50 protein-coding genes and 2 pseudogenes (1 of these 52 running past the window's edge) are annotated in these 57671 nt (G+C 59.0%); 28 read left to right on the top strand and 24 right to left on the bottom strand.

All coding sequences use genetic code 11. The annotated features are described in order from the left end of the window. From NJLHNGOC_RS04890 to NJLHNGOC_RS04870, 5 genes are all read left to right on the top strand, one after another. On the top strand, positions 1-259 hold the end of the coding sequence (locus NJLHNGOC_RS04890) for an NADH-quinone oxidoreductase subunit N (RefSeq protein WP_113595375.1). 1196 nt of this gene lie to the left of the window's left edge; the window shows 259 of its 1455 coding nt (coding positions 1197-1455); the start codon falls outside the window, past its left edge; it ends in the stop codon at positions 257-259. Positions 260-302: 43 nt separating this feature from the next. Further along, entirely contained in the window at positions 303-803 is a 501-nt protein-coding gene (locus NJLHNGOC_RS04885) for a CBS domain-containing protein (protein WP_113595461.1), read from the top strand. Between the two features lie 382 nt (positions 804-1185). Beyond that, positions 1186-2262, top strand: coding sequence for an alpha/beta fold hydrolase (locus NJLHNGOC_RS04880; RefSeq protein ID WP_113595374.1), 1077 nt, complete (start codon positions 1186-1188; stop codon positions 2260-2262). A 54-nt stretch (positions 2263-2316) separates the two neighbouring features. Continuing rightward, complete coding sequence (locus NJLHNGOC_RS04875) at positions 2317-3534, top strand: MFS transporter (protein WP_113595373.1); 1218 nt, start codon at positions 2317-2319, stop codon at positions 3532-3534. A gap of 43 nt (positions 3535-3577) precedes the next feature. After that, on the top strand, positions 3578-4720 hold the full coding sequence (locus tag NJLHNGOC_RS04870; protein ID WP_113595372.1) for an NAD(P)-dependent alcohol dehydrogenase: 1143 nt from the start codon (positions 3578-3580) through the stop codon (positions 4718-4720). Positions 4721-4913: 193 nt separating this feature from the next. Here the strand turns inward: NJLHNGOC_RS04870 and NJLHNGOC_RS04865 are convergent, their stop codons facing one another. The 5 genes from NJLHNGOC_RS04865 to NJLHNGOC_RS04845 form a co-directional block, all read right to left on the bottom strand. Further along, the gene (locus NJLHNGOC_RS04865; RefSeq protein WP_113595371.1) at positions 4914-6152 is read right to left on the bottom strand and encodes a cupin domain-containing protein; all 1239 of its coding nucleotides are present in this window, start codon (positions 6150-6152) and stop codon (positions 4914-4916) included. A gap of 303 nt (positions 6153-6455) precedes the next feature. After that, positions 6456-6923: a GlcG/HbpS family heme-binding protein gene (locus NJLHNGOC_RS04860; RefSeq protein ID WP_239021343.1), complete on the bottom strand. Its 468-nt coding sequence runs from the start codon at positions 6921-6923 to the stop codon at positions 6456-6458. A 183-nt stretch (positions 6924-7106) separates the two neighbouring features. Then, positions 7107-8438, bottom strand: coding sequence for a cytochrome c (locus NJLHNGOC_RS04855; RefSeq protein WP_206059715.1), 1332 nt, complete (start codon positions 8436-8438; stop codon positions 7107-7109). Positions 8439-8448: 10 nt separating this feature from the next. Next, positions 8449-10227 carry a GMC family oxidoreductase gene (locus tag NJLHNGOC_RS04850; RefSeq protein WP_113595369.1) on the bottom strand — a complete coding sequence of 593 codons (1779 nt, stop codon included), beginning with the start codon at positions 10225-10227 and terminating at the stop codon, positions 8449-8451. Between the two features lie 4 nt (positions 10228-10231). After that, on the bottom strand, positions 10232-10888 hold the full coding sequence (locus tag NJLHNGOC_RS04845; protein WP_239021342.1) for a gluconate 2-dehydrogenase subunit 3 family protein: 657 nt from the start codon (positions 10886-10888) through the stop codon (positions 10232-10234). Positions 10889-11554: 666 nt separating this feature from the next. Here NJLHNGOC_RS04845 and NJLHNGOC_RS16265 point away from each other — a divergent pair. Next, entirely contained in the window at positions 11555-12049 is a 495-nt protein-coding gene (locus NJLHNGOC_RS16265; RefSeq protein ID WP_239021341.1) for a hypothetical protein, read from the top strand. A 205-nt stretch (positions 12050-12254) separates the two neighbouring features. Here the strand turns inward: NJLHNGOC_RS16265 and NJLHNGOC_RS04835 are convergent, their stop codons facing one another. From NJLHNGOC_RS04835 to NJLHNGOC_RS04815, 4 genes are all read right to left on the bottom strand, one after another. Beyond that, on the bottom strand, positions 12255-14042 hold the full coding sequence (locus NJLHNGOC_RS04835) for a thiamine pyrophosphate-requiring protein (RefSeq protein ID WP_113595367.1): 1788 nt from the start codon (positions 14040-14042) through the stop codon (positions 12255-12257). Between the two features lie 471 nt (positions 14043-14513). Beyond that, a complete protein-coding gene (locus NJLHNGOC_RS04830) occupies positions 14514-15017 on the bottom strand; it encodes a YciE/YciF ferroxidase family protein (RefSeq protein ID WP_110532058.1) in 504 nt (167 codons plus the stop codon). Between the two features lie 1300 nt (positions 15018-16317). Beyond that, entirely contained in the window at positions 16318-17211 is an 894-nt protein-coding gene (locus NJLHNGOC_RS04820; protein ID WP_113595459.1) for an alpha/beta fold hydrolase, read from the bottom strand. Positions 17212-17521: 310 nt separating this feature from the next. Then, positions 17522-17983 carry a YbaK/EbsC family protein gene (locus NJLHNGOC_RS04815; RefSeq protein ID WP_113595366.1) on the bottom strand — a complete coding sequence of 154 codons (462 nt, stop codon included), beginning with the start codon at positions 17981-17983 and terminating at the stop codon, positions 17522-17524. Between the two features lie 163 nt (positions 17984-18146). On the opposite strand from NJLHNGOC_RS04815, the gene NJLHNGOC_RS04810 reads away from it, so the two are divergent. The 10 genes from NJLHNGOC_RS04810 (at position 18147) to NJLHNGOC_RS04765 (ending at position 30541) form a co-directional block, all read left to right on the top strand. After that, positions 18147-19304: an aldo/keto reductase gene (locus tag NJLHNGOC_RS04810; protein ID WP_113595365.1), complete on the top strand. Its 1158-nt coding sequence runs from the start codon at positions 18147-18149 to the stop codon at positions 19302-19304. 385 nt (positions 19305-19689) lie between these two features. After that, positions 19690-21189 (top strand): carbohydrate porin, encoded by a 1500-nt coding sequence (locus tag NJLHNGOC_RS04805; protein ID WP_113595364.1) that lies wholly within the window; start codon positions 19690-19692, stop codon positions 21187-21189. A 98-nt stretch (positions 21190-21287) separates the two neighbouring features. Continuing rightward, a complete protein-coding gene (gene glpK, locus NJLHNGOC_RS04800; protein ID WP_113595458.1) occupies positions 21288-22787 on the top strand; it encodes a glycerol kinase GlpK in 1500 nt (499 codons plus the stop codon). Positions 22788-22822: 35 nt separating this feature from the next. Further along, positions 22823-23662: an MIP/aquaporin family protein gene (locus NJLHNGOC_RS04795; protein WP_113595363.1), complete on the top strand. Its 840-nt coding sequence runs from the start codon at positions 22823-22825 to the stop codon at positions 23660-23662. A 100-nt stretch (positions 23663-23762) separates the two neighbouring features. Next, on the top strand, positions 23763-25391 hold the full coding sequence (locus NJLHNGOC_RS04790; RefSeq protein WP_113595362.1) for an FGGY-family carbohydrate kinase: 1629 nt from the start codon (positions 23763-23765) through the stop codon (positions 25389-25391). Positions 25392-25534: 143 nt separating this feature from the next. Then, entirely contained in the window at positions 25535-26821 is a 1287-nt protein-coding gene (locus NJLHNGOC_RS04785; protein WP_239021340.1) for an ABC transporter substrate-binding protein, read from the top strand. A 41-nt stretch (positions 26822-26862) separates the two neighbouring features. Next, positions 26863-27753 (top strand): carbohydrate ABC transporter permease, encoded by an 891-nt coding sequence (locus NJLHNGOC_RS04780; protein ID WP_113595457.1) that lies wholly within the window; start codon positions 26863-26865, stop codon positions 27751-27753. Position 27754: 1 nt separating this feature from the next. Next, positions 27755-28582 (top strand): carbohydrate ABC transporter permease, encoded by an 828-nt coding sequence (locus tag NJLHNGOC_RS04775; RefSeq protein ID WP_113595360.1) that lies wholly within the window; start codon positions 27755-27757, stop codon positions 28580-28582. A 44-nt stretch (positions 28583-28626) separates the two neighbouring features. Continuing rightward, entirely contained in the window at positions 28627-29736 is a 1110-nt protein-coding gene (locus tag NJLHNGOC_RS04770) for an ABC transporter ATP-binding protein (protein WP_113595359.1), read from the top strand. A 31-nt stretch (positions 29737-29767) separates the two neighbouring features. Next, positions 29768-30541 (top strand): SDR family NAD(P)-dependent oxidoreductase, encoded by a 774-nt coding sequence (locus NJLHNGOC_RS04765; RefSeq protein WP_113595358.1) that lies wholly within the window; start codon positions 29768-29770, stop codon positions 30539-30541. Positions 30542-30803: 262 nt separating this feature from the next. On the opposite strand, the gene NJLHNGOC_RS04755 is transcribed toward NJLHNGOC_RS04765, so the two are convergent. The 7 genes from NJLHNGOC_RS04755 to gspG are packed head-to-tail and all read right to left on the bottom strand — an operon-like array spanning position 30804 to position 36494. Beyond that, complete coding sequence (locus tag NJLHNGOC_RS04755; RefSeq protein WP_113595357.1) at positions 30804-31412, bottom strand: prepilin-type N-terminal cleavage/methylation domain-containing protein; 609 nt, start codon at positions 31410-31412, stop codon at positions 30804-30806. Beyond that, entirely contained in the window at positions 31409-31828 is a 420-nt protein-coding gene (locus NJLHNGOC_RS04750; protein WP_113595356.1) for a PulJ/GspJ family protein, read from the bottom strand. Before NJLHNGOC_RS04750 ends, NJLHNGOC_RS04755 begins: the two co-directional genes overlap by 4 nt. After that, entirely contained in the window at positions 31825-32238 is a 414-nt protein-coding gene (locus tag NJLHNGOC_RS04745; protein ID WP_165837844.1) for a prepilin-type N-terminal cleavage/methylation domain-containing protein, read from the bottom strand. Before NJLHNGOC_RS04745 ends, NJLHNGOC_RS04750 begins: the two co-directional genes overlap by 4 nt. A 1-nt stretch (position 32239) precedes the next feature. Beyond that, a complete protein-coding gene (locus NJLHNGOC_RS04740) occupies positions 32240-33505 on the bottom strand; it encodes a type II secretion system F family protein (protein WP_113595354.1) in 1266 nt (421 codons plus the stop codon). Next, the gene (locus NJLHNGOC_RS04735; protein ID WP_239021339.1) at positions 33502-35250 is read right to left on the bottom strand and encodes a GspE/PulE family protein; all 1749 of its coding nucleotides are present in this window, start codon (positions 35248-35250) and stop codon (positions 33502-33504) included. Before NJLHNGOC_RS04735 ends, NJLHNGOC_RS04740 begins: the two co-directional genes overlap by 4 nt. After that, a complete protein-coding gene (locus tag NJLHNGOC_RS04730) occupies positions 35247-36059 on the bottom strand; it encodes a prepilin peptidase (protein WP_113595353.1) in 813 nt (270 codons plus the stop codon). Before NJLHNGOC_RS04730 ends, NJLHNGOC_RS04735 begins: the two co-directional genes overlap by 4 nt. Before the next feature lie 15 nt (positions 36060-36074). Continuing rightward, complete coding sequence (gspG, locus tag NJLHNGOC_RS04725) at positions 36075-36494, bottom strand: type II secretion system major pseudopilin GspG (RefSeq protein ID WP_239021338.1); 420 nt, start codon at positions 36492-36494, stop codon at positions 36075-36077. A 132-nt stretch (positions 36495-36626) separates the two neighbouring features. Here gspG and NJLHNGOC_RS04720 point away from each other — a divergent pair, with 132 nt between their 5' ends. From NJLHNGOC_RS04720 to NJLHNGOC_RS04680, 9 genes are all read left to right on the top strand, one after another. Then, positions 36627-37043 (top strand): lytic transglycosylase domain-containing protein, encoded by a 417-nt coding sequence (locus tag NJLHNGOC_RS04720; RefSeq protein WP_113595352.1) that lies wholly within the window; start codon positions 36627-36629, stop codon positions 37041-37043. A gap of 51 nt (positions 37044-37094) precedes the next feature. Then, a complete protein-coding gene (locus NJLHNGOC_RS04715) occupies positions 37095-38186 on the top strand; it encodes a PilN domain-containing protein (RefSeq protein ID WP_133258664.1) in 1092 nt (363 codons plus the stop codon). Next, positions 38186-38791 (top strand): type II secretion system protein GspM, encoded by a 606-nt coding sequence (gspM, locus tag NJLHNGOC_RS04710; protein ID WP_113595350.1) that lies wholly within the window; start codon positions 38186-38188, stop codon positions 38789-38791. The genes NJLHNGOC_RS04715 and gspM overlap by 1 nt, the downstream gene beginning before the upstream one ends. Beyond that, positions 38788-39450 (top strand): hypothetical protein, encoded by a 663-nt coding sequence (locus NJLHNGOC_RS04705; RefSeq protein WP_113595349.1) that lies wholly within the window; start codon positions 38788-38790, stop codon positions 39448-39450. Before gspM ends, NJLHNGOC_RS04705 begins: the two co-directional genes overlap by 4 nt. After that, positions 39447-41786, top strand: coding sequence for a type II secretion system secretin GspD (gspD, locus tag NJLHNGOC_RS04700; RefSeq protein ID WP_113595348.1), 2340 nt, complete (start codon positions 39447-39449; stop codon positions 41784-41786). The genes NJLHNGOC_RS04705 and gspD overlap by 4 nt, the downstream gene beginning before the upstream one ends. A 17-nt stretch (positions 41787-41803) precedes the next feature. Beyond that, positions 41804-42619, top strand: coding sequence for a type II secretion system minor pseudopilin (locus NJLHNGOC_RS04695; RefSeq protein WP_113595347.1), 816 nt, complete (start codon positions 41804-41806; stop codon positions 42617-42619). Between the two features lie 298 nt (positions 42620-42917). After that, positions 42918-44609, top strand: a complete 1692-nt coding sequence (locus NJLHNGOC_RS04690; protein WP_338045544.1) for a glycoside hydrolase family 68 protein — start codon at positions 42918-42920, stop codon at positions 44607-44609. A 64-nt stretch (positions 44610-44673) separates the two neighbouring features. After that, positions 44674-46275 (top strand): glycoside hydrolase family 32 protein, encoded by a 1602-nt coding sequence (locus NJLHNGOC_RS04685; RefSeq protein ID WP_408890582.1) that lies wholly within the window; start codon positions 44674-44676, stop codon positions 46273-46275. Between the two features lie 117 nt (positions 46276-46392). Continuing rightward, the gene (locus NJLHNGOC_RS04680) at positions 46393-46545 is read left to right on the top strand and encodes a hypothetical protein (protein ID WP_113595344.1); all 153 of its coding nucleotides are present in this window, start codon (positions 46393-46395) and stop codon (positions 46543-46545) included. Between the two features lie 119 nt (positions 46546-46664). On the opposite strand, the gene NJLHNGOC_RS04675 is transcribed toward NJLHNGOC_RS04680, so the two are convergent. Continuing rightward, on the bottom strand, positions 46665-47618 hold the full coding sequence (locus tag NJLHNGOC_RS04675) for a GlxA family transcriptional regulator (RefSeq protein ID WP_113595343.1): 954 nt from the start codon (positions 47616-47618) through the stop codon (positions 46665-46667). Between the two features lie 108 nt (positions 47619-47726). Between NJLHNGOC_RS04675 and NJLHNGOC_RS04670 the strand changes: the two genes are divergently transcribed. Beyond that, the gene (locus tag NJLHNGOC_RS04670) at positions 47727-48191 is read left to right on the top strand and encodes a nuclear transport factor 2 family protein (RefSeq protein ID WP_113595342.1); all 465 of its coding nucleotides are present in this window, start codon (positions 47727-47729) and stop codon (positions 48189-48191) included. An 18-nt stretch (positions 48192-48209) separates the two neighbouring features. Here NJLHNGOC_RS04670 and NJLHNGOC_RS04665 read toward each other — a convergent pair whose 3' ends face one another. The 5 genes from NJLHNGOC_RS04665 to NJLHNGOC_RS04645 all read right to left on the bottom strand — a co-directional run bounded on the left by NJLHNGOC_RS04665 (position 48210) and on the right by NJLHNGOC_RS04645 (position 51902). Then, complete coding sequence (locus NJLHNGOC_RS04665) at positions 48210-49100, bottom strand: aldo/keto reductase (protein WP_113595341.1); 891 nt, start codon at positions 49098-49100, stop codon at positions 48210-48212. Positions 49101-49148: 48 nt separating this feature from the next. Then, positions 49149-49862: an SDR family oxidoreductase gene (gene bdcA / locus NJLHNGOC_RS04660; protein ID WP_113595340.1), complete on the bottom strand. Its 714-nt coding sequence runs from the start codon at positions 49860-49862 to the stop codon at positions 49149-49151. Then, positions 49859-50311 carry an SRPBCC family protein gene (locus tag NJLHNGOC_RS04655; RefSeq protein WP_113595339.1) on the bottom strand — a complete coding sequence of 151 codons (453 nt, stop codon included), beginning with the start codon at positions 50309-50311 and terminating at the stop codon, positions 49859-49861. The genes bdcA and NJLHNGOC_RS04655 overlap by 4 nt, the downstream gene beginning before the upstream one ends. A 31-nt stretch (positions 50312-50342) precedes the next feature. Then, positions 50343-51104 (bottom strand): SDR family NAD(P)-dependent oxidoreductase, encoded by a 762-nt coding sequence (locus tag NJLHNGOC_RS04650; RefSeq protein WP_113595338.1) that lies wholly within the window; start codon positions 51102-51104, stop codon positions 50343-50345. A 159-nt stretch (positions 51105-51263) separates the two neighbouring features. After that, on the bottom strand, positions 51264-51902 hold the full coding sequence (locus tag NJLHNGOC_RS04645) for a TetR/AcrR family transcriptional regulator (RefSeq protein ID WP_113595337.1): 639 nt from the start codon (positions 51900-51902) through the stop codon (positions 51264-51266). A gap of 105 nt (positions 51903-52007) precedes the next feature. Between NJLHNGOC_RS04645 and NJLHNGOC_RS04640 the strand changes: the two genes are divergently transcribed. After that, positions 52008-53216, top strand: a complete 1209-nt coding sequence (locus NJLHNGOC_RS04640) for an MFS transporter (RefSeq protein WP_113595336.1) — start codon at positions 52008-52010, stop codon at positions 53214-53216. 9 nt (positions 53217-53225) lie between these two features. Here NJLHNGOC_RS04640 and NJLHNGOC_RS16260 read toward each other — a convergent pair. Then, positions 53226-53384: pseudogene (locus NJLHNGOC_RS16260) on the bottom strand (IS5/IS1182 family transposase); the annotation flags it as partial. A 17-nt stretch (positions 53385-53401) separates the two neighbouring features. Then, positions 53402-54224 (bottom strand): annotated as a pseudogene (locus NJLHNGOC_RS04630) (IS5 family transposase). 325 nt (positions 54225-54549) lie between these two features. On the opposite strand from NJLHNGOC_RS04630, the gene NJLHNGOC_RS04625 reads away from it, so the two are divergent. Continuing rightward, positions 54550-57609: a TonB-dependent receptor domain-containing protein gene (locus NJLHNGOC_RS04625; RefSeq protein WP_113595335.1), complete on the top strand. Its 3060-nt coding sequence runs from the start codon at positions 54550-54552 to the stop codon at positions 57607-57609. The last annotated feature ends 62 nt before the right edge of the window (positions 57610-57671 follow it).

Below are 57671 nucleotides of genomic sequence, written 5' to 3'. Positions count from 1 at the left end.
CGACATACTGCTGTGTGTCCTTGTGATCGGCAGTATTATCGGGCTGTATTATTACCTGAACATTATCCGCGTCATGATATCGGTCCCGTCGTTACCACCTTCTTCCGTGACGCGGCACGTTCGCCCGGAACTGACGGCCCTTGTCATCGTTCTGACCATAATCGTGGTGATCGGCGGACTTTTTCCTGCCCGTACCCTCCACCCGTTTCTTCCTGTTCCTGCTGTTGCATCCGGAACGCGGGATGGAACGGTACATTGACGGGACCAATTTCGATTATCCAGAACATGAAAAGGATTTTCCCATGTCCTCTCGTGTCTTTCACATTCTTGCGCAAAAAGGGGGCACGGTCATTACTGTCAGCGCGGATGATCCCATTCTGGATGTCGCCACCACGCTGGCGCGGCATAATATTGGCGGCGCGCCCGTTCTTGACCCCGATGGGCGACTGGTTGGCCTTGTATCGGAAAAGGGGATCGTCCATGCCTTATCCCAGCGCGGCGCGGACATCTCCACCCTGATGGCAAAGGATGTCATGACAAGGGATATGCCCACCGCAACCCCCGACGACAGTATTTATGATGTCGCCTGCCGCATGACATATTCCCGCAACCGGCACGTGCCCATCATGGAAAACGGAAAACTCGTCGGATTGGTCAGTATCGGGGATATCGTCAAGCTGCGTGCTGAAAATGCCGAACAGGAAGCACGTGAACTGCAGAATTACGTGACAGGCACCGACCACGCGGGCGTTCAGTTTCCCAATGATGCGCCCCCCGTGCCAAGCGGGGGAAAGGAAGGCTGACCCGCCGGTCGGCGCCCATCCCTCATGATGGCTTCACGAAAGCGTGCGATTGTGCGTTCACGCAACGCGGATTTCAAATTTCCCGTCTGGACGCGCACGCCTTTTTCAAAGGTCGCATTGTCGAAAACTTCTTTTCCTGACAGTCGGAACACAAACCTGCAGCACACCTCGCCGTTGGTGCGGATCGCAATGCCCCGACCGCCTTCCACACAATCAGACCGTTGCGATCACGACACGTTTCATGATGGGACTGTCGACACCCGTCCCTTTATTTGACACCATGACGTTCAGGCATCCGCTTCGTCCATGACAGGCATATTTGCCGTGCCGTCCGTCCCGATCACGTTGAAAATACGGTGCATCACAATAACGGGAGAACGCAATGAGGCTGAGACATCTTGCAGTCCTCGCAGGCTGCATCCTGTCCATTCCCGCGCTGGCCCGGGGAATGCCGCCAACACGCGATGGCACCGTAACGCTCGATCATTATCGGCTGGAAGACGGGGAGACGCTGGCTCCCGTCCGGCTGCATTACCTGACGGCCGGCACGCCAGTGCGGGACAGGGCCGGCCATATCACCAACGCCGTGCTGATCCTGCATGGAACGGTGGGTACGGCGCACGAACCGCTGTCGCCGTCGGGACTGGCCGGGCTTTTCGCGCCGGGCAAACCCCTTGATGCCCGGCGTTTCTATATCGTGGCCCCGGACGGGCTGGGTGCTGGTGAATCCACGAAACCCTCCGACGGTCTGTGCGATGCGTTCCCGCATTACGGCTACCTCGATCAGCTGGCCCTCGACAGGGAGATGCTGGCACGGATCGGAATCGTGCATGAAAAACTTGTCCTGGGCACGTCGATGGGTGGCATGCAGGTCTGGCAGTGGGCGGAGCGTTATCCAACGGACAGTGACGCCTTGGTTGCCGTATCTTCCTCGCCCGCCGCGGTCAGCGGTCGCAACATGCTGTGGCGGCAGATGATCATGGAGGCGATCACACATGACCCGGACTGGCGCGGGGGACATCCGGACCCGGCGCACCCGCCACGTCTGTGGCTCTATACGGCCTCGCCCCTGTTCGCGCTGATGACCAGCAACGCACAGCGCCTTCAGGCCGCAATCCCTGACCGCAAGGATGCCGCCCCCTTCGAAAGTGCTGCGATCGACAAGCAGGCACACGCGCTGAATGCCTGCAATATCCTGCGCCAGTTCCAGAGTTCGGATGATTACGATCCCCGGCCCGGATCGGACCGGATCACCGCGCCCGTCCTGTCGGTCAATTTTGCGGACGACATGCTGAATCCGCCTGAACTGCTGCACCTTCCGTCCCGGGCAAATGTTCACGGACTGATGATCTGTGATCCGTCGCAGCTTTACGGACACATGACCATGATGCACACGGATGTCTGGGAAGCCGGGCTGAAAGCGTTTTTGCATACGGTGCCGGGCTGGCCCACGGACTGATTTTTCAATGGGACATCACGATGGGATCGACAGGGTAAAACCGTGAAACAGGACATGCCGACACGCGATCCGTTCCGTTTATCCCCGACGATGACAGGCATTTTCGCCACCGTCTGCGGCCTGACGGTAGCGAATATCTATTACGCTCAGGCCCTGATCGGGCCGATCACCCATGACCTTGCGATTTCGCCTGAATGGGCCGGGATCATCGTGACGCTGACCCAGCTGGGATATGGCGCCGGGCTGTTCCTGATCGTCCCGCTTTCCGATCGGTCGGATAACCGGCGGCTCATTCTCCTGACGATGGGCGGCCTTGTGCTCAGTCTCGCCGGCGCGGCGCTCAGCCCGTCCGTCACGCTCTTCATGCTGTGTTCGGTCGCGGTCGGCCTGTGTTCCGTGGGGTCGCAGATCCTGTTGCCGCTGGCGACGCATTTCGTGCCGCCCGCACAGCGCGGGCGCGTCATCGGCAACATCATGGGCGGCCTGATCACCGGGATCATGTTCTCCCGCCCGCTGGCCAACGCCATTGCGGCAGCCTTTGGCTGGCGTGCCGTTTTCTGGATTTCGACGCTCATGATGACGACGACGTGCGGCGTCCTGTGGCGCGTGCTGCCGGATTACATGCCGGAACACCGCATGCGTTATCGGACCCTGCTGTGGTCCATCGGGCATCTGCTGATCGAATATGCGCCGTTGCGACGGCGCATTGCATATCATGGCATTCTGTTCGCGGTCTTCAACATGTTCTGGACGGCGGCCCCGTTGATGCTGCATCAGCATTTCGGACTGGGACAGAGCGGGATCGCCCTTTTCGCGCTGGCGGGGGCCGGGGGCGCGCTGGCGGCGCCACTGGCCGGCCGGCTGGCGGATGCGGGCCATACACGGGTGGCGACATGGGGCGCGATGGGTATTGTCGGTCTGATGTCGCTTGCGTCCGGCTGGGCGGTCAATGGCGACTGGCTCGTCCTTCTTGCGATCATGGCGATTTTTCTCGACGCTGGCGTGCAGACCAACCAGATCGTCAGCCAGCGCGTGATCTACAGCCTTAATGACAGGGCACGGGGACGCCTGAATGCCGCCTATATGACGGCGGTGTTCCTCTGCGGGGCAGCGGGGTCTTCCGGTGGGGCGGCCCTTTACAGTATCCGGGGATGGTGGGGCTTTGCCTTGGTCGCCACGCTGCTCTGTCTTGCGGCCCTGATGCTCTTCGCGGCGGAGATCCTGCTCGGCCGTGAAAAACCGATCCCGCTGAAAACAGCCACAAAGCCCTGAGCCATGAAGTCCCGGCACAGTTCCGTAAAGGAGACCTCCCGTCATGCAGACCGGCCTTAAATCCGCTGCATCCTGTCCTGTCTGTGCCGCGGTTGTCCGGAAAGCTGACGGCCCGTTCCTGCTGGAACAACTGACACTTACCGCGCCCCGCGATGACGAGGTACGGGTACGGATCGTTGCCGTGGGCATGTGTCATACCGATCTGGCGGTACGCGCCCGCATGCTGGAAACACCGTTGCCGGTCGTGCTTGGTCATGAGGGAGCAGGAATTGTCGAACAGGCCGGCAGCGCCGTAACCAGGGTCGCGCCGGGTGATCATGTCATCCTGACGTTTGCATCCTGTGGCCGCTGCGGACCATGCGAAAGCGGCCACCCCGCTGAATGCGTGCATTTCCGCGAACTCAATTTCAGCGGCCACCGTCCGGACGGCACGCATGCGCTGTGCGACGACAGTGGCACGGTCCTGTCCGACCGCTTTTTCGCCCAGTCCTCCTATGCGACCCATGCAATCGCCACGGAACGCAATGTCGTAAAAATCCCGAAGGATTTTCCTCTGGAACTTGCAGGGCCGCTCGGGTGCGGGATCTCCACAGGAAGCGGAACCGTGCTGAACGCACTCCAGCCCGGCCCAGGCGGCAGTTTCGCCAATTTTGGCTGCGGATCCGTGGGGCTGAGCGGAATCATGGGGGCAAGCCTTGCCGGGGCCACGATCAATATCGCAATCGACCGCAAGCCCGCCCGCCTTGAACTGGCCCGTGAACTCGGCGCCACGCATACCATCTGCATGCCGGACGAAGATGTCGTCGCGACGGTGCGTAAGATTACGGGCGGTGGCGTGGATACCGCGATGGACACCACCGGACGCGTGGAGATCATCCGCCAGATGGTGGATGCACTTCGACCGGGTGGCAGAAGTGCGGTCGTGGCGGTTTCTCCACCGGGCGCACAACTTGAACTCGACGCCAATGACCTTATGGCTGGCAACAAGTCAATCCAAGGCGTCAGCCAGGGGGCCTGCGTGCCCGATATTTTCCTGCCACGGCTGATCGAAGTGTGGCGGCAGAAACGATTCCCATTCGACAGGCTTATCACATTTTACAATTTCGATCAGATCAATCAGGCCGTCGCGGACATGGAGGTGGGCAGGACCGTCAAGGCTGTCCTGCGGATGCCCGAGGCCATTTGACAGGTCGGTTACGGCTTTATCCTGCCACGACATACTGTAAGCGGCAGTCTGGAAAGACTGTTCTTGAAATATGATGCGAATCATAAAGAAGTTTTTGGTAAAGCTTTTTTAAAAAAGCTTCATGGAACGCCGCCTTTTTGAAAAAAGGCGGCACCCAAAAACTTTTATCAATTTTGCCGATGGATTATATGCCTCAGGCAGGCATGAAATGCGGCTGGTTTGACGGGAACCGACGCACGACCTCCAGAGGCAGATTAAGCGTCTGCGCGACCATCTCGGGCGGGATATGCGTCAGCCAGTCAGACAGCGATACCTCCGCAAACCGGTCGGACTTATAAATCGTGATTGCCTTGAAATCCGTATTCCCGGTATTTTCAAAATAATGACCAAGACTTTTCTTGATATACCAGATATCTCCCGGCCTGAAATCCGCCGTCTGGGCGCGTGGCCCGGTGTTGAATACGGTCATCCTTGCCTGCCCTTCCAGTACAAGCGCCCATTCATCCGCATTGGGATGCCAGTGCATTTCCCGCATTGCCCCCGGCTTGACGAGTTCGATTGTCGCAGCAATTGTTTTCGAGATGGGGAAATTGCGGCTATCCGCGACCTGCGCCTGACCACCGCCATTGCGGGCCACTGGCGTTGAATCCGACAGATGGTAAACGACCTTCTGCCCGCCGGCCCGAACGCCCGCATTTTTCTGGTCCATGGACAAATCTCCGGGGATCTTCCCCTGGAATATCCATCGGTTATCGACAGGGATATTCGCAAACACGTCCTGTGGAACACCAAAATTCTTTGCCAGAACTTCCGGTGGCGTATGGGCAATCCAGTCCGTAACCAGAAGGGTATTGAATTCCGAAGACATGCCATTATCAAACGCAAGGACGAATTCGGCACCATCCGGCCCCAGTCCCTGCAGTGAATGGGGAAGACCTGCCGGAAAATACCAGACATCGCCCGCACGCACGTCCTCCACACTCGGGATTCCCTGCTCGTCCAGTGTGGTGATCCGGCAGTTGCCTGCAATCATATAGGCCCATTCCGCCTGCTGGTGCCAATGCATTTCCCTGATGCCACCAGCGGACAGGCGCATGTTCACGCCCGCGATATCCTCGGAAAGCGCAAAATCCTCCCGCGTGACCTCTCGTGCCCAGCCACCGTCCTGATACCGCTTGTGCGCATTGTTGAAGGAGGCCCAGAATAACGGCATCCCGTTGACGTCAGTGGCCGGAGGATCCTGAAATGACGGAAACTGCGATTGCAGAACAGGATTTTTTGGACCCGGATCCGTCAGGCTGGAAGGCAGTCTTGCGTTGATTTTCCCTTCCTGGGGCCTGTCGGGATTTCCAAACGTCGCCGCGTTCGCCGCGCCCGCGAAACCCAGCGCCCCTGCAACAGAAAGAAAGCCCCGGCGTTTAAGTGGGTCCATGATGGCAAGACCTTCCCTGAATAAATCATGTATGATGGATGAATGTCAGTCCGGATTTCGATGTAAAGACAAATCCTTCATGATATTAGGCAATTATTTTAAACACCGCATGACATACAAATCATATGCCCGTGATATATTATCACTATGTATATATTTATTGTGTTTTACGAAATATAATCATGCCCCAATAAAATTATTTTATGAAGCCACTCCCAAACAGCAGGATCCCATATCCCATGTCAGGACATGGGATCCCTTAAGAAACGGAAATATATAAGACCCTTCCGTTCCACAATAATGCTATTTTATGGCTGCAAGCCCGGCCTGCGCGATCTGTTCATCGTGATCCGGCGTATCCACGGAAACACCGACCCCACCGACCAGTTGACCACCGACAAAGATTGGCTCGCCCCCTTTCATCATGACAAAGCCACGGGCAGTCGCCAGAGCGGGCCGTTTCCCTGCAATGGCAGCCTCAAGAACGGCTGTCGGGCGGCGGAACATCACGGCAGAGCGGGCTTTTTCGGGTGCCAGCTTTCCACTTGCACGCATATAGGCATTATCCATCCGGATCTGGACAATGACCTCCCCCGCGTCATCGACAACGGCAATGACGCCCGTTGCATGGATACGATCAGCCTCCCCCTGTGCTGCTGCCGCGATGCGCTGGGCCACGGCAAGGGTCAGGACCGGACGCGTGGGAAGTTCTGGTGGGGCAGCCCGGCTTTCCCAAATCGGGGCCATGCAGAAGACAGCTGCCCCCGCCATGACACATCCCGAACGGGACATGCCTTTACGGGCATCATGCTGTCGCGGGATCAATACTCGTTTCATGGAATGACGCAACCCCGACATCCGGTATTTCAGGCGTCCCGTCATGGTCATTTTCGTTGCATGACCGGATGAGGCATTTGGCAGACCAGTCTGATATGTGTTCATTGCATGCGTACCTTACAACGTTTTCTTTTCATTGGTGGGCGCAATGAGTTTCCGGAACTTCCCAACCTGTTCCGCATCGATGGAAGAGGCATGATTGCCCCAGCCTGAACGGATAAAGGTCAGTATATCCGCAACTTCCTGATCGGAAAGCCTGTCCCCGAAAGACGGCATCGTATAATGTGTGGGCTCCACATGAGTGCCGGGAATGGTGGCACCTGTCAGCACGATATGAAGAAGTGAGGCAGGATCAGGATCATTCACAACCGGATTACCCGCAAGCGCCGGGAACGTATCCTCATACCCCATCCCCGAACTCCGGTGGCAGGCAGCACAGTTATTGAGATAATCCAGAGCTCCGCGTTTGGTGACGTCCCCCTTGAAAAGGGCCTGCTTCACTGCCGGGTCATAGGCAAATTTCCGATTATCCGCTGGCGGTGGAAGTGTCTTCAGGAAATGTGCGATTGCACGCAGGTCGGCTTCGCTCATGTGCTGCGTGCTCTGGTACACGACGTCCGCCATGCCACCGAAAACAGCGGCATGCTGGTTGCGTCCCGATTGCAGGAACCGGACAATATCGTCCTCGTTCCATGAACCAAGACCCACAATGTCGCCCCCGCGCAGGTTGCTTACGGTATAATGATCGATACGGCTTCCGGCCAGGTAAGCACTGCCATCCTGTGGGGAGAATGCCTTCTGCTCCAGCGCGAAACCACGCGGTGTATGACAGGTGCCACAGTGCCCTGCGCCTTCGACAAGGTAGGCGCCACGATCCGCCAGGGCATCATGCGCGACCGCTGCGGATGGGGCTTCTCCACTGGGGACGAACATCCAGCGCCACCATGCCAGCGGCCACCGCATCGACAGGGGCCATGAAATCGCAGGCGCCCTGTCCTGATGATGCACCGGCTTTACGCCCGACATGAAAAACGCATAAAGCGCGTGCATGTCCTCGTCATTGATATGCCTGAAATCCGGATAGGGCATGGCGGGATAAAGCGTTTTCCCATCCTTGCGGATTCCGTGCCGGACCGCCTGTTCAAAATCCTCGTAACTGTAGCTTCCGATGCCTGTCTGCCTGTCCGGCGTGATATTCGTGGAATATATTGTTCCAATCGGCGTGGCGAGAGGCAGTCCGCCGCTGTAGGACGTATTGCCAGACACGGTATGACAGGCCATGCAGTCACCCAGCACGGCAACATACGCCCCATGTTCGATCAGCGCGGAATCCGCCTGGACTGGGGTCTGTGCATGTGCCCGGTCCGCTGGCTGTATTGCAAGGCCCATGGCCACAAGAAAGGCAACCCCGCCCAGGCAGGCCGCCGGTCTTCTGAATGTCGCTTTCATGACATTGTCCTCAGGCGGAAACCAGTGGGCCGGGTGATTTCAGATACTGTTCCCGGATGGCATGCGCGCCCATGTAGGTCAGTCCCCCGATCAGGCCTGTCGGGTTATACCCAAGGTTCTGCGGAAAGGCCGAGGCCCCGAACACGAACAGGTTCGGCACATCCCAGCTCTGACAGTAACGGTTGACGGCGCTGGTCTGCGGGTTGGCGCCTGTAATGGCACCACCTGTGATATGTGTCGTCTGGTACTGCCGTGTATTGAAATGATCCCCTGACCGGCGCATGGTGACCGTGTGCGATTTCGGGTTCATCTTCGCCACGATTTCAAGCGCGCGGTCCGTTACGAATCTGGTCATCCTGTATTCGTTTTCATGCCAGTCGAATGTAATGCGCGCCAGCGGCTGGCCCAGTGCGTTGCGATAGGTTGGATCAAGATCGATATAGGCATCGCGATAGGACATTACGGATGCATGCGTCTGGACACGCGTCGAATGCAGATAGGTATCCTTTGCCGCCTTCTTCCATTTCGCACCCCACGCTGGCGTGCCGGGCGGGACATTGAGCTGCTGCAGCGGTCGACCACCCGTTGTGCCCCCCAGGATGTAACCGCCCCCGATAAATCCATGCGGGGCATGGTCGAAATGATCCGCGTTGAATTCATCGATGATCTGCTGACCGCCCGCCCCGGCGCCGATAAAGGGATTGATCGCGGCATCCCTGTCAAAGAACAGGGCGGATTCACTCATCATCTGATAGGCGAAATTCTTGCCGATCACCCCCGTACCCGTGCGGGGATCATAAGGTTTGCCAATCCCTGACAGCAGCAGCAGCCGCACATTGTTGATCTGGAACGAGGAAAGGATGACCAGATCCGCAGGCTGGATGACTTCCCTGCCTGCCGCATCGACATAGGTCACGCCTGTCGCGCGCTTTCCATCCGCGGACATGTTGATCTTTGTCACCGTGCTGTGGGTGCGCATCTCGAAATTCGATTTCTGCAGCAGTGCCGGCAGAATTGTCGTCTGCGGAGATGCCTTGGAATAGAGATAACATCCATACCGTTCGCAGTATCCGCACAGGTTACATGGCCCCAACCGTACGCCATACGGATTGGTCCATGGCTGGGAGCAGTTGGCGGCCGGTTGGGGAAATGGGGAATAACCCAGCTGTTTCGCGGCAGCCGCAAAACGCAGGGCACCTTCGGTATCGGGCAGTGGCGGCGTGGGATACCCGCGTGAACGCGGCCCTTCGAACGGATTGCCCCCGGCGATAATTTTTCCCCCGATATTGCCCGCCTGCCCCGAAGTTCCGCATAACCGCTCGAACTGGTCAAGATAGGGCTCCAGCTCATCATACGTTACGTCGTAATCCTGGATCGTCATATCTTCGGGAAGAAATTTCGCACCATAACGTTCGACATTATGACTGTAGAATTTCAGATCCTCCGGCGATGGGCGATAATGCTGCCCGTTCCAGTGGACACCCGCGCCCCCCACGTTATTGGGCAACAGAAAGGCATTAAGCTGTCGATATGGAACCGCCGTACCATCGACCGCGTGCCTAATGGTTACCGTATCCTTTGACAGTCTCTGGAACAGTTCGCCCCGGATGCCATATTTCAGTTCATCGGCGGCCTTAGGATAACTCCAGTCCGGTGAGGTATCGCGATAGGCGCCACGTTCCAGCGCCACAACGGAAAGACCGGAACTTGCAAGCTCCATGCTGAGGATCGAACCGGTCCATCCAAGACCGATGACTACCGCATCAACGGATTTCAGTGTTGTCGTCATGGGATTATGCTTTTTCGCCTTGTATGGAAACCGGTCCCAGCGGATAGACCCTGCCCGGCTGAAGCATCCAGTCGGCAAAATCGGCCCGCGCGCCGGGGAAACCGATCATTTTCCAGCTTCCCATATGGCGGTTGCCGCCATACATCGGGTCAGAAAAATAACCTTCCTTTGTATTCGCCAGTAACTGAATGAAGAATTCAGCAGGTTTCGCAATATGGGGAAGCGTGAACGTGCCTGCCTGCAGCTTTTCAAGCACGCTGTCCTGTGTCGCCGCATCCAGCCCGGCAAACACATGCCCGTGCATGTTCACGCATGCCTGATCAATATCCGCGATCGCGGCGCGATAAAATTCGCGTGGCGTGAACTGAAGCTGATACCCGAGGGTAAAATCAACGTCCGTCACGAACGGGCCGCTCATGTACCAGAATTCACCATGACCGTAACCACTTTCCATCTGTCGGTCGATGAATTCGGGAACGCCAAGTTCAACCGCCCCCGGCCCGTCCTCATTGGATGGAATAAGCCGGTCAGCAGCCGCATTGATGAACATCCATTCGGCAGCGGTAAAGAATGTTGGACGATAAGGCGTCTGCTGCCCCGGTGCCGCCCAGGCCGTCGATGCGAACAGCGACTGATGACCTGTAATGCCAAGCAGCGTCATGCCCGGGACCGCGGCAAGCGCCTGCTGCAGGAATAATCGACGGTTTTTTAAACTTTTCTTGTCCGGCATTATGGTTGTCTCCGCCCCCAGGGGGCCTGATCCGGATACAGCGCATCAGGATCATGGCTCGTCTTGTTGTTTTTTTGGCAATCCACGACTGCGAACAGCAGTGAAGACAGGATCATGCGAACGGAATTTATCACATCAGAATTCAACAATTCATATGTTCCAAACTGCCTATATCGCGTATTTTTATTTTTTATAAACAGAACAGATTCCGGATATCATATGCGGTTCTTTTACCTGACAGCCGCTTTGAAATTTTATCCGCAATTCATGGCGTTCACTTATTCTGGAGCATTCCAGCCTGCTTTCAATAAAGAGGAATGAGTGACGACAACTTCTCAACCATCAATCCGCATTGCAATAAAATAATATGTATTGCTCTAATATCGAAAACATCGAGGTAACGAATCTGTCAATGCAGATTAATGTTTTGTGTATTGTAAATTTAAATATCCACACATCTTCAATTTCTTAAATTCGAATCAGCATACCCAGGAATCGTCTGGAAATTATTATTTATGTGCAATTTATATTTGTGATGTTTGTTAAGAGCATAATCCAACCCAAATGACAGGACATGCGGGAATTTAACCGTGATATATGCCCTTGATCACAGCATGGCGTCTTTATGCGGCGGGAAATGATCCCGGAATATCGCAATCTCCGTCCTCTTTGCCCCCTGTTCCGTGCCGCCTGTCGATTATCACAACAGCAGCAATCCCCGATGATGATCAAAGAACCAGATCGCAATCATTCGCCACCTGTGCCTCTCTCCAGCGCATCTTTACAGTTATGCTGTTCATGATTGCGCACAACGCGATACTGATGACTCTTCAGCCAAAGACGCCCCTGCTCTACCACCGGGAATTCACGCCGTCCGCGGAACTCGTGCGTTATCTGTCAGAGGGCGCACTGGAAGCAATGGAAGCGCAGATCAACGCTCAGGCGGCTGCCGCGAGTGAACCGCCATTCGAGTTCAAGACAGTTCCGCAGGGTGCTGCGACCTCGGTATGGGCTGGTGTCGTTGCATCTGCTGATGCAATGGGCGGACATTATTGCGAGGACTGCCACGTTCGCCCCGGTCATTCCCAATGACGCACCCATGGGGCTGCTTGATGAGGGTGTCCGGGCCCTATGCCGTTGATCCGGCACATGCCGAGGCATTGTGGGCAAAAAGCGAGGAAATGGTCGGAGAGCGGTTCGCGGCGTAACTGCTGCCTGCATGACAGCCTGATCTGAAAAATAACCTGCTGTCTGCTAGATCAGGCCTTGTTCAGACCGGGCTCCAGACACGGGTGCATCAGGATTTTCCGCTTGGCAGGATGGAAGCCAGCATTTCCTTTGCCGAACCCAGAATGACGCTGCCCCGCTCGGGCTCCGTGGGGAGTGGGGTCAGGAAGGCCTTGGCCTGCTGCAGGGTGATATGCGGTGGCAGCGGCGGTACATTGGGGTCGGTTCGTGCCTCCAGAATGACCGGTCGATCGGCACTCAGGGCGTCTTCCCATGCGATGCCGACATGATCGGGATCGTCAACGTAAATACCCTTGAGGCCCAGCAGTTCGGCATACCGATGATAGGGAAAATCCGGGATGGACTGGGTTGATTCCGTCTTGCCCTTGCCAAGCTGGATGCGCTCCTCCCATGTCACCTGATTGAGGTCCTGATTGTTCAGGACCAGCACGATCAGTTTCGGATTGGACCACTGCTTCCAGTATTTGGAAATCGTGATCATCACATTCAGTCCGTTCATCTGCATAGCCCCATCGCCCATGCAGGCAATGACGGTACGATCGGGATAGGCCATCTTGCCCGCCACGGCATAAGGTGTCCCCGCCCCCAGCGAGGCCAGACCGCCAGACAGGGAGGCCTTCATGCCACGACGCATTTTCAGGTCGCGCGCATACCAGTTGGCGACGGAACCGGAATCCGCCGTGATGATGGCGTTCTCCGGCAGGCGCGGCGACAGCTCCCAGAACACGCGTTGCGGGTTGAGCGGACAGGCACTGGTCATGGCGCGGGCTTCCAGTACCTTCCACCACTGGGCCACTTCCTTTTCGATACGGGCACGCCAGGCGCGGTCACTCTTGCGCTGCAGCAGCGGGATCAGGGCACGCAGTGTCGCGGCACTGTCGCCCTGCAGGTTGACCTCCATCGGGTAACGCAGGGACAGGTTGGCGCCGTTGATGTCGATCTGCACGCCACGCGCCTGCCCCGGCTTGGGCAGGAATTCGCTATAGGGAAATGATGATCCCACCATGAGGAACGTGTCGCATTCCTTCATGATGTCCCATGACGGCTTTGTGCCCAGCAGACCGATCGAGCCGGTCACGAACGGGAGTTCATCCGGCACGGCAGCCTTGCCCAGCAGCGCCTTGGCGATCCCTGCCCCGAGGATTTCCGCGATCTGGAGCAACTGATCCGTTGCCTCCAGCGCACCGGCACCGGCCAGGATCGCAACCTTCCTGCCCGCGTTCAGGATGTCGGCAGCAAGATGCAGGCCGGTCTCCTCCGGCACCGTGCTGCCGATTGTCATGCCAATGCCCGTATGGGTTGAACCGTGGGCCATTGGCGGATCCGAATAGGGTAATTCCTGCAGGTCGTTGGGCACGATCACGACCGTGGGGGCGCGTTTGTCGCGTGCGATCCGCACGGCCCGGTCCAGCGCGTGGCGCATCTGCGATGGTTCGGTTACGGTGACGATGTATTCGCACGCCACATCCTTGCACAGCGACTGCAGGTCCACCTCCTGCTGGTAATTCGTGCCAATCGCCGTGCGGGCCTGCTGGCCCATGATCGCCACGACACCGACATGGTCCAGCTTGGCATCATAAAGTCCGTTCAGCAGGTGGATGGCACCGGGACCTGATGTGGCGAAACACAGTCCCACCTGCCCGGTAAACTTGGCATGGGCTGTTGCCATGAACGCCGCCATTTCCTCATGTCGCACCTGAACGTATTCGACATGGCCTGCATCCACTTCACGTTGCAGGGCCACATCTATTCCGCCTGCCCCATCGCCCGGATAACCGTAAGCGCGTCTGAGGCCCCATTCCTGAAGACGTTTCCATAAGAATTCGCTGACGTTCATCTCGCGCTCTCCAACTGGATTCATCCGGGCAACGTCGAGAATTCAAGAAGGTTGCCAACGATCATGGCAGCTCTGACGGTGAACCTTCCTGTCCGGGCGACAGGAAATCCGTCTTCTTGTGATTAGATATGGGTAAGGGCTTTACTCGGAGTCGCATCAGCGATTGGAGATCATCCGGAAATATTCAAACGATTTCTAGAAATCGTCTGCTGACATAGATATTTTTTCAAATATCTACATCAGGAAATGGATTGATGTCCCGACCATCAAGGTCGCAGGAACCCAATTCCAGTGCCCGGTCTTCCTGTCGGCATATGACCCGCCAGCAATGATGATAAAGCGCCCTTAATATTCTGCGGAATATCTGCAGACCTCATCGGTCCGGCCTCCGCACTTCGCCTGCATCTTGCTTTCTGTCCGACAGGAAGGAGGATCCGTCTTACGGCTTGTCTGGAAAAAACGCTTCAGCCATCAGGCTGCATGCTGATTTATGCCCATTCCGGCAAGACGTGTCAGTTTCTGATCTGCGGCTTTTTCTTCCTCAAGCGTCTGCTCAAGGACGTTCGCACAATCCGCCCGACCAAGCTGTTTGGCATAGGCGATAAGGCTGCCGTAACGGGTTATTTCATAATGCTCGACGGCCTGGGCGGCCGAAAGCATGGCAGCGTCACGGACCTCGGGATCATCGCAGTCACTGATGATGTCCTTTGCCTCGGCAAGGATTCCGTCCATTGCCTGGCATGTCACACCTTTGACGGGCTGACCGTGCATCTGGAATACCTGTTCCAGCCTGCGTACATGCCCCTCCGTTTCCGTCAGGTGGTTCTGAAACGCGGCCTTCAGTTCCGGTGCGGCAGCCTTTTCCGCCATGGTGGGCAGGTTCTTGACGATCTGATTTTCAGCATAGTAGATGTCCTGAAGCGTATGCACGAACAGGTCATCAAGGGTTTCTATCGGTTTCGAAAACAGGCTCATTGGTTTTCTCCATTTTTCGAAAAGATGCCGGGCGCCTGATTGGCACAAGGCAGTCAATGCGCTGATCGGAGCATTCAGTTGCCGGGGAACGCCAGCGGATTACCGACATTCCCCGTATTCAACACGACATCAGGTATTCTTGTGGCTTTGCTGGCCCGCCTTGACGTGTTGTTCGTGCGTGCCGCCCCGGGTGCCGGTGCTGTGTTCATCAGCATCCTTCTCGCCATGCNGACATGCCGGCGTTCTTGTGGCTCTGCTGCCCGGCCTTGACATGCTGTTCATGCGTGCCGCCCCGGGTGCCGGTGCTGTGTTCGCCAGCCTCTTTCTCGCCATGTGACGNTGCCGGCGTTCTTGTGGCTCTGCTGCCCGGCCTTGACATGCTGTTCATGGCTACCACCCTGATTTGTCATTTTTCCATTCCTTTTTTCTGATCTGAGACGATCGTTCATCCGACCGCTCCATGACAAACCATCCGGCCCGAACGCAGTTTCAAACAGCCAAAGAAAAATATAATATTTTTGGAAATATAAAAGAAACCATGCAGTCCATATATTATATTACTAAATTTACATTGAATGATTTCAATTCATAAATATCACGATGCCATTAAAGATGTAAGTCAATATAATTTCCACGAAAGATGGACATATCTGACATCCACGAAGGGGCATGAAAAGAATTCTTCCGGAGTATGTCACCAGTATTTACATGCAATGGCATGCGTTCATTCTTTTATATATTTTGAAGCAATACAGGAACGCCTGAAGACATTATGTATGAAATTTTATAAAAAGTCCTGAAATTAATTAAGAAAAATCTATACATCCTTATTTTCTTGACATCAAAAATAAAAATCAATGATGAAAAATTATTAATAGCCGAATGGTGTCCGAAAGAAATTTTTATGAGTTCGTTTTGGCATGCACCCGCACAGCTGACGCTCTTCTGATATCTAGAATTCTGTAATGGTATAGAAAAAACCTTGCACCAGCGCAAATGATTTCAGATTCCCTGCGTGTGTGTTGCCAACAGATCAATGGATAACGTCATATCCTTCGGTCAGCCACCATCGATCTCATTTCTGGGCCGGTTTTCAGGAATGGCCTGATCTGACTGACACGAAACAAGGGATCACCCCCACAGACATTATCGAATGTAATTACGGCCGACCATATCGGTCCTTCGCCCACAATGAATCCCTTCACATCAGGGAATATCGGTTCCAGACAACCGTAAGAATCAGGAAAACGACCAATATAACGCCCATCAATAATCAGAACCCTGACAGAATTCGCAGCTTTCAGAGAAAGGAATCAAGCCTGCGCAACAGTTCTTCAGGTGCTTCCTCCTGCGGGCTGTGACCGCAGTCGATCGCATATCCCTGCACGTCCTTTGCTTTTTCACGCCATGTCTCAACAACGTCATAGAGCGCCCCCACTGTGCCACGTGCGCCCCAAAGTGCCAGTAACGGTGCCTCGATACGCCTGTCGGCATCGGCCGTGTCATGAAGCAGGTCAATGCCGGCCGCCGCACGATAATCCTCGCACGCGGCATGACGCATCGCCGGATCGGCATAACATCGACGATATTCCGCCATGACGCGGGGATCGACCGATCCCGGTATCCTGATCTGCCCCGCGATATGATTTTCCAGAAAGAAATCCGGATCTCCACCAATCAGCTTTTCCGGCAACGGATAAGGCTGGATCAGGAAGAACCACCAGAAATAACGCCGGGCAAACTCCATGTCCGTCCGGACATACATGGTGGCCGTCGGCGCAATATCGATCAGCACCAGCTTTTCCACCACCTGTGGCGCATCCAGGGCCATGCGATGCGCCACCCGTCCACCCCGGTCATGTCCGATGACGCGAAACCGCCCGAAGCCAAGCGCCTTCATGACGCCAACCTGATCGGCGGCCATGGCGCGTTTGGAATAATTGACGTGATCCGGGCCACCTTCTGGCCTGGCGCTATCGCCATAGCCCCGCAGGTCCGTTGCCACCACGGTAAAGTGTTTCGCCAGTGCCGGTGCAATCCTGTGCCATGTCAGGTGCATCTGCGGATGACCATGCAGCAGGAGCAGCGGCGGCCCGTCCCCACCTGTCGCGGTCCGGATACGTACGCCATTGACCGCGATATCCTGCCATCTGAAACCGGGTAGCAGTTCCGGGAATTCCCTGATTTTGGTCATCATCGCACCTGTATCTGTCCGGTGACCGGCAGCATAAAGGGAGACGGTATCAGGAAATCCGTTTCAGCCCGCGATAAAGACCTGTTGATTACCGATCAGCCTCCACGGGCGTGGCCGCATAAACGGTCTGCGGCTTCGTCCGATCCATGCGGTCGGCAAAATATCGAAACCACGGGCCTGAAGAATCATCATGGCGTATGGGGAAAAAAGATGCTCCCACATATTATCCAGCAGAGTACCATCCACACCCCGACGCTGCCATCATTGGATGGCAAGCATGGACGCAATCGCATCCCTCAGAAATCCCACGTCACCGCTGACTGACATCGACCCATTCCGCACCAACAAGTTCCGCAAGTCGCGCCGGTGTCAGGCACACGGAACTGTTCCGGTCGCCGGCTGCGGGCCAGACCACGTCAAATGCGCGTAATGAGGCATCACAGAACACCCGCACCGGCTGCGGCAGCCCAAATGGGCATACGCCACCCACCGGATGACTGGTCAGTTCAAGCACCTCGTCCGCAGGAAGCATGCGGGGCCGGTTCCCGAATATGTCCTTCGTCCTGCGATTATCCAGTCGTCCCGTTCCCGCCATGACGACCAGAATCCGCTCATCCCCCACTTTCAGCGCCAGCGTCTTGGCGATTTGCCCTTCCTGCACCCCCAGCGCCTGGGCCGCTTCCGCGACCGTCGCCGTGCTGTCCGTCAGTACCACGGGTTCGATGTCGGGTGCGTGAACCTCGAAAAATGCCTGCACGGACTCCCGGCTCATGCCTGTCTCCTTCCGATGTTGGAAAACTGTTTTCAGGTTGGACGATTACACATCACACGTCTGGCGAAAACAATCATGGACAGGATGACAATCAGGCGCGGGCGATAGCGAACCCTCATCAATCAAAAGCATTAAGAACCAGGCCATATCATGTGAGGACGCGATGACAGCCACCCGACGCAATCTTCTCGCCCTTTCCGCCCTGGGCGGTGCCGCGGTCATGATGTCGCGACCGGGGCAGGCCCAGGATGCGCAGCATGCCGGGGACGTCACACCGACCATGGGTCGCGTGACCCGCGATACGCTCCCGCTGAACACGGCGCAGCCGGGCCAGCGGTTCCGCCCCCCGACACGCCTTGGCATCGGCGGGGTCCCGATTGGCAACGGCTTTGCGGCGGGCACGGATGAAGATGCCGAAGCGGCTCTGGAAGCAGCCTGGGCTTCGGGCGTGCGTTATTTCGATACATCGCCCTGGTATGGCCTTGGCCTGAGCGAGCGGCGTTTCGGGCATTTCCTCCATACGCGGCCACGGGATGAATTCGTGCTGTCAACCAAGGTCGGTCGCCTGCTGACAGCAGCCCCCAAGCCGCCTGATGGCACGATGTGGCACGACCCGTCCCCTTTTGCCTATCGCTATGACTATACCGCAGACGGGGTCCGGCGATCGATAGAGGACAGCCTGCAGAGACTGGGCATTTCGCGGATCGACATCGTCTATATCCATGACCTGTCGCCTGAAAACAGGGATATGGGTGATCGGTGGACAACCTATTTCGATCAGGCCGCCAAAGGCGCAATTCCGGCCCTGACCAGAATGCGCGAGGAAGGACTCATCAAGGCCTGGGGTCTTGGGGTGAACACACCGCAGGCGGTCCTGCGCACCATTGAAATCGGTGATCCCGACATTGTCCTGCTGGCAACGCAGTATTCCATCCTGCGACATGATGAGGCACTGGCACACACATTGCCGGCCCTCGCGCCACACGGCATTTCGGTTGTGGTCGGGGCTCCCCTGAATGCGGGTTATGCGGCCGGTCGCAACCGTTACGATTATCAGGGCACAATTCCATCCGGGATGGCCCATAAGCGTGCTGAGATGGAGGCCATCGTCAAGCGACACGGGATCGACCTGCGCACGGCGGCGCTGCAGTTCGCGGCGGCACATCCGGCTGTCGCAGCCGTCATTCCGGGCGCGCGCAATGCCGCGCAGATGCAGGCCAATGCACGATCCATGGAGGTCTCGATCCCATCCGCGCTGTGGGATGAACTCAAACAGAAAAAGCTGATCGCACAGGCGGCTCCAGTCCCCGTTCCGTTGTAGGGAAGGTTGAAACGGAGCCGCCAGGGCATGTCATCAGTTGATGCTGATAATCGAAGAAATAAGCCGGACAGCAGCAAGGATGGCTGATGTCGTCGCATGTTGCGCTGCCCCTGAACGAGGGTTCCATAAAACATCGGGATACGGGGCCTATCGCTGGCCTCCCGAGGGATCAACTCCGTATTGGCTGCATAAAATTATTCTGAATACGATATAAAATTACTTTATGGAGTTAAAATATCTGAAATATTACAAATACAGGATACATAAATTATTCACGAACTTGTGTTATTTATGAATTAAATCTTTCCCATCCGTGAACCGATACACATCCTGTTCCAGACAGCCAACCCCGTGGCGCAGATCGCCCGGGAAGGGAGAGCAGACAATGTGTGTCATCACGACATGCGCCAAGAACGAGAATAAGTCTGCAATAACATGGAATAACTTTCCCACCCTCATCAGGCTTCTGGCCGTTATGGTGGGAATGCTGTTCGCCAGTTGCACGCTCACTTCCGAAGTATTGGCCCAGACAGAAACCGCCAAGACCACCTTTACGACCCATTACGAACCCGCCGCCTTTCCCATGACCGAATCAGGACAGGTGGCGATCGGTCCCCTCGTGCCGATGCTGACCGCCACGCCCCACCTGTTCGGGAACTGGGGCGGGATACAGCCGTGGCTGACGCAACGGGGCATTTTCCTCAATGTTACCATCAACGAAGAATATATGGGCAACATTACCGGCGGCAAACAGCGTGCCAACGTACTGGCCGGTCAGGTCGCAGCGGCGCTGGACATCGACTGGCAACGTCTTGCAGGGGTTCCGTCCTTCTGGACCCATATGCTGGTCATCAATGGACACGGCAACAGCCTTTCCAACGCCATAGGCGATTCAGTGACCAATCCTGAAGAGATATATGGCGCGCGCGGCAACGTGGTTGCCCATTTGGTGGACATGTATGCCGACAAGGGATTCCTGCGCGACCGCATCATCCTTTCGGTCGGTGTCATACCAACAGGCAGTTTTTTCAATCAGGACTACCTTGCCTGTTCGTTCATGAACGTATCGGTGTGCGGCAATCCCGCACCATCCAAATACGTGCCGGGCGGACGGGACTGGCCTTCGGGCAACCTGGGGGCGGTCCTGCGGGTGCGGCCGACATTGCGGACCTATATCATGGGCGGCATCTTCGCCGTCAGCCCCCATGCCTATAACGGCGGCATATCGGGCTGGGCGCTGGGGCAGGACGGGCTGGGAAAGCTTTCGTCCCAGGTCGAAATCGGCTGGAGCCCCTCCTTCGGCAGGCATCATCTGCTGGGGCACTACAAGATCGGATACTGGTATGACAACTCCCGCTATCCCAACCTGTTTTCTGACATAAACGGCAATTCGTTTCAGGCGACAGGCCTGCCGCGCCGGTATGAAGCCGGCATGAATGCGGCGTGGCTCATGTTCAACCAGATGATCCACCGCAGCGGAGATGGGCTGGCGAACGGCCTGATCGTCATCGGTGGCGTTGATTACACACAGGGTAACGAGGTGGCCATGCGGGATCATGAATGGATCGGCCTGCTGCAAAGCGGCACCCCCTGGGGCCGCCCGCTGGATCAGATAGGCGCCATGTTCCAGTATATGGAAATGAGCCATACCGTGGCCCTGCAGCAGGAATCCTCGCTTGCGCTTGGCCTGCCCTACCTGCCCAACCAGTGGGGCGCCGTTTACGGCATACAGAGCCATGAAAACGTGTGGGAAGCCTTCTACAGCATCCATGTCGCCCGTGGCACGGCCTTCCAGCCCGATTTCCAGTACCTGCAGCGCCCCGGGGCCACAACGACCTTCCACGATGCGGCGGTAATCGGGTTCCAGTTCACCACCAATCTCTGAACGGTCAGCGGCAGGCATCCTGAATGCCTGCGGGCACGATAATCTTTCCGGGATTGTGGAACATTGTTGCGAAACACAAGAACAAAAAGGAATGCAGCATGACGGAATATGTGGGCGCGATAGACCAGGGCACAACCAGTTCCCGGTTCATGATATTCGACCGGAAGGGAACGATCGTTTCCGTCGCGCAAAAGGAACACCGCCAGATCTATCCCCATCCGGGCTGGGTTGAACATGATCCGATAGAAATTCTTGAAAATACCAATGAAATGATTGGCGCCGCCATGGCGCGGGCCAATCTGGGCGCAGACAGCCTGGTATCGGTCGGGATCACTAACCAGCGTGAAACCGCCGTCCTGTGGGACAGGACAACGGGCCAGCCCCTTCATAACGCCATCGTATGGCAGGATACCCGCGTGGACCAACTGGTCCACGAATATGGCCGCGACGGGGGGCAGGACCGTTTTCGCGCCATTACGGGTCTGCCGCTGGCAAGCTATTTCGCGGGCCTGAAACTGCGCTGGCTGCTTGATAACGTGGAAGGCGCGCGCCAGAAAGCCGAAACCGGGCAGGCGCTGTTCGGCACGATCGACAGCTGGCTTTCATGGAACCTGACAGGGGGCACCAGGGGCGGCATCCACATTACCGACGTGACCAATGCCTCACGCACCCAGCTGATGAACCTGAAAACCTGCGCGTGGGATGAGGACATGCTCAAGGCATTTTCCATTCCCCCCGCCTGCCTGCCCCGCATCGTGCCCTCGTCACAGGTGTATGGCACGATCACGATCCCCAGCCTGCAGGGCACGAAACTTGCCGGCATTCTGGGGGACCAGCAGGCAGCCCTGGTCGGGCAGACCTGTTTTTCACCGGGGGAGGCCAAAAACACCTATGGCACCGGTTCGTTCCTGCTGATGAACACCGGCACCGATCCGGTCCAGTCAAAGGCAGGACTGCTGACAACGGTGGCCTACCAGTTCGGCACGGAAGAACCCCGTTACGCGCTGGAGGGATCCATCGCCATTACGGGCGCGCTGGTACAGTGGCTGCGCGATAACCTGAAGCTGTTTGACCTGGCGACACAGATCGAACCGCTGGCCCGCAGCGTGGCGGACAATGGTGGCATTTACATCGTGCCCGCGTTTTCCGGCCTGTATGCCCCTTACTGGAAGGAGAACGCCCGTGGGGTCATTGTGGGACTGACCCGTTATGTCACGCGGGCGCACTTCGCACGCGCAACGCTGGAGGCAACGGCCTATCAGGTGCGCGATGTCGTCGCGGCCATGGAGGCGGACAGCGGCATCGTGCTGAGCAGCCTGAAAACGGATGGCGGCATGGTGGCGAACGAACTGCTCATGCAGTTTCAGGCCGATATCCTCAATGTTCCGGTCGTGCGGCCAAAGGTGGTGGAAACAACCGCACTGGGCGCGGCCTATGCCGCAGGTCTGGCCGTGGGGTACTGGGAAAACATCGATGACCTGCGCGCCAACTGGGAAGTGGATCGCACCTGGCAGCCCACAATGCCGCCAGAGCAGCGTAACCGCTACCTCGCATGGTGGAAAAAGGCAGTACAGAAATCCTTTGACTGGGCCGAATAATCCGGCTCCGGCTCAATACATAAGGAAACAGGCCAATGAATCGGGAATTCCTGGGCGAGCTTATTTCCGAAGCTCTTGCCGTATTCATCATCATCGCTTTTGGTGATTCAGTGGCGGCGATGTACCTCCTCTATGACCCAAGCCCTTACCTGCATGCCTACTGGGGCGTATGTATCGTATGGGGGCTGGGGGTCACCGTTGCCATCTATGCCACCGGGTCGGTTTCGGGCACGCATGCCAACCCGGCGGTCACGCTGGCGCTGGCGACCTACCGCGCCTTTCCGTGGAAAAAGGTGGTCCCCTACTGGGTCGCGCAGATCGTCGGCGGCTTTCTGGGGGCGGCGCTGGTTTACGCGCTGTATTACCCCGTCATCAACCATTTCAATGACCTGCACCAGATGACCCGCACAGGTGGCGGCGGGATGGGGGTGTTCTTTACCGCGCCCGCGCCGGGCATAACCATATGGCACGCCTTCAGCGATGAAATCATCCTGACCGCCATACTGGTATTCGGCATTTTTGCCATTACCGAACAGTATAACGAAATGGCACCAGGCGCCAATTTCGGCGCGCTGATCATAGGTTTTCTGGTCGCGGCCATTGGCGCCTCCATGGGATATCTCGAGGCATGGGCCATCAACCCGGCCCGTGACCTGGGACCACGGATGTTCGCCTATATTGCAGGCTGGCATGCATCCGCCCTTCCCGCAGCGGGTCATTACTGGTGGGTTCCCGTTGCCGGTCCGCTGATTGGCGGCCTGCTGGGGGCAACGGCCTATGAGTACCTGATCTACCCCTTCCTGCCCGCGCAACTGCGCGCGCAGAAGGCCCTGCAGAGCAAAATCGTGGAGGAGACAATCATCATAGGAAAATGAGGTCCCTCTCCCGTGCATCCTTCCCTCCGGCAATGGGAGGGCAGGATTTCCATGGGCAGAGCGGATCCGCCACCCCAACACAAAGAAACGGGCCAAGCAGATGGATGTCGTCATCGGCATTGATGTCGGAACAGGCAGCGCACGTGCCGGCGTTTTCACACTGGACGGCCACAAGCTGGGCGCGGGCAGCACGCCAACCCGCACGTGGCAGCCACGCGCCAGTTACATGCAACAGTCCTCCGGTGATATCTGGCGCGCGGTGTGCTACAGCGTTGCCATCGCCATGCCCATGGCACGGGATACGGCCGGGGAGGCGCTGGATGTGCGTGGCATCGGGTTTGATGCCACCTGCTCGCTGGTGGTGGTCGGGCCTGATGGACAGCCACTTTCCATCGATGCGGATGGCGCGCCGGAACAGGACGTGATCCTGTGGATGGATCACCGCGCCATGGCCGAGGCCGCGGAGATCAATGCAGGCCATCACGATGTGCTACGTTACGTGGGCGGCGTGATTTCGCCCGAGATGGAAACACCAAAGCTGTTATGGCTCAAACGCCATCTGCCCGATGTGTTCGCGCGCGCCGCCCTTTTCCTTGACCTGCCGGATTACCTGACCTGGCGCGCAACCGGGGCAAGTTCACGCTCACGCTGTTCAACCGTGTGCAAATGGACCTACCTTGCCCACGAAAACCGTTGGGATGACGGCTATTTCCGGGCCATCGGTCTTGGCGTACTGGCCGATGAGGGCTACCGCCGTATCGGCACGGACATCAGGCCTCTTGGAGGGTGTGTCGGACATGGGCTCGATGCGCGGGCGGCCGTGGAACTTGGCCTTCCGGCAGGCACGCCTGTCGCGGTTTCCGCCATCGATGCGCATGCGGGTGGCATCGGCATGATGGGCGGCACGGTTGATGGCGAACCACCCGCGTTCGACCGGCGTCTGGCGCTGATTGGTGGTACATCGAGCTGCCATATGGCTGTCTCCTCCCAACCGCGCTTCGTGGCCGGTGTGTGGGGGCCCTATCGCGATGCCATGCTGCCCGACATGTGGCTGAATGAAGCGGGCCAGTCGGCCACCGGCAGCCTGATTGACTTCATCATCACGACCCATCCCGCCACACCGGCATTGCGCCGGCAGGCCGAAAACGAAGGCAGGACGATCTATCAGGTCCTGAACGACCTGCTTGGCGCATCCGAAGGCAACGGGCCTGCCGGCGCGCTGACGGAAGACCTGCACGTCATACCGGATTTCCATGGCAACCGTTCCCCCCATGCCGACCCGACACTGCGCGGCATGATCAGCGGGCTTGGCCTGAGTGCCACGGCGCATGATCTGGCGTTACTGTACCTGGCGACAATACAGGCCCTGGCCTATGGCACGCGCGACATCGTGGCGGTGCTGAACGGACAGGGCTATGCGATCGATACGATCATCGCGACCGGTGGGGGAACGAAAAACCCCGTTTTCGTGCGTGAACACGCCAATGCCACCGGCTGTCGCATCCTGTTGCCCGAAGAACCTGATTCCGTGCTGCTGGGCAGTGCGATACTGGCGGCGGTGGCGGCGGGGGCATATCCCACGATCAGGGAGGCCATGACCGCCATGACGCGCATCCGCGCGGAAATACGGCCATCTGTCCACAGTGCCGATTTTCATGCCAGGAAATTCGGGGTCTTTACCCGGATGTATGCCGATCAGGTCCGCTACAGGCAGATCATGAACAAATAAGGCTGCCGTCAGGGGAACCCGGACGTTTCCGTGGCGCTTTACAGAAAAATCCAGGCGCCGGACATACAGGTCAAATACCGCTAAAAAAACCAAAAAAATCAATAAAGGGTATTTCGATGGCGACTTTCAGGATACTTGCCTGCATGACCGTTGTCGGCATGCTGCTGACCGGTGGTGCCCGGGCGGCCAGCACGCTGACGATTGCCACCGTCAATAATGGCGACATGATCATCATGAAACAGTTGTCGGGGGAGTTCGAGAAAACCCACCCCGATATTCACCTGAACTGGGTCACGCTGGAGGAAAATGTCCTGCGCCAGCGCGTGACGACCGATATCGCAACCCATGCGGGACAGTTCGATATCCTGACCATTGGTAATTATGAAGTTCCAATCTGGGCAAAGCAGGGATGGCTGGCCGAACTCAAACCCGGTGCCGATTACGATGTGGATGATATCGTGCCCTCCGTGCGCGCCGGGCTGAGCGTGGATTCCAGGCTGTATGCCCTGCCGTTCTATGCGGAAAGCGTCATGACCTATTACCGGACCGACCTGTTCCAGAAGGCCGGGCTGACCATGCCGCAGCACCCCACCTATGACCAGATCCGCACCTATGCCGACAGGATCACCGACAGGGACAGCCAGACCTACGGGCTGTGCCTGCGCGGCAAGCCGGGATGGGGGGAGAACATGGCCTATGTCTCCTCGCTGGTGAATACGTTCGGCGGGCAATGGTTCGGCGAAGGATGGAAGCCGATGCTCGACACGCCGGAGTGGAAGGCGGCGCTTCAGTGGTATGTATCGGCCATGAAGGCCGACGGCCCGCCCGGGGCGACATCGAACGGCTTTAATGAAAACCTGGCCCTGTTCGCCAGCGGACATTGCGGCATATGGGTTGATTCGACCGTTGCGGGCGGCCTGCTGTTTGACCCCAAGCAGTCGCATGTGGCGGATCGGGTCGGTTTTGCCGCCGCTCCCACCGGTCCGTACGGCAAGGGGCCGACATGGCTGTGGAGCTGGAACCTTGCCATCCCCGCATCCTCCCGCCATGCCGATGATGCACGCCTCTTCATCGAATGGGCGACGTCCAAAGCCTATGTCCAGCTTGTGGCGCAGCATGAAGGCTGGGTGGCGGTACCGGCAGGAACCCGTGTATCCACCTATAACAATCCGGATTACCAGAAGGCCGCCCCGTTCGCCTCATTCGTCCATACCGCCATCGACACGGCCAACCCCAATGGACAGACGAAACAGCCCCGTCCCTATGGCGGCGCGCAGTTTGTCGGTATCGCCCCTTTCCAGGCCATCGGCACGCAGGTCGGCCAGACCATCGCGGCAACGCTGTCGGGACAGATGACGGTGGAACAGGCACTGGGTGCGGCACAGGCATCCGTGACACGGACCATGCGCCAGTCCGGTTACCTGCACTGATGGAGGCGAACATGGACAGAACGGCAGTACATCCGCCCCTGATGGTTCATCCCGCAGGCGGCGCTGCCCACGGTCGGCGCGTCCGGGGCTTCGTATTGCAGTCGCCCGCCATCATCCTGCTGCTGGTGTGGTCGGTGGTACCGCTGCTGATGACGCTGTGGTATTCGGTGCGCAATTACAATCTGGTGGACCCGACCCAGCAGGGCTTCGCCGGCCTCAACAATTACTGGTACCTGCTGACCGACCCGGATTTCATGACATCGCTGAAGAACACGGCCATCCTGGTGGGCGGCGTGCTGGCGATATCGGTGGGATTGGGAACATTGCTGGCGGTTCTGTATAACGAGGAATTCGCAGGGCGCGGCATTGCGCGCATCCTGGTCATCTCCCCGTTCTTCGTGATGCCCACGGTTGCCGCACTGCTGTGGAAGAACCTCATGCTTCACCCGATCTATGGCGTGTATTCCGCCATGATGCGGGCCGTGGGGCTTACGCCCATTGACTGGCTGTCACGCTATCCCCTGGCAACGCTGGTGATGATCGTGACATGGGAATGGCTGCCCTTTGCGACCCTGATCCTGCTGACCGCCATCCAGTCGCTTGATACGGAACAGAAGGAAGCCGCGCGCATGGATGGCGCGGGCATGGTGGCGCAGTTCATCAACATCACCCTGCCCCACCTGTCGCGTGCGATTACTGTCGTGATCATGATCGAGACGATCTTCCTACTGACCGTATTTGCCGAAATCTCGGTCACCACGGCGGGCGGGCCTGGCGTTGCCTCCACCAACCTCGCCTTCCTCATCTATTCACGCGCCCTGCTGCAATTCGATGTGGGCGGGGCCTCGACCGGCGGGGTCATCGCCATTGTCGTCGCCAACGTCGTGGCCGCCTTTCTGCTGCGCGCCGTGGCCCGCAACCTGGAGACCTGAGATGGCAAGAAACAGCACACGCCTGCGCCATGCCGCAACCGGCATCCTGGCCTGGGCCATCGCATTATGGATGTTCTTCCCGATCCTGTGGATGTTCCTGAGTGGGTTCAAGAGTGAACCGGATGCCATCTCAACCCCACCGCATCTGTTCTTCAGCCCCACATTTTCAAGCTATCGGGATGTCTTCGCGCGGGAGGATTACTGGCATTTCGCCACCAACAGCATCGTGATTTCGGTCATGGCAACATTGGTGGCCCTGCTTGTATCCATTCCCGCCGCCTATGCCATGGCGTTTCTGCCGGGGCCGCGCACGCGCCTGACCCTTTTGTGGATGCTGTCCACGCGCATGCTGCCTTCAGTCGGGGTGCTGGTACCGATCTACCTGCTGGCACGCGCCACCGGCCTGCTGGACAGCCGAACGGGGCTGATCCTGATCTACATGCTGACCAACCTGCCGATTACGGTGTGGATGCTCTATACCTTCTTTCGGGAAGTGCCAGTTCCCATACTCGAAGCCGGGCGGATGGACGGGGCGACACGCTGGCAGGAAGTCACGCAGGTGCTGATGCCGCTGGCGCTGCCGGGCATTGCCTCGACCGGGCTGCTTTCCCTGATCCTGTGCTGGAATGAAACGTTCTGGTCACTGAACCTGACCTCCTCCGTCGCGGCACCGCTGACGACATTCATTGCCTCCTTCTCCTCACCCGAAGGACTGTTTTTCGCCAAACTATCCGCCGCCTCCACGCTGGCGGTGGCGCCCATCATGGTCTTTGGCTGGGCCAGCCAGAAACAGCTTGTGCGCGGCCTGACATTCGGGGCGGTGAAATAGGGCCTGCGGGCCTGTAACCGGTGCAACAGCCAGAGGAACATGCCATGGCGACCGTGGAACTGCGTAACCTGCGCAAGACCTATCTGTCTGAAGAAATCATCAAGGGCGTCTCGCTGGTCATTGCCGAGCGGGAGTTCGTCGTCTTTGTCGGCCCCTCGGGGTGTGGCAAATCCACCCTGCTGCGCATGATCGCGGGACTGGAAGACATAAGCGCGGGTGACCTGCTGATCGACGGGCAGCGGGGGAACGACACCGAACCCGCGCGGCGCGGGGTTGCGATGGTCTTTCAGTCCTATGCGCTGTATCCGCACATGAATGTCTATCGCAACATGGAGTTTTCCCTCCGGCTTGCCGGCATGCCCGAGGCCGAGCGGCGGCAGCGGATCGGTGACGTGGCGCGCATCCTGCAGCTTGAACCCTATCTTGATCACAAGCCGGGCCAGCTTTCGGGCGGCCAGCGGCAGCGCGTTGCGATCGGACGTGCGATCGTGCGCAATCCCAAGGTCTTTCTGTTCGATGAACCGCTGTCCAATCTCGATGCCGCCCTGCGCGGGCAGATGCGCGTGGAACTGGCCAGCCTGCACCGGCGACTGGGGGCAACCACGATCTATGTCACCCATGACCAGGTGGAGGCCATGACCATGGCCGACAGGATCGTGGTCCTCAACAGGGGTGTTGTGGAACAGATAGGCACCCCGCTGGAACTCTATCACCGGCCCCACAACCTGTTTGTCGCACGTTTCATGGGATCGCCCCCCATGAACCTGCTGCCCGCGACGATCAATTCCCGTGCCCCCGACGGAAGCGTGCAGGTGCGGGCGGGAACGATCAGCGTTTCCATCCCCACCCGACAGGCCGGGCCGGAGTCTGGTACGGCCGCCACGCTGGGCATACGGCCTGAACATATCCTGATTGACCCGAAAGGGACAGTACAGGGCATGGTCGAGGTCAGCGAGCGGCTGGGCGCGGTCACCCTGCTGCATGTGCGCCTGCCTGACGGGCAGATGATTGTCGTGCAGACAGGCGGGGACAATACCAACCGCGCCGATACCCCCTTGCGCATGACGTTCGAGGAAGAACACTGCCACCTGTTTGACGCAAAAGGCATGGCGCTGCCCCGCAAGGTGGACCATCCCCTGCTGTCAGACGCATGATAAACGGCTTTCCCGTTCAGGATACAGGCATATGTACACGGAAAAACTCCGCCTTGACGGGCGCGTCGCGGTTGTAACCGGCGGCGCGCAGAATATTGGTCTGGCCTGCGCTATGGCGCTGGCGGAATTTGGTGCCAGCGTCGTCATTGCCGATCGTGATACCGCACTGGCGGCACACGCCGTGAGCGAACTGGCGGCACAGGGGCTGAATGTATCGGCCGTGGAACTTGACGTGACCGACACGACGCAGGTGAATGCCTGCGCCGCACATGTCAGGGACGGGAAAGGACATGTCGATATCCTGGTCTGCAGCGCCGGGATCTGCATTTCCGAAGTCCCGGCCGAGAACATGACGGATGAGCAGTGGCTGAAACAGGTTGATATCAACCTCAACGGCATTTTCCGCTGCTGCCGGGCATTTGGCCGCATCATGCTGGGACAGGGTCAGGGCGCGATCGTAAATATCGGGTCCATGTCAGGCCAGATCGTCAACCGCCCACAGGAACAGGCGGCCTATAACGCATCAAAGGCGGCGGTGCATCAATATACACGCTCCCTCGCGGCGGAATGGGCCACGCGCGGCGTGCGTGTGAATGCGGTGGCCCCCACCTATATCGACACGACCCTGACCCGCTTTGGCATGGATAATCCGCGCCTGTATGCCGCATGGCTCGATGGCACCCCCATGCACCGCGTAGGACAACCCGACGAGGTCGCCTCGGTCGTGCAGTTTCTGGCATCGGATGCAGCCAGCCTGATGACCGGGGCAATTGTCAATGTCGATGCCGGGTTTACCGTATGGTAGATTACCGAAGGGGGCTGGAGTGATTTCCTGCCCCCTGACGTATGCGGGCCAGGGCCTGTCAGGCCTTGATGCTGTCTGCTGTAGCAGCGATGAGGATGACGGAAAGGAAGGATGAGGCTGTCTTCTTGTATCGGATAGCGACAGCCCGCCATTCCCTGAGGCTTGCCCATAGGTTTTCGGAGCGTCTTTCCACTGCACTCCGTTACGGGTCACATACACAATCCCGCCCGGAACATGAGGAACCACACTGGGTATATTCGAATCAGTTACCCGGATTGCGTACCAACGCAACAACGATATCAGGCCATATCCGCTTTTCCTGATCGGGCAGTACGATATGGATGCGGACAAGATCGGGAAGTCCATCCGCTGCCCATTCCGCCAGCCATTGTCCATGTGCAAAATAGCTGATTTCCATATCCGAAATCGGAGATAGCAAAACCGCCTTTTGCGGCGCATCCGGCAATCCCCGTGGCATGACATGCCGATGGGGCAGCCACGATAAAAGCAGCACGTCCCCTTCGCGGGTCAGACGGACATCCGCCAGACGATCGGCAGACGCCATTGCCGCCCCTTCGGGCAGGCGGGTACGAAAAACCATGCCATGATGGGTGCCCGTCAACGTGCGGGTGTCCAGACTGCTGCCGGGATCGGCCTGTTCGATCATCGGTCTCAACAGTCCGTCAAGATTGATCAGGCGCTCGCTTTCCCCGATGGACCGATGCTGCCGTTCGAACACCGTTACGCCAAAATACGTTCCCTGCCCCAGCATGGCCAGCAAAACGCCGAATATGACCAGAACAACCAGCAGTTCCAGTAAGGTAAAGCCTGCATCGGATACAGGCCCATCATATCGGCCGCGACGGATCATGGTCCGCCCCCGGCCGCCCCGCCAATACGCATTGTGCGCAGCACGATCATGCGCGGATTATCCTCATCCGCCTGCGTTGTCCGGCCTTCACCGCGCGACCACGTTTCCCTGACCTCCACGGAATAGAGCGTCAGGCGTCCCGCGCTCTGGACCGGGGCGATGCGCAGCTGCCAGCGAAAACCATGGCCGTCATCGCCTTCCTGCACCGTAGCCGCCACAGCCAGCCCATGCCCCACGACCGCCAGATGGGACTGGGCACGCGACAGGGCCTCGGACGCGCGATCGGCAACCCATGCGTTGCGCCACCCTCCCGTGCCCGTGTCAAACAGGACACCCAGCGCAAGGGCGGCAATGACAAACGCAACCATGACCTCCAGCAGGGTAAAACCCGCGTCACGCCCTGCGCGCGCCATCATGGAACATTCTCACGCACCGTCACGCTCCCCGTCAGGGCATTGGCGGCCAGCGTGATCCGCCGCCTGCCCCGGAACAGCGTGATCGTACGCCCCGTCACACTCCCGTCGGGATGGAATACAAGGGTGACATTATCCGCCAGCATGACGCCATATGGCAGCGCATGATATGGCCTGCCCTCCATGCCGTACCATCCCTGTGCGGCATTGGTCGTAAAGATGACCGGATGGGCCATGACAATGGCGGTCATGCGTCCATCACGTAAGCCTGCCGCCATCCCCTGTGCCGCAACGCGCAGTTCCAGCGTGGGGGAACGCATGGGGCCACGGGACAGGATCACCATACCGACCAGCCCCAGCACGGCCAGCACCACAACCATTTCGATAAGGGTGAACCCCTCCGCACTTTTCACGCTAATGCTGCGCAAGGTCGTTCAGCCCGAGCATTGCCAGCATCAGCGACGATACGATACCGGCGATCATGGCCCCCATGATGATGGTGATCAGAGGCACCAGTAGGGCCACCAGACGCTGTACCCGTAGGCGCACCTGTTCTTCGTGAATGCCGGCGGCCCGTAATGCAAGCGGACCAAGCTGCGCCGTATCCTCCCCCAGCCTGAGCAGATGGATAGTGCGCGATGGAAACAGCCCGGATGCGCCCAGCGAACGTGACAGCACGCCGCCACTCCGGGCGGTATCCGTTGCCTGGTCCACCGCCCCCAGTACGGCCCGGTTGCCGATCACGTCACGTACAATGCCCAGCGCCGCCAGCAGGGGCACGCCGTTTGTCAGCAGGGTGCCCAGCGTACGTGTAAAGCGCGCGGCGATCGTCTCACGCAATAACACGCCGATCACGGGCAGATGCAGCCATAACCGGTCGGCGCGCAGGCGGGGGGCGGGCTGGCGGAGTATCCACCTTACCCCAATGCCGATCAGAAACAGGCCGAACAACATCAGCCCCCCGTATTGCCCCAGCCAGTGTCCCACCCCGATCAACAGGCGGGTGGAAGGCGGCAGCATCGCCCCATTTTCCATGAATAACGGTACAAACTGTGGCAGAACCTGCGTCAGGAGCAGAACGACAGACCCCACCGCGGCGACCGACAGCAGGGCGGGATAGATCATGGCGGACTGGATGGTTGCAACCAGTGCGCGTTCACGTTCCATCATGCCCGCCAGATGTTCAAGCGTGGCTGGCAGGCTGCCCCCCGCTTCGGCCGCACGGACCAGCCCGACATACAGCGGCGGAAAACTGTCCGGGCATGAAGCCAGCGCCACATGCAGGCTGCGCCCGTCACGCAATGCAACGCGGATACGCTCCAGCACCGTGCGCATACGGGCCCCGGACGCCGTTTCGACCAGAAAACGCATTGCCCGGTCCAGATCCTGTCCCGCTGCCAGCATAACGGAAAGTTCCCGCGTCAGATGCGTGACCTCCGTGCGACGCAGACCATGGCGACGACTGGCAAAACGGAGATTTCCCGACGGCAGCCAGCCCAGCAGAAACCGGATTCCCCCCATTCCCCCCGGTTCCGCCCGAAGTGGCAGGTTGCCCTGCCGCCGTATCCACGCGACGGCTTCGGCCTCGCTGGCGGCACTGACCGTGCCCCGGATGGTCTGCCCATCGGGCGTAAGAGCCGAAAAGCGGAATGTATGGCTGGCGGACGAAGGCTGGATCATGGCTGTTCCGCCCGTATGCTGCGGGTGACTTCCTCGATCGTGGTCTGGCCTGCAAGGGCCGCGTCCAGACCCGCATCGAACATCGGAACCATGCCGCCTGCAACCGCCGCACGTTCAATGGCCGCATGATCGCCGCCCGTAAAGACCAGATGCGTGACCGCCTCATCCGGCAACAGGAATTCCGTGATGGCCAGACGCCCGGCATACCCGGTGTGACGGCAACGGGGGCAGCCCACGGGTTGAAACAGGGTGACGGCCTGCCCGCCGCTGCGTTCCGCCAGGCCGAAACGGGCAATCAGTTCGGGCGATGCCGGACGGGGCTGGCGGCATGCCCCGCACAGCCGCCGCACCAGACGCTGCGCCATGACCCCACGCAACACGGCGGTCAGCAGATAATCCTCCACCCCCATGTCACGCAGGCGCACGATGGCGGCAGCGGCAGAGTTCGTATGCAGGGTGGACAGGACCAGATGCCCGGTCAGGGCGGCCTGAACCGCGATCTGGGCAGTTTCCACATCACGGATTTCACCCACCATCACCACATCCGGGTCCTGTCGCAGGATGGCGCGCAGCAATGTCGCGAAGTTCAGGCCGATCTGTGGCTTGACCTGAATCTGGCTGATACCGGGCAACTGGAATTCAATCGGGTCCTCGACGGTGACTACATTGCGATCAACCGTATTGAGGCTCAGCAGACCGGAATAAAGGGTCGTGGTTTTTCCAGATCCGGTCGGTCCCGTCACCAGCACCATGCCGTTGGGCAGCATAAGCGTCCGGGTCAGGCATGCGACCACGGCGGGCGCAATCCCCAAGGCAGCATAATCAAACGTCACGGCCGAGCGGTCCAGAACGCGCAGCACCACCGTCTCACCATGCAGGGAGGGAATGGTCGAGACGCGGAAATCGACCTCATGCCCCCGGATGGGCAGCCGGATGCGGCCATCCTGCGGCAGGCGGCGTTCGGCAATATCCAGCCGCGCCATGATCTTGATACGTGAGATGACAGCCGCCGTCAGTGACACCGGCGGGCTTTCGACTTCATGCAATATGCCATCATAGCGATAGCGTATGCGCAGGCGATCCTCGAAAGGTTCGATATGGATGTCGGATGCCCGGTTTTCGACCGCACGGAAGATGATCTGGTTGACAAGCCGGATAACCGGCGCCTCGGATGCCATGTCGCGCAGGCGTTCCGTATCTTCCTCAAACGGCGTATCGGCTTTTTCTTCCCCCTCTGCCGCATCGGGCGGGGGATAAAGACGGTCGAAGGCGGCCTCGATCTCAACGGGGATCGCAATGGCGGGTGTCACCGCAAGTCCCGTGGCGGCAGTGATGGCAGCCGTGACAAAATGGTTCAATGGATCGGTCAGCGCGACGACAAGCGCATGCTCCGTGCGGGCGATCGGCAGCGCATGGACATCACGCAGGAAACGTGGCTGCAACCTATCGGACAGGATGGGTTCGGCAGGGAAACGGTCGGGGCTGACAATGGGTATTTCCAGCAGTTCGGCATAGGCTTCCGCCAGCACCCGTTCCGAAATCAGCCCCAGCCGCAGGAGCGCGATATCAACCCGCCCCCCCATATCCGCCGCCGCCCGGCGTGCGCGATCAAGCGTGCGCGGATCGCACCGCCCCGTCCGGATTAGAAGCTGAAGCAGGCGTGTTTCCGCCGTATCCGGCGCAGGTGGATCCTCTGCCACGATCGCTGATGAGGGGCCGTCATCCCCGTACGGTTCCGTCATCATGACGCGCCACTCCCCACATCCGAAAGGAACACAAGCCACGTCATCAGACCCAGCCCCGGTCCGAACGGGATGCGGATGGCCGTTACATGTCCACGTTCGCCGTGCACTGGCCCCGCATCCATCTGCCTGCGCAGGGACAGAGCGGTATATGCCACACCCGTTCCAGCCAATGTCACGATGGCGCCCCCCGCGATGACGAAAGGCAGGGAGCCCAGCCCCGTCCATGCCCCGGCCGCCGCCAGCAGCTTTGCATCCCCCATGCCCAGCCCCTCATGCCCACGCAGGCGATGGTAAATCAGCGCGATCAGACGAAAACCGCCATATCCGACGACCGCTGCAACCGCATGTTCAGGCACGACCGCAGGCGACAGCAGACGACACGACACCAAGCCCCCCAGCAGTAACGGCAGTGTAAGCGCATCGGGCAGGCGCAGGGTTTTGAGGTCAATCCAGCCCAGCGCAAGAAGGGTCCAGCCCAGCACGCATCCACTCCACACCCATACCGGGTCGGGTATGGAAAAACGCATGTATCCGGCACAGGTCACGATAACCGCCACCCCCAGCGCCAGCAGTTCGACAAGGGGATGGAACCAGCCGATGGAGGCATGACAGTACCGGCACCGGCCACGTGCCGCGACGTAACTCAGTAACGGCACCAGATCGCGCGCCGTCAGTCGCGATCCGCACTGCTCACAGGCGGAGCGGGACATTACGACCGGCTGACCACCCGGAAGGCGCCGGATCAGGACACCAAGGAACGATCCCGCAAAAGGGGCGGCCAGCAGCACGATGAAAAGCGCTCCATCCATCCGCGCATTTCCCTTCTAGGGGTTGCAGATCTGCTGGGCGGGATCATCCCCGTGACCAGCCGGTCCGGCAGAGCACAAATCATAATCATGACCGGGACGATCGGAGGGATTGCGATAGATATAGGGATGGTTCCACGGGTCGAGCAGAGGGTGAGCGTCCTTTACATAAGGACCGTTCCACATTTCGGCATCGGTGGGACGGGTCAGCAGGGCCTGCAGCCCCTCATCGGTGGAGGGATAGGATCCTACATCGAGTTTATACAGATCGAGGATCTGCCCCATCCGTTCGATTGACTGCCGCGCGATGGAAGTACGTGCCCCACCCAGCTGACGCAGGGCTGCCGGGGCGACCAGTCCGATCAGCAGGCCAAGGATTGCAATAACGACAAGCAGTTCAATTAACGTGAATCCTTCCTCGCCGTGTTTTCCATGCAACCCCATGAAACGGACGAAATTTTTTCTTCCCCCGGAAATAAACCGCCATTCTTTTCTTGCGTTTTGCAAATGATTGCGCGGGATCATCCCGCCGCATGGCACGGCGCCACGGTCAGAAGGTGTGGGAGAACGATGGGCATTCCTTATCTGGCCTGCATGGCGCTTGTCGCATCGCTCTATCATCTCCCGCCGCGCGTGCTGCCTGCTATCCAGGCGGCGGAAGGCGGTTATCCCGGTCTGGAACACACCAATACCAACGGTACCCGCGATCTGGGGGTCATGCAGGTCAATACGGTCTGGCTTGTTCCACTGATCCGTTATACCGGCACCCCCGTGACCACGGTCTATCGCCGGTTGCGTGATGATGCCTGCTACAACATCGCGGCGGCCGGGGCGATCATGCGTACCCAGCTGGATGCCACGCATGACGGTCTGCTTCGGGCCATCGGCAATTACCATTCCCATACTCCCGACCTGAACCGGGCCTATCAGTTGCGGGTCATGCAATCTGCAGCCCGCCTGTTTGCCGCGGCACAGACGGGGCAGTGAAACGTAATCGCCATGACTGGCCAATACTTTCTCCGCCACCCGGAACACATCATGGATGCGAGAGTTTCCCTGACCATGAAAATACGCGACGTCCGGGACTGGTGGTTACGACAGATGTACGACCTTCTTCCTGCGTGGCTCAAACGTGAAAGCCGCGCCTTCGATGGCTACATGATCGACTACCTGCCCGATGGGATCATGCTGCGCCTGCCGGATGGCAGGACCGTGCCCCTGCCCGGCCCTGCCCGGCAGGCGGATGACGGGGAGGACATACCCGCATCCGATCAGTCCACCATGCACAACGCGCTGGCGGCGATCATGGCCGCCCATGGCCGCGGGGAAGTCATCCTGCGGCCCGATCCCGCGATGCTGCTGGAACGTGAAGTAATCCTGCCGTCAGCCGCGGAACATTCCCTTGACCATGTGCTGGGTTACGAAATGGACCGCCTGACGCCCTTTGTCGCGGCGGATGTTGTCTTCGGTGCGCGGGTCATGCGTCGGGACATGGCGGCGGGACGGCTGCATGTGCGTCTTTCCCTTGTTCCGACCGTCGCACTGGGTGGGTTGCTGCCTGTCCTGCGCGCTGTCGGCATGGAGCCACTGGCGCTGGAAATCCCCCGTCCCGGCCAGTCCCCCCTGCGCCTTTCGCTGACGCAGCGGGGATCGGTGGCGCAACGTCGCGCCCGGCACCTTCTTGCCGGGGCGGCAGCGATATGCGGGGGGCTGGCGGTCGTGGCCCTGGTCCTGCCCTTTGCATTGCAGTCCGTGGCTTACGCACGGCTGGACCGCCGCATGGCCAGTGTACGTGCCCCCGCACAGGCCGCGACCCGGATCAGGCAGGACATACAGGGCGAAGCTGCGGGACGAAACCTTATGCACGCCGAACAGCAGCGACTGGGCAATCCCCTTGTCATACTCGGTGCCCTGACCACTGCCCTGTCCGATGATACCTACCTGACCGACTTTTCCCTGCAGCAGGGACGACTGCTGATAAGCGGTCAGTCACGGGCCACAACGGCGGTCATACAGGCCATGAACGCCGACCCGGTTTTCGTGGCACCTTCCTTCGCAGCCCCCGTCACCCAGTCCAGTGACCGGGGATACAGCCAGTTTTCCATACAGGCCACGGTAGAAAAGCACTGATGGTTTCCCTGCTGCCCCCCACCCTGACACAGGGCGTCCTGCCCGAAGGGCGGCCGGGCAGGATACTGGCGTGCGCCATGACGGGGATCGTCGTTCTGGTGATATGGAATGGCATCGCACGGCCGCTGATGGGCTGGTACCATCAACGGGCCGAAGCACTGGACATGCGCGCCGCAATGACCGCCCGCATGACCGAACTGGCGGCAGCCCTGCCCGCCCTGCGCCAGCGGGCTGCGACATCCCGGCCGGTCCCGTCGTTTTTCCTCAACGGGGCCAACGACACGGTCACCGCCGCCGCGTTGCAGGACCGGGTGCAGGAAATGGCGTCGGCGCTGGGGGCGACGCTATCGAGTGTGGAAACCCTGCCCGTCGTGCAATCAGGGACCTATCACCGCATCAGCGTGCGAATTGCCACCACGGTTTCCTTTGAAACGGATGTCCGTCTGCTGGATGCAATCGCACGGGCAACGCCGGCAATGGTGGTTGACGAACTGCAACTGCACCTTGCCGCAGGGACGCGGCGCGACAATCCCATGCTGGATACGGCCATGACCATCATTGCCTACAGGCCCGCAGGCAGCACGCCACGCCGGGAGGCGCGATGACCGGCCCTTCGCTGCCCCCCCGGCTGCCGCCGGTTCCGGCCGGACTGCTGGCGCTGATCGGCTGTGGCGTGGTGCTGGCGGGCATTGTGATTGCGGAATGCCGCAGCCCCGCCCCCCATCCGTATGCGCAATCCGATATCCTCAGGGGACTGCCCATGGCGCAGGGGGCTGCGCAGAATGGGACAGACCGGCCGGAGGGCCTGCTGCCGTCCATCCTCCGGCGGCCCCTGTTCGTCCCTTCCCGTCGCCCGGCGAATAGCGGCACCACGGCCATGCCGGGCATGCGGCTGAGTGGCATCGTGATCGGGCCGGGCGGCAGCAGGACCGCCATCTTTTCCCTGCCCCGCGCCACGGTTCCACCGGGCGCCATGTACGGCCCCGGCAGCCCCGTGGCCGCAGGCAGTCGCGGCATGACGGCGCGCGAGGGGGACGTGATCGGCCCATGGCGCATCCGCCGGATCGGACCGGGAACAGTGGGGGTGGAAGGCAGCAACGGCATGACGGAACTGCGTCCTGATCGGGAACGGGGTGGCGGCAGACGCGCCCCACCGGGCAGCCAGCAGGGCGACGATGCGTCCGCCGGTCCGGATGATGCCATTACAATTCCTCAATCCCGCTTTTCCATTCCCCCGCACCCTCCGGCCCGGTCGCATCCATGAATCCATTTTCCGTTACCCCTGCCCGCATCCCCACCCTGTCGGGGTGGTGTGCCGCCCTGCTGGTGTGCATGTCCATGACGGGATGCGATACAGGCGCACCGCCTAGGGTATCACCATTGCCCGGCCCCCGGCTGCTGCATGGCGGGGCCGAGCCCCCGGTGAACGGGCCGGTCGGATCGACCGAGCATCCCATGACGGCGCAGATCAGCTATGGCCGCGATAACGTTCCCCATTTGGGACATGGGGTACAGATGACCCCGTCGGGAACCGTGACGCTGGATTTTGCCGATACGGATATCCGTGATGTCGTGGCGCAGATACTGGGCAATGTACTGCACGTCAATTACACGATCGATCCAGCCGTAACAGGCACGGTCACACTCCATACCGCGACACCATTGCCGAGCAGTGAAATGCTGCCTGTCCTGCAGATGCTCCTGTCGGAAGTCGGTGCGACACTGGGCCGGGTGGGCGACCTGTACCGGGTAACACCCGGTGCAGCCAGGCCTGCCGGCATGGCGGCCGGTGCGGGGGCCGCAGGCGCCGGTCCGGTGGCGCTGGCGGAAGATCCGGCAATGGCGGGCAGCATCATGGTACCCCTGCACTATGCCGGGGCGGAAGACCTGGCCAAGGCGCTGCAGCCCTTCATACAGGGCAGCGGCCATGTCAGCGCGGTCAGCGGGGCGAATGCGCTGCTTGTCGCCGGTGACCCCGTCACGCGCAATACGATCGTGGACCTTATACATGCCTTCGATGTCGATATGCTGGCGGGACAGTCCTATGCCCTTCTGCCCGTTTCCTCAGGTGCGGCGCGCGACATGGCCTCGGCGTTGCAGGAAGCCCTGCGCGGACATGGCGGCGCACTGGCGCAGGTGGTGCGGGTCATTGCGATGGCGCGCGTGGACGCCGTGCTGGTTGTCGCCAGTTCCGCCCGATACATTGCCGACACGCGCCGGCTGTTCGACCTGCTGGAACGGACGCGGCGGACAACAATGCGTACATGGCATGTTTATTATATCCAGAATACCAATGCCAATGACGCGGCCTATATCCTGCAGCAGGCGTTCACCCCTGACGATGTGACGGCCCAGCCCACCCAGCCGCCACAGGCAAATATTCCCGGTGCGGGCCAGCAGGCCATCATGGGCATGACAGGCGGTGGCGGCCTGTCCGGACTGGGGGGCATGCAGTCCGGCGGCACACTGGGTGGCGGGACCAGCCTGGCAGGCGGCACGGGCATTATGCCCGGCGTCACGCAGCCCGGGGCACAGGGCGGTGCTGCTGGCGGTACGCAGCCTGCGAACGTCAATCCGCTGCTGGGCGGCCTTGATAATACCGCCGGGGGAAACGGCCGGGTCCGGGGTATGCGGATCATCCCCAGTACCCAGCATAATGCGCTGCTGATCTATGCCACCGATCAGGAAAACGACACGATTGAAGACATGCTGCGCAAGGTGGACATCCTTCCCGTGCAGGTACGCATCGATGCCGTGATTGCCGAAGTGCAACTGAATGACGCCCTGCGCTACGGCACGCAGTTCTTTTTCAAGTCAGGGGGCATCAACGGCGTGCTGAGCAGCAACAGCCAGACCATCACCACCGGCAAGCTGGCTTCCGCCGCGTTCAGCCATACCCTGCCCGGTTTCATCATCGGCAGCGCAAGTGGCAGCGGCGGCGCGCCCATCGCGCTGGACGCCCTGCAGAATGTGACGAAGGTGCATGTCCTGTCCTCGCCCCAGATCATGGTTCTGGACAACCAGCCCGCGCGCCTGCAGGTGGGGCAGCTTGTTCCGATCCAGACGGGATCACAGTCCAGCACGATCGGGACCTCGATCTACAACCAGTTCACGTACCAGCCCACCGGGGTCATCATGCAGGTGACGCCACGGGTCAATAACGGCGGGCTGGTGACGCTGGACATTTCGCAGGAAGTCAGTTCGGTCAGTTCCACATCATCCAGCACCGTCAACCCGACCTTCAATGACCGCTCCGTCACCTCCCGCGTGGTGATACAGGACGGACAGACACTGGGGCTGGCCGGATTGATTACCGATACATCTTCGCGCAACAACAGCGGCATTCCGTGGCTGAAGGATATCCCGGTGCTGGGCATACTGGCAGGCGACCAGAGCAACAACCGCCAGCGCACGGAACTGCTGGTTCTCATCACCCCCCACGTCATGCATGACCAGCGTGATGCGCAGGCGCTGACCGCCGACCTGCGCGATACATTGCCCAATGCGGCGGGCGTGCCCGATGAACTGCTGAACATGCGTTCCACCGGCAGCGCCGATCCGCAGGCCCGCATCCGCCGTGGCGTTGGCCTGGGGCCGTGAAGACACCGCCACCACGCATGCGAACCATGACCGATGGCGGCTTCGCGCTGCTGATCGTATTATGGACGGTGGTCCTGCTGTCATTCCTGGCATTTGCCATCGCATCCGCAGGACGGGGGCAGATACATACAACCGATCTGCTGCGCCTTCACGTCCGCCTGCAGCAGGAAGCCGACGGAGGGGTATGGGAAGCAGCGTTCCACCTGCTGGATACCTCGGCCGGGCATTGGGGGGCGGATGGCGCCGACCACCTGATCCGGCGCGGAAACACCCGGCTGGACCTGCGGATCACCAGTGAAGCGGGCAGGATCAATCCCAACATTGCCTCAACCGGACTGCTGCTGGCGCTGTTGCGGGCAACAGGGTCGGACATGCACGAAGCGCAGGCACTGACCCTTAACATCCGTGCATGGCGCTTCCCTGCCTCATCGGACGGAGCCTTACTGCCCGGAGGACCGGCTGCCTACGTTGCTGCCGGCCTGCCCTACGGACCACCGGGCACACCGTTCCAGAGTGTGGGGGAACTGCGTCTGGTACTGGGCATGACGCCCGTGCTCGCAGCCCGGCTCATACCACATCTGAGCATATACTGGGATGATGAACCGGTCGTGGAACAGGCGGACCCGGTGGTGCGTCAGGCCATGATGAGTGTCGGGAACACTTTCCCCACTGGTGGAATGGCCCGGGCCGAGCAGGTGGTCAGCATTGAATCCGCTGCGATGGACAGGTCTGGCGCACGCGCCTTCCGCCATGCGATCATCATGAAGGCGCCTGCGGACAACGCCGCAGTTCCCGTCCGGGTATTGGAATGGGACATTCCCGAGGGGAAATAAAAACGCCTGGCTGTTCTTCCGGCCTGCATTAAAAATGCGTTAAAATATTTTCCTGTCCGGGCAACCTCTTCATGGGCCTGCCGTTCGAGAGACGAGATGTCATTCCTGTATTTTCCAAAATATGGCGACATGATTCTCAAATAAAATGAAAATAGACGCGACAGTCATGATCGTGTTTTCATGCCCTGAAATAGACAGAAATAATGATGTGGAACAAGTAATGACGTCGAGTCCATAGCCCGTGTACTTCGGCATGGCGCCTGAAGTGCGGGATCATCCTATGCCGGAGCACATAAAAATGGAAATTCCCAGTCAGGATGTCTCCAGAATAATCGGCAACGGTCATTCTGGCCGAAAAGTGTATGGAACCGCCATCAGACTGGTCCTGGCGAGTGCCATTGCGGGCAGTGTCCCCCTTTTCACGGCACATGCGCAGACCACGGTAACCCCGGTTCCGGGTTTTCCGGCACCCACCACCCATTCGCAGCAGGCCTACAGCCCGTTCGACACGTTCACCTCCCGGTGGACACGTGCGGATGCGCGGCAGATCAAGGCCCGGTCCAACCCGAATGTTGCGGTCGGGGCGAATTCCATGCCGACCAGCGTGACAATGCCCGATATTCCCGCCAACTTTCCCCAGACAAACCCGGATGTGTGGCTGTGGGATACATGGACATTGATCGATGCCCACGCCAACCAGTTCAGCTACAACGGATGGGAAGTCATTTTCTCGCTTACGGCGGATCCCAATGCCGGATACACCTTTGATGATCGGCACGTGCATGCGCGTATCAGCTATTTCTATCGCCGTGCAGGAATCCCCGCTTCGGCGCGACCGCGTAACGGGGGATGGATATATGGCGGTCACCTGTTCCCCGACGGGGCCAGCGTCAAGGTATTCGGTTCCACGACACTGACCAACAATGCCGAATGGTCAGGATCGACGCGCCTGCTGAAAACGGACGGGAACGAGGTGGTGGTGTTTTATACCGCACTTGGCTTCAACCGCACGGCGGATGGGACAAACATCACGCCCCCCGTTGCGATCATTTCCAAGGCGAACGGCACGATCCATGCGGACCTGAACCATGTCTGGTTTACCGGTTTCAATAACCATACCGGCCTGCTGCAGCCCGATGGAACCTATTACCAGACCGGACAGCAGAATGAATTCTATTCTTTCCGCGATCCCTTCACGTTCGAGGATCCGCAGCATCCCGGACAGACATTCATGGTATTCGAAGGCAACACGGCGGGCGAACGCGGCGCAAAGGACTGCACGGCGGCCGACCTGGGCTATCAGGCGGGTGATCCCTATGCCGAAGACCTGGATACCGTGCTGAATTCGGGGGCGACATACCAGAAAGCCAATATCGGCCTGGCTGTATCCACCGACAGTTCCCTGACACGATGGCGTTTCCTGCCGCCCCTTATTTCCGCGAACTGTGTCAATGACCAGACGGAACGACCCCAAATTTATATCAAGGATGGGAAATACTATCTGTTCACCATCAGCCATCGCACGACCTTCGCCGCAGGCATGGATGGACCAGATGGGGTTTACGGTTTTGTCGGCAATGGCCTGAGAAGCGATTTCGAGCCGCTGAACTGGGGCAGCGGTCTGGCGCTGGGCAATCCCACCGACCTCAACACCGCAGCAGGGTCGGATTTCGATCCAGATCCCCAGCAGAACCCGCGTGCCTTTCAGGCCTATTCGCATTACGTGATGCCCAATGGCCTGGTTGAATCGTTCATCGACACGGTAGAAGGCCGGCGTGGCGGGGCACTGGCACCCACCGTGAAGATCCAGATCAGTGATGCAACAACCCAGATCGACCTGTCCTATGGTCAGAACGGGCTGGGCGGATATGGCAATATCCCGGCAAACCGGTATGATCTGGACTTCCAGGGGTTTGTGCTTGACCTGCTGCAGTCCAGAACATCGTCCAATGCCAATATCTCACTCGCCTCGTTCGTACAGCAGCAATGATGCGGAAACCGTTCATATGACGCTCGCATTCTGAAGGGAAGACGTCAATAATATGCGGGCAGGAATGATATGGTGGGCTGTATTGATGGCATTATCGACCAACCTGCCTGCGCTGTCGCCAGCGCAGGCAACCGACACGCAACAGACCGCCCCACTACAGGGCGCCACCCCGCAGTGGCGCCCGCTGTTGCATTACAGCCCGCGACGTAACTGGATGAATGACCCCAATGGCCCGTTTTTCCATAAGGGGGTCTATCATCTTTTCTACCAGTACAATCCCGTAGCCCCGGAATGGGGAAATATGTCCTGGGGGCATGCGACCAGCACGGACCTGCTGCATTGGCATGAGCAGGACGTGGCCCTTCCATTCAATGAGACAAAGGACATTTTTTCCGGAACAGTCGTTGTGGACACCCATAATACGTCCGGACTTGGCACGGCGGAGAATCCACCGCTGGTGGCATTGCACACCAGTGTCTTCAAGAAAAACGCATCCCGAGAACCCGGGGTGCAGGCCCAGTCCCTTGCATACAGTCTTGACGATGGCCAGACATGGAAACCCTACCGGAAGGATCCTGTCCTGACATTGTCGCCGGATTCACTCCACTTTCGTGATCCCGGCGTTTTCTGGTACGCACCCGGTGGGTACTGGGTCATGACAACGGTCGTTGCGAATGCACCGGTGGTGAAACTGTATAAATCAGCCAACCTGACGGACTGGACATTCCTCAGCGATTTCGGGCCTGCCGGTTTTGTTCGTCCGGGAATGTTATGGGAAATGCCATCGCTGTTTCCCCTGCCACTGGACGGAAATGAAGCACGACAGAAATGGGTTCTGATGCTGGGGATAAATCCATGGAGCATCGCAGGCGGATCAGGCAGCATCTATTTCGTTGGATCCTTTGACGGAACGACATTCCGGCCGGAGGGATTGCCGCCAGATGGATCAGACCCGGCTGCCTATGACTGGCTCGATCATGGGGCGGACCATTATGCCGCCATCCCATTTTCTGGCCTGCCTGGAAACAGCGCTGTAACCATCGGCTGGATGAGTAACTGGGACTATGCTTCGCAGGTTCCGACATCACCATGGAAAGGCCAGATGACCCTGCCCATGACCATGGCACTTCGGACCGTTGATGGCCGACCACAGCTTTGCCTGGAACCCGACAGCCATTACACCGCATTGGTCGCTGCCCGACCGACGCTATCTTTCGATGGGTTGCAGCTGGTTTCGGAACAACATCTGTTACCTGACCATGTACATGGTCAGGTTCTGGATATTGACATGAACATGCATATGCAAAGCGCGGATCGTGCCGGGATATTCGTGCGGGCGACGGCCGATGGCCGCATCGGCACCGGTATCGTTTATGATATGAAAAGGCAGTTACTGACCGTTGACCGGTCACGTTCGGGGCTGACCGATTTTTCAGCCAGGTTCAGTCATGAACATATCGTCAACATGCCTGCCCCAACAGGGGATATTTCATTACATGTCATTATTGACCGTAACTCGATCGAGGTCCTGTCACGCCATGGCTCGATTGTCATAACGGATCTTATCTTTCCACCTGCCGGTGCTGACCGGGTCATGGCCTTTTCCGAAAACGGCACGACTGAATTCAGGAATATGAAGATAACCCTTCTTGATGGCAGCCAATAATCAAAGCATTTTTCGATACTGATATTCTCCAGCCCCGGTTGTCCGATCTGTTTTCGCGACTGTCACTCTGCACATTCCGCTGTATTTATCTAATCTTGAGGGCGTTTTCGAAAAGACTTGGGGCTGGTCTGGCTGCTGACCCGTTCATCTAACCTGCTTCTCATCCCGGGAACTTCCAACCCCTTTCATCTGTCAGAGAACCTTGCAGCAGCGACGCTGGAACTGTCGGCTGATGTTCCGGCGCAGCTTGACATGATCGCCATCGCGTAATCTTGGTGACCTGTTCAATCCGAAAAAAACGGAGTAAGCCGCCAAAGAATCTCGAAATATTCGCCAGACAGTTCCGCCAGAAGCAGGCGCTCACCGGCCGGGCGCAACGCGGGTATTTTTCAGTTCGGATTGCAATTTGCATTTCGCCGGACAGCTTGAGGTGGCTGATGAAACTCACGCACGAAGGCGCGCCGCATCCGCTCGGGATCGTGGAATCCGGTCATGACGGCAATGGTTTCGATGGGGAGCGCGGATTGCTCGACCCGTTCCCGTGCGGCTTCCAGACGCAGTTTCTCGACCGCTCTGGCGGGGCTCATCCCCACGGCGGCCCGGAAACTGCGTGAAAAGTTCCGGGGGCTCATGCTGACCCGGCTGGCAAGAATGTCCACGGTCAGGCGCTGTTGCAGGTTGGACCGGATCCATCCCAGAAGATCGTCAAAACGTTCCTGCGTGCTCCCCATCTCAAGAAGCGCCGAGAACTGGGACTGCCCTCCGGGACGGTGATAGAAGACCACCATCTGCTGCGCCGTGCGCCGCCCGATGTCCGCGCCAAGATCTTCGGTCACCAGCGCCAGGGCCATGTCTATTCCTGCGCTGATGCCGGCTGATGTCCAGACCGGACCATCATGGACATGAATGGCATCGGCCGAGACCCTGACTTCCGGAAAGCGTGCTTTCAGGACCTCGGCCTGTTGCCAGTGCGTCGTCACGCGGCGTCCATCGAGCAGTCCGGCCGCCGCCAGCAGGAAAGCGCCCGTACACACGCTGCATACCCGCCGTGCCGTGCCGGCCTGATGTCGGATGAAGGCCTGCAGTTCAAGACAGGCCATGGCCTGCCTGTGCCCTTCGCCCCCGACAACGACAAGCGTGTCAAAGGCCCCCACCGCCGCGAGCGGAACGGTCTCGATCGCCATGCCGGAAGACGAGCGGACCAGACCTCCATGCAGGGACAGGGCTGTCGTCTCATACCCGGCGTCTCCCAACGTGCTGGCAATCTCAAAGGCCGCCGTCACTCCGGCGGCATCAAGCAACTGGAAGTCGGGATAAAGCAGGAGGCCGATCCGTATGGGCATGTCCTGAAATGAGGGATCATTGTCCTTTCGTCAAACGTTATTCCGGAAAACACTGACAGACACCGGATCAGCCAACGATCCTTCCCCGAACCAGAGGCGGAATTTCCAATGTCCCGACCCCCATTCCCTCCATTCAATGCCGAAACCGCTGTTCAGAAGGTCCGTCTTGCAGAAGACGCCTGGAACGGTCAGGACCCTGAAAAGGTGGCTCTGGCCTATACGCCTGACAGTCAGTGGCGCAATCGCTCGGAATTCATCCATGGTCGAGAAGAGATCGTGACATTCCTGAAGCGGAAATGGGAGCGCGAGCTGGAGTATCGGCTCATCAAGGAACTCTGGGCTTTTCGCGACAACCGGATCGCGGTCCGCTTCGTTTATGAGTGGCGTGATCAGACCGGACAGTGGTTCAGGTCCCATGGGAACGAGAACTGGGAATTCGATGAAAATGGTTTGATGCGTTACCGTGCGGCATCAATCAACGATCAACCCATTCCAGCCGCCAGTCGCCTGTTCCGCTGGCCTGAAAAGCAACGCCCGGACAATCACCCCGGCCTTTCGGCACTGGGGCTGTGACTGTCCGGGAGCGCTCCCCTACGACGTTGACTGAAAGGCCTTTCGTCCTTCTGAATCCAATGCCGCGAAATCTTCGTCGGACAGCACGATGCTGGCGGCAGCGACATTCTGCTCCAGATGTGCGACCTTCGAGGTGCCAGGGATTGGCAGCATCACCGGGCTGCGTTTCAGAACCCATGCCAATGCGATCTGGCTGGGATGGGCGCCGTATTTCCCCGCCATGGTGTCCAGAATTGAGCCGGGCTTCGCGAGGTCGCCGGCGGCAAGCGGAAACCAGGGGATGAACCCGATATTATGGGCGGTGCAGTAATCGAGCACGTCCTCGCTGGTGCGATCGACGAGATTGTAGCGGTTCTGAACGGTTGCTACATCAAAGAACTTCGATGCTGCCTTGATGTCTTCGACGGATACTTCGCTCAGTCCCGCATGACGGATGAGTTTCTGGTCGATGAAGGATCTGACCGCATCGAACTGCTCATCCGCCGGAACCTTGGGATCAATCCGGTGCAACTGCCATAGATCGATCTGCTCGACGCCGAGATTGCGCAGGCTCTTGTGCACCTGCTGGAGCAGGTATTCCGGCCGCCCGACCGGCTTCCAGATGTCTGGTCCCGATCGGGTCAGGCCACCCTTCGTGGCGATCATCAGTCCCTTGGGGTATGGGTGCAGCGCCTCCCTGATCAGCCATTCCGAGACATCCGGCCCGTAGGCGTCCGCCGTATCGATGAAGTTGACGCCGAGTTCGGGAAGACGCCGCAGCGTACGGATGGCCTCGTCGTGATCGGCGGGCGGTCCCCATATGCCTGGGCCGGTGATGCGCATCGCGCCGAAGCCAAGCCGATGAATGGCGAGATCGCCGCCGATCATGAAAGTGCCCGCATTGGCGGCATTAGCGGATGAATGGGTCATAATCCTCATTCCTTTTTTCCAGCGGATGGGTGGGGATCAGTCATTCCGTCAGGCCGCAAAGCCACCGTCGATGTTGTATGCGGCACCCGTGATGATGCCTGCCTCTGGCCCGGCAAGATACGCGACCAGCCCCGCGATCTCCGCGCCCGTGGCATGACGTTTGATCGCCATGAAGTCGTGCATGACGTCCTTCAGCGGACCATCGGCGGGGTTCATGTCGGTATCGGTGGGGCCGGGCTGGACAACGTTGACGGTGATGTCGCGCGCACCGAAATCGCGCGCCAGTCCCTTGACCATGCCTTTCAGTGCGGCCTTGCTGGCGCTGTAGGCGGCAAGGCCACTCATCGGCATACGGTCTGCATTGGCTGAGCCGATGAAGATGATGCGGCCGCCGTCGGGCATATTTCGTGCGGCAGCAACCGCCGCGTGATAAGGCGCGAGGGTATTGATGCGGAAAAGCCGGTCGATGGCATCCGGCGGCATATCCAGCGGGTCACCCGCACCAAGGATTCCGGAATTGACGACCAGCACGTCGAGGGGACCAAGCGAGCCGATCAGTGCGATGAGGGCGTCCCGGTCGCCACTGTCGGCGCGCAGGGCCTTGCTTCCGGTCTCGGCCGCCAGGGCCTGGGCATCGTCAGGGGAGGACAGATACGTGAAAATGACTTTCGCGCCATCGGTTGCGAAGCGACGCACGATGGCGGCGCCAATCCCGCGACTGCCGCCCAGCACGAGAACGGATTTACCATCAAAGCTGCTCATGACCGTGTTTCCCTCAACGCCAGAATTTCCGCCAGTCTGTCGAACGCTGGCTGATAGATGTGTCTCGGCATTCTGGTCTCCATGCTGGCTGCATGTTCGGCAGTCGCTTCGAACTGACCACGCCACCGGATAAACGTGCGATCGCCATCCGTTATGGGCAGAAGCGTGATTGTCGAGAGGTAGTTCCGGATCGGCAGAGCCGCTTCAATAATCGAGAACGTTACCGCATGATCCACGTCGGACAGTGCCAGAAGCTGTTCACGGATCACACCGACATCGCCCATTTCGACACGACGGATCGCGCCGACACGGTCACCGGGATCATCGCTTTCAATCACGCAGCTTTTCACGCCCGGCAACCAGCGACCAAGGGCACCGAAATCGCGGATCAGCCCCCATACAGACGAAACGGGTGTATTGATGACGCTGCTGGCCATAACGTTGATCATACGGCCTCCCCCTGCCCTTTTCTGTGTGGGATCAAAGTGACTGCCCTCCCGTCACCTCGATGCGCTGACCATTCACCCAGTGCATGTCGTCGGACAGGAGGCCACGAACAGCGGCGCCGATGTCGTCGGGCTGACCGACACGCCCCAGCGGCGTGATCTCTGCGAGGCTTTTGTTGATCGTGGCATCATCACGGACCAGACCATTGCCGAAATCCGATGCGACCGCCCCGGGGGCAACGGCATTGACCGTAATGCCGCGCTCGCCCAGTTCTTTCGCCATATAGAGCGAGATGACTTCGGTGGCGGCTTTCATGGCCGCGTAAGGCCCATGATCCGGCAGGTAGAAACGCGTCGCGGCAGAGGTGATGTTGAGAATGCGGCCACCATCACGGATCAGGGGCAGAAGGGCTACCGTCAGCAGGTACGGACCCTTGAAGTGGATATTGTATTGATTGTCGAGCTGTTCAGGCGTCGCGGCATCAAAGCGCGTGTGGATGATGTTGCCGGCATTCTGGACAACATAATTCAGTCCCCCCTGCCCGAACTCGCTTGCAAGAAGGGCTTTGACCCGCCCTGCAAAATCCGTGAACGACGCATGGTTCGCGATGTCCAGTTGCAGCATGCGCAGCTTCGCGTCCTTCTGGCTGAGGGCGGTTTCGGCTGCTTTCGCCTCGCCTTCATTGGCGTGCCAGGTGCCGATCACGCTGATGCCGGCGGCCGTCAGATGCTTGGCGATGCTGTAGCCGATGCCGCGATTGGCGCCCGTGACGAAGGCGATTTTTGATGTGCTCATGATCGGATTCCTTGAGGAGACATGGCGTCGTGTTCCGAACAACACCATTTCCATACCGACCGATCCATAATAGGGGCACGGAACGGGGTCAAGGATTTATGGACCGATTGATATGGAATACTCGTGCCGCGTCCGGATCGTCTCGCCGCCGTCAGTTCGTCAGCGCTTTTGGAACCGTTTTTCTGTCCCCTGCTTCGCCGCGTTGATATCCCATAATGTCAGGAGAGACGTGACGGCCGCATCCAGAGTGTCCGAGTTCATCCCGTCCCGGGCTTCGCATGTCATGCCGTGGAAAAAAGTCGTTAGAATATCGGGCAGAGCCTCTGTCGCCGGGGATGCGTTCAATTCACCATTGGCGATGGCACGCTCTACACATGCCCTGATGCCCGTACGCGTACGCTGCCGTTCCGCTGCGAGGAGCGCCTGGACGGGTTCGTTTTCAGGTGAGCAGTTGCTGGCACCGCATACGACCAGGCACCCGGTCGGATGTGCGCGGGCAGACTGCATGCGCGCCGAGCCGCGCAACGTCCGTTCGAGGGCCTCGCGCGGTGACAGGCTCTCGTCCCACAAGGGTGCCATGACCTGTCCATAGGTCGCCAGATAACGCTGAATGACTTCCCGGAACAGGGCTTCCTTCGAACCAAACGCGGCATAGAAACTCGCAGGCGAGATATCGCCCATGCTGGCCTTGAGCTGGGTCAGGGAGGTCGGCTCATACCCCTGCGCCCAGAAGAGCGCCGTGGCGGCGTCAATCGCCCTGTCGCGGTCAAACTCACGGGGACGCCCGGTCCGCGCCATGCTATCGCTCCTTCCGAAAGACTTCCATATTAAGTGATACAGAAGTGATTGCCAAGGATGCTGCCCCTCTATATGTGTATCGTTCGATCCATATATGAGCACTCCATGAACCCGACCATTACATTACCCACGCAAAAAACCGATGATCGCCTGCCGATTGCCGGCCTGCTCGCGCTGGCCATGACCGGATTTATCTGCATCATGACCGAAACCCTGCCAGCAGGTCTATTGCCCGAAATCGGCGCGGGTCTGCATATTTCTCCGGCGCTCGCCGGGCAGATGGTGACGGCCTATGCCATAGGCTCGCTGAGTGCGGCGATCCCGCTGACGCTCGCCACGCAGCGATGGCGGCGCAAGAGGGTCCTGCTGCTGGCGATCATCGGTTTCATGGTGTTCAATTCCATCACCGCGTTTTCAACGCATTACGGCGTGACCCTCGTGGCCCGGTACGGAGCGGGTGCGGCGGCGGGGCTCGCCTGGGCGTTACTGGCCGGCTATGCGCGCCGGATGGTGACCCGCGCCCAGCAGGGGCGCGCCCTGGCGATTGCCATGGTGGGCACGCCGATCGCGCTCTCGCTGGGGGTTCCTGCTGGCACATGGCTGGGAGCCTCTGTTGGCTGGCGTCTGGCTTTCTGGATCATGTCGGGCCTGACCGTGCTGCTGATCGCGTGGGTGCTGGCGAAGGTTCCTGACTTTCCGGGTGCTGCGCATGACGAACGTCTGCCATTCCGGCATGTCCTGCACATGCCCGGCGTGCGGTCTGTTCTGGGCGTGGTGATGGCCTGGATGCTCGCGCACAACGTGCTCTACACCTACATCGTGCCGTTCGTGACACCGGCCGGGCTGGCGGGACAGGCGGATCGCATCCTGCTGCTTTTTGGTATTGCCGCCCTTGCCGGCATCTGGCTGACCAGCCGCACGGTCGATCACGCCCTGCGCCGGTCCGTCCTGCTCAGCCTCGCCATATTCGCGGTCGTGGCAGCGGCTTTCGCCATCGGATCAGCGTCGCCTGCGATCATCATGATCGGCGTCACGATATGGGGGCTGACATTTGGGGGTGCCGCGACATTGCTCCAGACCGCGCTTGCCGATGCGGCCGGCGATGGCGCGGATGTCGCGCTGTCGATGAATGTGGTGGCATGGAACAGTGCCATAGCCGGTGGGGGGATTCTGGGCGGCGCGCTGCTCGACACATGGGGCGCGGCGTCATTCCCCTGGGCGGTGATGGGACTTGTCGCTGTCGGGTTCCTGATCGCATGGCAGGCCCGACCCCACGGATTTCGACCCGGCCACCGCCTCGGGCACGGGAGTTAGGCTCAGGACTCATTCTTTGAGGTAGAAGATGAAGCTTGCTGCGATCTGGATTGCGGACATGAGTGTATGAGCGCACCGGTCGTATCTGGTCGCAACGCGTCGCCAGTCTTTCAGTCTTACGAACATGTTTTCGATAAAATGGCGCTTTTTATACAGATGCCAGTTGTAAGAGCCTGTTTGGAAAATCACGGATGAGCGTTTTTGCGCATGAGATTGGCCCCCATGGCGACGAGAATCATGGCTTTTGACACGTCGATGCGCCGTTCGTAATCCCGAACCAAGCGCCGCCATCTGGTCATCCAGCCGAAGGTTCGCTCCACGACCCATCGGCGCGGCAGTACCTCAAAACCTCTCGCGCCCTCGCGGCGGCGGATGATTTCAAGGACGAAGTCGAGATAAGCCGCCTTGTCCATGAGCCTGAGCCGATCGTAGGCGCCATCGGCGAACAGGTCCTTCACCAGGGCCAGCGTTTGCGGATGGCATCAAGGATCATCTGGGCACCTGCACTGTCCGAGATGTCGGCAGAGGTAAGATTGATCATCAACAGGCGTCCATCCGTATCGACGGCAATGTGGCGCTTGCGGCCGACGACCTTCTTACCGGCGTCGTAGCCTCCTGTTTTCGCGTGAAGCGCCTTGATGCTCTGGCTGTCGATCACTGCTGCCGTAGGGCTGGCGTCGCGGCCTGCCTGAGCCCGGTCCCTCATCAGTTCCACGTCATGGATGGTCTGGAACAGGAAGCGTCGGGCCAGTTCACGGAACCAGCCGTAAACAGTCCGCCAGTGCCCGAAGTGGATCGGCAACATCCACCAGCCACAGCCCGAACGCACCAGATGGCGCACCGCGTTGATAACCTCGCGGCACTCAATTTCGCGCGGCTTTCCACGATGTCCGGGCGTGGCATCAAAGGCGCGACCCGCTCCCATTCCTCGTCCGTCATGTCGGACAGATAGCGTTTCGTCTTTCGCGTGACCCTGGCCATCCGGCCCCTCTGCTCTGGCGTCCACATCCTGTAGCCTGAATCACATCAGACCGATTTTTCAAACAGGCTCCAAGAACTGTCACTCTTCGTTTTTTGCGCCAGAAATTACAGCACTCAATGGTCGTTCGATCCTCCACTTGATTCAGGGAGACGCCCCTGGATGCAAACACAAGATTCAATGCAACACGGGATACATATCGAATTAAATTTATGTTCTATGGTTTTTTGTAAGAATTAATGTTTTTTGTAACAGATCATTCAAGCTATAAGCTAATATATGTTGTTATCCCAGAACGATGTTTTTCCGTGACGAACTCTCCGGTTTGCTCTCCAGCTTGAGGATTGTTTTTCCATGAAAGTCAGGCCAGCCTCACATCGGAACATCATACTTTTCGCTTTTTCTGCATTGAATGGCATCGCTGTCACAGTCCCCGCCGACTCGGCACAAGCCCAGGCCGTCAATACCACCCAGGACGACCCTGACAGCACAAAACGAAGCAAGGCCCCAAACCGCTCTGCGACGGGCAAAACGTCGGCCACCACAACATCGCGCAGGACGGCATTGAAAAATGCTTCCGCAAGCAGCGGAAATTCGACGGGCGCCGAAAGCATCGTTGTCACGGGCACAATGTTCCGCGACAAGAACCTGAACAGCGCTTCGCCGATCGAGCAGATCACCGCCAAGCAGCTTCAGCAGCGCGGTATCAAGACCGTGACCGACGCACTTCAGCTTCTGTCATCCAATGGTTCGGGCAATCTGACGAACGCGTTCTCCGCCAATGGTGCCTTCGCGGGTGGTGCATCCGCACCGTCTCTGCGTGGCCTCCAGACGTCCGCTACGCTCGTGATGATGGATGGCATGCGCCTGTCCTATTATCCCGCAGGCGACGACGGCGCACGTAACTTCGTCGACACGAACTGGATGCCCTCGTCACTGGTGCAGACCATTGATGTCCAGCAAGATGGCGGTTCGGCACTTTATGGCGCTGACGCTGTTGCCGGCGTTATCAACATGATTACGCGCGAACAGATCAAGGGCTTCGAAGGCAACGCGGAAGGTGGCCTTACCCAGGGCGGCTATGGCGGCCATCAGCGTCTTTACGCGAACTACGGCGTGGGCGACGTGGCGAAGGATGGTTACAACTTCTATGTCAACTCGGAATACCAGTCCGATGACATGATCACCAACAGCCAGCTCGGCTATCCATACAATACAAGCAACATCACGGGTATCGGCGGCGGAAACGCTGATGGTAACCTTCTCGGTTCTGACGGAATATTTACCAATGCCGTCACGCAAACCACCGGCGTCACGGCACAGGCTGTCGACAGTAACGGAAAGGCGCTCAGTGGCTATCAGTTGCTGAACCCCACCTCCGGATGCAAAGGACTGTCCGGAGCCCATTCGGGCTACGTCGCCGGCACACCGACGGGTTCGGTGAGCACCTTGTGCCAACAGGACAAGGTTTCGAAGTATGGCGTGATTTCACCTTACGACCGTCGCGTGGAAGCAACCGCCCATCTCACGGTCAGGCTTGGCGCGCGTGTGAAGCTTGTGAGCATGTTCACCTACTCGCAGAACCTGTCCTATTATACAGGTACCCCGAACGCGTTCTACGCCAACACACAATCCCAGCTTGGGACGAGCGAGGGCGTGCTCGCGCCTGCCTATCTGCCGAACGGTTCGCTGAACCCCAACAATCCTTATGCATCGCTCGGTGAAAGCGCACAGCTTTACGGACGCTTCATCGACCCCACGGCCGAAACCCAGTTCTCTCAGAACTACCGCGGGTCCATACATCTGACAGGCTGGGAACCGTCAAGTTGGGGTGGCGACTGGAACTATGATTCCAGCTTTGTCGGCATGAATACCAACCTCTCCACGAAATATAGCAACAACATCAACATCGCCGATCTTGATTATGCGATCGAGAACGGTACTTATAATTTCGTTGATCAAGCCGCAAACTCCGCCGCGGCAAAGAACGCCATCGCGCCAACGGAAATCGTCCACTCCAATACGGAAGAATATTCCTGGCAGGCCTCTGTCACCAAGGGACTTACGCGACTGCCTGGCGGAATGCTGAACCTCGCGGTCGGAACGAACGTCCGTTACGAAGGCTTCAACGCTCCGAATGCCAACCCGGTCGACACCACCAACGTCAACAACCAGTATGAAAGCATCAATCCGTTCAGCGCGATCGGCCATCGTTATGTCTATTCCGGATATTTCGAGCTGAATGCGCCAATCGTGAAAATGCTGAACGCCGATTTCCAAGGACGTTACGACTCCTATTCCACAGGCTTCAGCCACTTCTCCCCGAAGATCGGCGTCACCTTCAAGCCGACCAAGGAGTTCATGCTCCGCGGGACATGGTCACAGGGCTTCCAGGTCCCGAGTTTCTATGAAACAAACGGCACTACGATTGGCTACACTTCTTATGGTCCCTCGAACCAGACCTGGATCAACCAGCATCTCAACACCAACGGAACCAAGGACGACTACGCCCAAGCCTACAGCCTTGGTGGCGAAAGCGTCGGCAACAAGAACCTCAAGCCCATGACAAACACCACCTTCACGGGTGGTCCAGTCTTCCATCCCGTCCCGTGGGCGACGTTCAGCGCGGAATACTGGTACATTCGCGAAAAGAACGTCATCGTCTCCAACCCGATTCCGGCAGCAACCGTAGCTTCAGCTTACGAGGCCTTGAACACCAACAGGACGGTCATGATCGACGGCGATACGGTGATCCCCGACGTTGCGGACCCACTGCATCCTGACGCCCCGCGCCGTGCAGGCATCATTGAGTCATCCTATATCAACGCCAACAGTATGATGACCGATGGCGTGGACCTCAACCTCTCGATTACCCATCGCCTCCCTGGTCCGTTGAAGATGATCAACTGGTACAGCAACGGTCACGCAACATGGGTGCACCGTTTCAACGAGAGCATACCGGGTGTGGGCATAGAGCGTTTTGCCGGTACCGAAGGTCCATGGAACACGACTTCTGCGTCGGGTACGCCTCGCTGGCGCGCCAACTGGCAGAATACCTTCACGTGGAATAGGCTCTCGACGACGTTCACCGTTTATTACACCAGCGGCTACCACGGCACAGCGGAAGATAACGATGGCCCGGGAACAGCCGGAAACTGCAAATATGCGCTCTATCAGGACGTCAGTAGCTTCTATCCCACGCAGTGCAATGTCCGTCATTTCTGGGACATCGACATGACTGTGAACTATCAGTTCAACAAGCAGTGGGCTGGCTATGTCAACATCTACAACCTGACCGATTTCAAGGCTCCATATGATTTCGGTACCTACGGTTCTTACCTTTACAACTCGTCCTGGGCCCAGAATGGTGTTCTCGGACGGGCCTTCCGCTTCGGAGTTACAGCAACACTGTAAGGCATGACACTAGGCTCAGGACTCATTCTTTGAGATAGAAGATGAAGCTTGCTGCGATGTGG

Origin of the sequence: Novacetimonas cocois (genome assembly GCF_003311635.1) — a bacterium.
GTDB classification, from domain to species: Bacteria; Pseudomonadota; Alphaproteobacteria; order Acetobacterales; family Acetobacteraceae; genus Novacetimonas; species Novacetimonas cocois.
Note: the sequence above shows the minus strand (reverse complement) of the source record. Positions and strands in the feature narration are given on the sequence as shown.

Coding starts and splice junctions, on each gene's coding strand:
- NJLHNGOC_RS04655 (WP_113595339.1), bottom strand. CDS start 50,311: ATGATCAACGTTATGGCCAGCAGCGTCATCAATACACCCGTTTCGTCT.
- NJLHNGOC_RS04790 (WP_113595362.1), top strand. CDS start 23,763: ATGGATGTCGTCATCGGCATTGATGTCGGAACAGGCAGCGCACGTGCC.
- NJLHNGOC_RS04650 (WP_113595338.1), bottom strand. CDS start 51,104: ATGAGCACATCAAAAATCGCCTTCGTCACGGGCGCCAATCGCGGCATC.
- NJLHNGOC_RS04785 (WP_239021340.1), top strand. CDS start 25,535: ATGACCGTTGTCGGCATGCTGCTGACCGGTGGTGCCCGGGCGGCCAGC.
- NJLHNGOC_RS04625 (WP_113595335.1), top strand. CDS start 54,550: ATGAAAGTCAGGCCAGCCTCACATCGGAACATCATACTTTTCGCTTTT.
- NJLHNGOC_RS04720 (WP_113595352.1), top strand. CDS start 36,627: ATGGGCATTCCTTATCTGGCCTGCATGGCGCTTGTCGCATCGCTCTAT.
- NJLHNGOC_RS04805 (WP_113595364.1), top strand. CDS start 19,690: ATGTGTGTCATCACGACATGCGCCAAGAACGAGAATAAGTCTGCAATA.
- NJLHNGOC_RS04820 (WP_113595459.1), bottom strand. CDS start 17,211: ATGACCAAAATCAGGGAATTCCCGGAACTGCTACCCGGTTTCAGATGG.
- NJLHNGOC_RS04855 (WP_206059715.1), bottom strand. CDS start 8,438: ATGAAAGCGACATTCAGAAGACCGGCGGCCTGCCTGGGCGGGGTTGCC.
- NJLHNGOC_RS04885 (WP_113595461.1), top strand. CDS start 303: ATGTCCTCTCGTGTCTTTCACATTCTTGCGCAAAAAGGGGGCACGGTC.
- NJLHNGOC_RS04845 (WP_239021342.1), bottom strand. CDS start 10,888: ATGACGCTGCTTGGCATTACAGGTCATCAGTCGCTGTTCGCATCGACG.
- NJLHNGOC_RS04735 (WP_239021339.1), bottom strand. CDS start 35,250: ATGATGACGGAACCGTACGGGGATGACGGCCCCTCATCAGCGATCGTG.
- NJLHNGOC_RS04665 (WP_113595341.1), bottom strand. CDS start 49,100: ATGACCCATTCATCCGCTAATGCCGCCAATGCGGGCACTTTCATGATC.
- NJLHNGOC_RS04775 (WP_113595360.1), top strand. CDS start 27,755: ATGGCAAGAAACAGCACACGCCTGCGCCATGCCGCAACCGGCATCCTG.
- bdcA (WP_113595340.1), bottom strand. CDS start 49,862: ATGAGCAGCTTTGATGGTAAATCCGTTCTCGTGCTGGGCGGCAGTCGC.
- NJLHNGOC_RS04695 (WP_113595347.1), top strand. CDS start 41,804: ATGCGAACCATGACCGATGGCGGCTTCGCGCTGCTGATCGTATTATGG.
- gspM (WP_113595350.1), top strand. CDS start 38,186: ATGGTTTCCCTGCTGCCCCCCACCCTGACACAGGGCGTCCTGCCCGAA.
- NJLHNGOC_RS04730 (WP_113595353.1), bottom strand. CDS start 36,059: ATGGATGGAGCGCTTTTCATCGTGCTGCTGGCCGCCCCTTTTGCGGGA.
- glpK (WP_113595458.1), top strand. CDS start 21,288: ATGACGGAATATGTGGGCGCGATAGACCAGGGCACAACCAGTTCCCGG.
- NJLHNGOC_RS04810 (WP_113595365.1), top strand. CDS start 18,147: ATGACAGCCACCCGACGCAATCTTCTCGCCCTTTCCGCCCTGGGCGGT.
- NJLHNGOC_RS16265 (WP_239021341.1), top strand. CDS start 11,555: ATGCCCTTGATCACAGCATGGCGTCTTTATGCGGCGGGAAATGATCCC.
- NJLHNGOC_RS04815 (WP_113595366.1), bottom strand. CDS start 17,983: ATGAGCCGGGAGTCCGTGCAGGCATTTTTCGAGGTTCACGCACCCGAC.
- NJLHNGOC_RS04860 (WP_239021343.1), bottom strand. CDS start 6,923: ATGGCGGGGGCAGCTGTCTTCTGCATGGCCCCGATTTGGGAAAGCCGG.
- NJLHNGOC_RS04755 (WP_113595357.1), bottom strand. CDS start 31,412: ATGATCCGTCGCGGCCGATATGATGGGCCTGTATCCGATGCAGGCTTT.
- NJLHNGOC_RS04870 (WP_113595372.1), top strand. CDS start 3,578: ATGCAGACCGGCCTTAAATCCGCTGCATCCTGTCCTGTCTGTGCCGCG.
- NJLHNGOC_RS04880 (WP_113595374.1), top strand. CDS start 1,186: ATGAGGCTGAGACATCTTGCAGTCCTCGCAGGCTGCATCCTGTCCATT.
- NJLHNGOC_RS04850 (WP_113595369.1), bottom strand. CDS start 10,227: ATGACGACAACACTGAAATCCGTTGATGCGGTAGTCATCGGTCTTGGA.
- NJLHNGOC_RS04830 (WP_110532058.1), bottom strand. CDS start 15,017: ATGAGCCTGTTTTCGAAACCGATAGAAACCCTTGATGACCTGTTCGTG.
- NJLHNGOC_RS04765 (WP_113595358.1), top strand. CDS start 29,768: ATGTACACGGAAAAACTCCGCCTTGACGGGCGCGTCGCGGTTGTAACC.
- NJLHNGOC_RS04740 (WP_113595354.1), bottom strand. CDS start 33,505: ATGATCCAGCCTTCGTCCGCCAGCCATACATTCCGCTTTTCGGCTCTT.
- NJLHNGOC_RS04690 (WP_338045544.1), top strand. CDS start 42,918: ATGGAAATTCCCAGTCAGGATGTCTCCAGAATAATCGGCAACGGTCAT.
- NJLHNGOC_RS04705 (WP_113595349.1), top strand. CDS start 38,788: ATGACCGGCCCTTCGCTGCCCCCCCGGCTGCCGCCGGTTCCGGCCGGA.
- NJLHNGOC_RS04865 (WP_113595371.1), bottom strand. CDS start 6,152: ATGGACCCACTTAAACGCCGGGGCTTTCTTTCTGTTGCAGGGGCGCTG.
- NJLHNGOC_RS04685 (WP_408890582.1), top strand. CDS start 44,674: ATGATATGGTGGGCTGTATTGATGGCATTATCGACCAACCTGCCTGCG.
- NJLHNGOC_RS04675 (WP_113595343.1), bottom strand. CDS start 47,618: ATGCCCATACGGATCGGCCTCCTGCTTTATCCCGACTTCCAGTTGCTT.
- NJLHNGOC_RS04750 (WP_113595356.1), bottom strand. CDS start 31,828: ATGATGGCGCGCGCAGGGCGTGACGCGGGTTTTACCCTGCTGGAGGTC.
- NJLHNGOC_RS04875 (WP_113595373.1), top strand. CDS start 2,317: ATGCCGACACGCGATCCGTTCCGTTTATCCCCGACGATGACAGGCATT.
- NJLHNGOC_RS04770 (WP_113595359.1), top strand. CDS start 28,627: ATGGCGACCGTGGAACTGCGTAACCTGCGCAAGACCTATCTGTCTGAA.
- NJLHNGOC_RS04780 (WP_113595457.1), top strand. CDS start 26,863: ATGGTTCATCCCGCAGGCGGCGCTGCCCACGGTCGGCGCGTCCGGGGC.
- NJLHNGOC_RS04645 (WP_113595337.1), bottom strand. CDS start 51,902: ATGGCGCGGACCGGGCGTCCCCGTGAGTTTGACCGCGACAGGGCGATT.
- NJLHNGOC_RS04835 (WP_113595367.1), bottom strand. CDS start 14,042: ATGAACGTCAGCGAATTCTTATGGAAACGTCTTCAGGAATGGGGCCTC.
- NJLHNGOC_RS04715 (WP_133258664.1), top strand. CDS start 37,095: ATGGATGCGAGAGTTTCCCTGACCATGAAAATACGCGACGTCCGGGAC.
- gspD (WP_113595348.1), top strand. CDS start 39,447: ATGAATCCATTTTCCGTTACCCCTGCCCGCATCCCCACCCTGTCGGGG.
- NJLHNGOC_RS04795 (WP_113595363.1), top strand. CDS start 22,823: ATGAATCGGGAATTCCTGGGCGAGCTTATTTCCGAAGCTCTTGCCGTA.
- NJLHNGOC_RS04670 (WP_113595342.1), top strand. CDS start 47,727: ATGTCCCGACCCCCATTCCCTCCATTCAATGCCGAAACCGCTGTTCAG.
- NJLHNGOC_RS04640 (WP_113595336.1), top strand. CDS start 52,008: ATGAACCCGACCATTACATTACCCACGCAAAAAACCGATGATCGCCTG.